Origin of the sequence: Geodermatophilus amargosae (assembly GCF_041028265.1) — a bacterium.
GTDB classification, from domain to species: domain Bacteria; phylum Actinomycetota; class Actinomycetes; order Mycobacteriales; family Geodermatophilaceae; genus Geodermatophilus; species Geodermatophilus amargosae_A.
The window spans coordinates 1-56,869 of sequence record NZ_JABGCW010000022.1; the positions used below are offsets into that span (position 1 = coordinate 1).

54 protein-coding genes, 1 tRNA gene and 1 pseudogene (1 of these 56 cut by a window edge) are annotated in these 56,869 nt (G+C 76.8%); 23 read left to right on the top strand and 33 right to left on the bottom strand.

What is annotated here, in order from left to right:
- Positions 1-93: 93 nt before the first annotated feature.
- The 4 genes from hpt to dacB form a co-directional block, all read right to left on the bottom strand.
- Positions 94-681, bottom strand: a complete 588-nt coding sequence (gene hpt, locus HLV61_RS21615) for a hypoxanthine phosphoribosyltransferase (RefSeq protein ID WP_369259217.1) — start codon at positions 679-681, stop codon at positions 94-96.
- Positions 678-1,688 carry a tRNA lysidine(34) synthetase TilS gene (gene tilS, locus HLV61_RS21620; RefSeq protein ID WP_369259219.1) on the bottom strand — a complete coding sequence of 337 codons (1,011 nt, stop codon included), beginning with the start codon at positions 1,686-1,688 and terminating at the stop codon, positions 678-680. Before tilS ends, hpt begins: the two co-directional genes overlap by 4 nt.
- Before the next feature lie 13 nt (positions 1,689-1,701).
- Positions 1,702-2,790: a zinc-dependent metalloprotease gene (locus HLV61_RS21625; protein ID WP_369259221.1), complete on the bottom strand. Its 1,089-nt coding sequence runs from the start codon at positions 2,788-2,790 to the stop codon at positions 1,702-1,704.
- Positions 2,791-2,862: 72 nt separating this feature from the next.
- On the bottom strand, positions 2,863-4,215 hold the full coding sequence (gene dacB / locus HLV61_RS21630) for a D-alanyl-D-alanine carboxypeptidase/D-alanyl-D-alanine endopeptidase (protein WP_369259223.1): 1,353 nt from the start codon (positions 4,213-4,215) through the stop codon (positions 2,863-2,865).
- A 150-nt stretch (positions 4,216-4,365) separates the two neighbouring features.
- Here dacB and HLV61_RS21635 point away from each other — a divergent pair, with 150 nt between their 5' ends.
- Positions 4,366-4,857 carry an inorganic diphosphatase gene (locus tag HLV61_RS21635; protein ID WP_369259225.1) on the top strand — a complete coding sequence of 164 codons (492 nt, stop codon included), beginning with the start codon at positions 4,366-4,368 and terminating at the stop codon, positions 4,855-4,857.
- Positions 4,858-4,982: 125 nt separating this feature from the next.
- Here HLV61_RS21635 and HLV61_RS21640 read toward each other — a convergent pair whose 3' ends face one another.
- The 9 genes from HLV61_RS21640 to tmk all read right to left on the bottom strand — a co-directional run bounded on the left by HLV61_RS21640 (position 4,983) and on the right by tmk (position 12,376).
- Complete coding sequence (locus HLV61_RS21640; protein ID WP_369259226.1) at positions 4,983-5,741, bottom strand: SAM-dependent methyltransferase; 759 nt, start codon at positions 5,739-5,741, stop codon at positions 4,983-4,985.
- Positions 5,742-5,774: 33 nt separating this feature from the next.
- Positions 5,775-6,386 carry a PilZ domain-containing protein gene (locus HLV61_RS21645; protein WP_369259228.1) on the bottom strand — a complete coding sequence of 204 codons (612 nt, stop codon included), beginning with the start codon at positions 6,384-6,386 and terminating at the stop codon, positions 5,775-5,777.
- A gap of 141 nt (positions 6,387-6,527) precedes the next feature.
- Positions 6,528-8,921, bottom strand: a complete 2,394-nt coding sequence (locus HLV61_RS21650) for an ATP-binding cassette domain-containing protein (protein ID WP_369259230.1) — start codon at positions 8,919-8,921, stop codon at positions 6,528-6,530.
- Between the two features lie 115 nt (positions 8,922-9,036).
- On the bottom strand, positions 9,037-9,489 hold the full coding sequence (locus tag HLV61_RS21655; protein WP_369259232.1) for a pyridoxamine 5'-phosphate oxidase family protein: 453 nt from the start codon (positions 9,487-9,489) through the stop codon (positions 9,037-9,039).
- Positions 9,490-9,508: 19 nt separating this feature from the next.
- Entirely contained in the window at positions 9,509-9,919 is a 411-nt protein-coding gene (locus tag HLV61_RS21660) for a VOC family protein (RefSeq protein WP_369259234.1), read from the bottom strand.
- A 5-nt stretch (positions 9,920-9,924) separates the two neighbouring features.
- Positions 9,925-10,371, bottom strand: a complete 447-nt coding sequence (locus HLV61_RS21665) for a helix-turn-helix transcriptional regulator (RefSeq protein ID WP_369259236.1) — start codon at positions 10,369-10,371, stop codon at positions 9,925-9,927.
- Positions 10,372-10,432: 61 nt separating this feature from the next.
- Positions 10,433-10,505 (bottom strand) — tRNA-Thr (locus HLV61_RS21670).
- Positions 10,506-10,562: 57 nt separating this feature from the next.
- Positions 10,563-11,741, bottom strand: a complete 1,179-nt coding sequence (locus HLV61_RS21675; protein ID WP_369259238.1) for a DNA polymerase III subunit delta' — start codon at positions 11,739-11,741, stop codon at positions 10,563-10,565.
- Complete coding sequence (gene tmk / locus HLV61_RS21680) at positions 11,738-12,376, bottom strand: dTMP kinase (RefSeq protein ID WP_369259240.1); 639 nt, start codon at positions 12,374-12,376, stop codon at positions 11,738-11,740. Before tmk ends, HLV61_RS21675 begins: the two co-directional genes overlap by 4 nt.
- A 108-nt stretch (positions 12,377-12,484) precedes the next feature.
- Between tmk and HLV61_RS21685 the strand changes: the two genes are divergently transcribed.
- The 3 genes from HLV61_RS21685 to HLV61_RS21695 are packed head-to-tail and all read left to right on the top strand — an operon-like array spanning position 12,485 to position 14,092.
- On the top strand, positions 12,485-13,291 hold the full coding sequence (locus tag HLV61_RS21685; RefSeq protein WP_369259242.1) for a trans-aconitate 2-methyltransferase: 807 nt from the start codon (positions 12,485-12,487) through the stop codon (positions 13,289-13,291).
- A gap of 52 nt (positions 13,292-13,343) precedes the next feature.
- Entirely contained in the window at positions 13,344-13,775 is a 432-nt protein-coding gene (locus HLV61_RS21690; protein ID WP_369259244.1) for a hypothetical protein, read from the top strand.
- A complete protein-coding gene (locus HLV61_RS21695; protein WP_369259246.1) occupies positions 13,772-14,092 on the top strand; it encodes a winged helix-turn-helix domain-containing protein in 321 nt (106 codons plus the stop codon). Before HLV61_RS21690 ends, HLV61_RS21695 begins: the two co-directional genes overlap by 4 nt.
- On the opposite strand, the gene HLV61_RS21700 is transcribed toward HLV61_RS21695, so the two are convergent.
- The 5 genes from HLV61_RS21700 to HLV61_RS21720 form a co-directional block, all read right to left on the bottom strand.
- Positions 14,079-14,840: a class I SAM-dependent methyltransferase gene (locus HLV61_RS21700; RefSeq protein ID WP_369259248.1), complete on the bottom strand. Its 762-nt coding sequence runs from the start codon at positions 14,838-14,840 to the stop codon at positions 14,079-14,081. The genes HLV61_RS21695 and HLV61_RS21700 overlap by 14 nt on opposite strands.
- A 7-nt stretch (positions 14,841-14,847) precedes the next feature.
- Positions 14,848-17,727, bottom strand: coding sequence for a type I DNA topoisomerase (gene topA / locus HLV61_RS21705; protein WP_369259250.1), 2,880 nt, complete (start codon positions 17,725-17,727; stop codon positions 14,848-14,850).
- A 200-nt stretch (positions 17,728-17,927) separates the two neighbouring features.
- Positions 17,928-19,493, bottom strand: coding sequence for an alpha/beta hydrolase (locus HLV61_RS21710; protein ID WP_369259252.1), 1,566 nt, complete (start codon positions 19,491-19,493; stop codon positions 17,928-17,930).
- Positions 19,490-19,807, bottom strand: a complete 318-nt coding sequence (locus HLV61_RS21715; RefSeq protein WP_369259254.1) for a hypothetical protein — start codon at positions 19,805-19,807, stop codon at positions 19,490-19,492. The genes HLV61_RS21710 and HLV61_RS21715 overlap by 4 nt, the downstream gene beginning before the upstream one ends.
- A gap of 134 nt (positions 19,808-19,941) precedes the next feature.
- On the bottom strand, positions 19,942-22,197 hold the full coding sequence (locus tag HLV61_RS21720; protein ID WP_369259256.1) for a sodium-translocating pyrophosphatase: 2,256 nt from the start codon (positions 22,195-22,197) through the stop codon (positions 19,942-19,944).
- A gap of 283 nt (positions 22,198-22,480) precedes the next feature.
- On the opposite strand from HLV61_RS21720, the gene HLV61_RS21725 reads away from it, so the two are divergent.
- A complete protein-coding gene (locus tag HLV61_RS21725) occupies positions 22,481-25,048 on the top strand; it encodes a DEAD/DEAH box helicase (protein ID WP_369259258.1) in 2,568 nt (855 codons plus the stop codon).
- A 27-nt stretch (positions 25,049-25,075) separates the two neighbouring features.
- Here the strand turns inward: HLV61_RS21725 and HLV61_RS21730 are convergent.
- From HLV61_RS21730 to HLV61_RS21740, 3 genes and pseudogenes are all read right to left on the bottom strand, one after another.
- Positions 25,076-25,426 (bottom strand): annotated as a pseudogene (locus tag HLV61_RS21730) (Rv3654c family TadE-like protein); the annotation flags it as partial.
- Entirely contained in the window at positions 25,423-25,755 is a 333-nt protein-coding gene (locus HLV61_RS21735) for a TadE family type IV pilus minor pilin (RefSeq protein ID WP_369259260.1), read from the bottom strand. The pseudogene HLV61_RS21730 and the gene HLV61_RS21735, both read right to left, overlap by 4 nt.
- A 38-nt stretch (positions 25,756-25,793) precedes the next feature.
- Positions 25,794-26,105: a DUF4244 domain-containing protein gene (locus HLV61_RS21740; protein ID WP_369259262.1), complete on the bottom strand. Its 312-nt coding sequence runs from the start codon at positions 26,103-26,105 to the stop codon at positions 25,794-25,796.
- Positions 26,106-26,326: 221 nt separating this feature from the next.
- Here HLV61_RS21740 and HLV61_RS21745 point away from each other — a divergent pair, with 221 nt between their 5' ends.
- From HLV61_RS21745 to HLV61_RS21775, 7 genes are all read left to right on the top strand, one after another.
- Positions 26,327-27,748 carry a glycosyltransferase gene (locus tag HLV61_RS21745; protein ID WP_369259264.1) on the top strand — a complete coding sequence of 474 codons (1,422 nt, stop codon included), beginning with the start codon at positions 26,327-26,329 and terminating at the stop codon, positions 27,746-27,748.
- The gene (locus tag HLV61_RS21750; protein ID WP_369259266.1) at positions 27,745-28,953 is read left to right on the top strand and encodes an exosortase/archaeosortase family protein; all 1,209 of its coding nucleotides are present in this window, start codon (positions 27,745-27,747) and stop codon (positions 28,951-28,953) included. The genes HLV61_RS21745 and HLV61_RS21750 overlap by 4 nt, the downstream gene beginning before the upstream one ends.
- Positions 28,950-30,005, top strand: coding sequence for an ATP-grasp domain-containing protein (locus HLV61_RS21755; protein ID WP_369259268.1), 1,056 nt, complete (start codon positions 28,950-28,952; stop codon positions 30,003-30,005). The genes HLV61_RS21750 and HLV61_RS21755 overlap by 4 nt, the downstream gene beginning before the upstream one ends.
- The gene (wecB, locus tag HLV61_RS21760) at positions 30,002-31,153 is read left to right on the top strand and encodes a non-hydrolyzing UDP-N-acetylglucosamine 2-epimerase (protein ID WP_369259270.1); all 1,152 of its coding nucleotides are present in this window, start codon (positions 30,002-30,004) and stop codon (positions 31,151-31,153) included. Before HLV61_RS21755 ends, wecB begins: the two co-directional genes overlap by 4 nt.
- Positions 31,150-31,878 (top strand): HAD family hydrolase, encoded by a 729-nt coding sequence (locus HLV61_RS21765; RefSeq protein ID WP_369259272.1) that lies wholly within the window; start codon positions 31,150-31,152, stop codon positions 31,876-31,878. Before wecB ends, HLV61_RS21765 begins: the two co-directional genes overlap by 4 nt.
- Positions 31,879-31,993: 115 nt before the next feature.
- Positions 31,994-32,533 carry a hypothetical protein gene (locus tag HLV61_RS21770; RefSeq protein WP_369259274.1) on the top strand — a complete coding sequence of 180 codons (540 nt, stop codon included), beginning with the start codon at positions 31,994-31,996 and terminating at the stop codon, positions 32,531-32,533.
- Between the two features lie 130 nt (positions 32,534-32,663).
- Positions 32,664-33,395 (top strand): PIG-L deacetylase family protein, encoded by a 732-nt coding sequence (locus HLV61_RS21775; RefSeq protein WP_369259276.1) that lies wholly within the window; start codon positions 32,664-32,666, stop codon positions 33,393-33,395.
- Between the two features lie 24 nt (positions 33,396-33,419).
- On the opposite strand, the gene HLV61_RS21780 is transcribed toward HLV61_RS21775, so the two are convergent.
- Genes HLV61_RS21780 through ssd form a run of 4 tightly spaced genes read right to left on the bottom strand, consistent with a single transcriptional unit; the run spans position 33,420 to position 37,157 of the window.
- A complete protein-coding gene (locus HLV61_RS21780; protein ID WP_369259278.1) occupies positions 33,420-34,133 on the bottom strand; it encodes a type II secretion system F family protein in 714 nt (237 codons plus the stop codon).
- On the bottom strand, positions 34,130-34,927 hold the full coding sequence (locus HLV61_RS21785; RefSeq protein WP_369259280.1) for a pilus assembly protein TadB: 798 nt from the start codon (positions 34,925-34,927) through the stop codon (positions 34,130-34,132). Before HLV61_RS21785 ends, HLV61_RS21780 begins: the two co-directional genes overlap by 4 nt.
- Positions 34,924-36,078: a TadA family conjugal transfer-associated ATPase gene (locus HLV61_RS21790; protein ID WP_369259282.1), complete on the bottom strand. Its 1,155-nt coding sequence runs from the start codon at positions 36,076-36,078 to the stop codon at positions 34,924-34,926. The genes HLV61_RS21785 and HLV61_RS21790 overlap by 4 nt, the downstream gene beginning before the upstream one ends.
- A complete protein-coding gene (gene ssd, locus HLV61_RS21795) occupies positions 36,075-37,157 on the bottom strand; it encodes a septum site-determining protein Ssd (RefSeq protein ID WP_369259284.1) in 1,083 nt (360 codons plus the stop codon). Before ssd ends, HLV61_RS21790 begins: the two co-directional genes overlap by 4 nt.
- 126 nt (positions 37,158-37,283) lie before the next feature.
- Here ssd and HLV61_RS21800 point away from each other — a divergent pair, with 126 nt between their 5' ends.
- Positions 37,284-38,144, top strand: coding sequence for an HAD-IB family hydrolase (locus HLV61_RS21800; protein ID WP_369259286.1), 861 nt, complete (start codon positions 37,284-37,286; stop codon positions 38,142-38,144).
- A gap of 23 nt (positions 38,145-38,167) precedes the next feature.
- On the opposite strand, the gene HLV61_RS21805 is transcribed toward HLV61_RS21800, so the two are convergent.
- Complete coding sequence (locus HLV61_RS21805) at positions 38,168-39,157, bottom strand: aldo/keto reductase (protein WP_369259288.1); 990 nt, start codon at positions 39,155-39,157, stop codon at positions 38,168-38,170.
- Positions 39,158-39,202: 45 nt separating this feature from the next.
- Positions 39,203-39,991, bottom strand: a complete 789-nt coding sequence (locus HLV61_RS21810; protein ID WP_369259290.1) for an oxidoreductase — start codon at positions 39,989-39,991, stop codon at positions 39,203-39,205.
- Positions 39,992-40,056: 65 nt separating this feature from the next.
- Here HLV61_RS21810 and HLV61_RS21815 point away from each other — a divergent pair, with 65 nt between their 5' ends.
- The 3 genes from HLV61_RS21815 to HLV61_RS21825 are packed head-to-tail and all read left to right on the top strand — an operon-like array spanning position 40,057 to position 41,920.
- A complete protein-coding gene (locus HLV61_RS21815; RefSeq protein ID WP_369259292.1) occupies positions 40,057-40,620 on the top strand; it encodes a histidine phosphatase family protein in 564 nt (187 codons plus the stop codon).
- On the top strand, positions 40,617-41,138 hold the full coding sequence (cobU, locus tag HLV61_RS21820) for a bifunctional adenosylcobinamide kinase/adenosylcobinamide-phosphate guanylyltransferase (protein ID WP_369259294.1): 522 nt from the start codon (positions 40,617-40,619) through the stop codon (positions 41,136-41,138). Before HLV61_RS21815 ends, cobU begins: the two co-directional genes overlap by 4 nt.
- Complete coding sequence (locus tag HLV61_RS21825) at positions 41,135-41,920, top strand: adenosylcobinamide-GDP ribazoletransferase (protein ID WP_369259296.1); 786 nt, start codon at positions 41,135-41,137, stop codon at positions 41,918-41,920. Before cobU ends, HLV61_RS21825 begins: the two co-directional genes overlap by 4 nt.
- Here HLV61_RS21825 and HLV61_RS21830 read toward each other — a convergent pair.
- The 5 genes from HLV61_RS21830 to HLV61_RS21850 all read right to left on the bottom strand — a co-directional run bounded on the left by HLV61_RS21830 (position 41,917) and on the right by HLV61_RS21850 (position 48,780).
- Entirely contained in the window at positions 41,917-42,060 is a 144-nt protein-coding gene (locus HLV61_RS21830; RefSeq protein ID WP_239523090.1) for a hypothetical protein, read from the bottom strand. The two genes, HLV61_RS21825 and HLV61_RS21830, sit on opposite strands and share 4 nt — an antisense overlap.
- Positions 42,061-42,246: 186 nt before the next feature.
- Entirely contained in the window at positions 42,247-45,858 is a 3,612-nt protein-coding gene (gene cobN, locus HLV61_RS21835) for a cobaltochelatase subunit CobN (protein WP_369259299.1), read from the bottom strand.
- 64 nt (positions 45,859-45,922) lie between these two features.
- Entirely contained in the window at positions 45,923-46,333 is a 411-nt protein-coding gene (locus tag HLV61_RS21840; RefSeq protein ID WP_369259301.1) for a YunG family protein, read from the bottom strand.
- 43 nt (positions 46,334-46,376) lie between these two features.
- A complete protein-coding gene (locus tag HLV61_RS21845; RefSeq protein ID WP_369259440.1) occupies positions 46,377-48,242 on the bottom strand; it encodes an ABC transporter ATP-binding protein in 1,866 nt (621 codons plus the stop codon).
- 193 nt (positions 48,243-48,435) lie between these two features.
- Positions 48,436-48,780 carry a tetratricopeptide repeat protein gene (locus tag HLV61_RS21850; protein ID WP_369259303.1) on the bottom strand — a complete coding sequence of 115 codons (345 nt, stop codon included), beginning with the start codon at positions 48,778-48,780 and terminating at the stop codon, positions 48,436-48,438.
- Between the two features lie 169 nt (positions 48,781-48,949).
- Here HLV61_RS21850 and HLV61_RS21855 point away from each other — a divergent pair, with 169 nt between their 5' ends.
- From HLV61_RS21855 to cobG, 3 genes are read left to right on the top strand one after another with little or no spacing between them, the layout of a single operon-like run.
- Positions 48,950-49,792, top strand: coding sequence for a DUF4383 domain-containing protein (locus tag HLV61_RS21855; RefSeq protein WP_369259305.1), 843 nt, complete (start codon positions 48,950-48,952; stop codon positions 49,790-49,792).
- Between the two features lie 24 nt (positions 49,793-49,816).
- Complete coding sequence (locus tag HLV61_RS21860; protein WP_369259307.1) at positions 49,817-50,758, top strand: pyridoxal-phosphate dependent enzyme; 942 nt, start codon at positions 49,817-49,819, stop codon at positions 50,756-50,758.
- A gap of 29 nt (positions 50,759-50,787) precedes the next feature.
- On the top strand, positions 50,788-51,933 hold the full coding sequence (gene cobG, locus HLV61_RS21865; RefSeq protein ID WP_369259309.1) for a precorrin-3B synthase: 1,146 nt from the start codon (positions 50,788-50,790) through the stop codon (positions 51,931-51,933).
- A gap of 23 nt (positions 51,934-51,956) precedes the next feature.
- On the opposite strand, the gene HLV61_RS21870 is transcribed toward cobG, so the two are convergent.
- Positions 51,957-53,135: a glucose-1-phosphate adenylyltransferase family protein gene (locus HLV61_RS21870; RefSeq protein WP_369259311.1), complete on the bottom strand. Its 1,179-nt coding sequence runs from the start codon at positions 53,133-53,135 to the stop codon at positions 51,957-51,959.
- 84 nt (positions 53,136-53,219) lie between these two features.
- Between HLV61_RS21870 and HLV61_RS21875 the strand changes: the two genes are divergently transcribed.
- From HLV61_RS21875 to HLV61_RS21890, 4 genes are all read left to right on the top strand, one after another.
- Positions 53,220-53,840 carry a precorrin-8X methylmutase gene (locus HLV61_RS21875; protein ID WP_369259313.1) on the top strand — a complete coding sequence of 207 codons (621 nt, stop codon included), beginning with the start codon at positions 53,220-53,222 and terminating at the stop codon, positions 53,838-53,840.
- Positions 53,837-55,336, top strand: coding sequence for a precorrin-2 C(20)-methyltransferase (locus HLV61_RS21880; protein WP_369259315.1), 1,500 nt, complete (start codon positions 53,837-53,839; stop codon positions 55,334-55,336). Before HLV61_RS21875 ends, HLV61_RS21880 begins: the two co-directional genes overlap by 4 nt.
- 49 nt (positions 55,337-55,385) lie before the next feature.
- Positions 55,386-56,609 (top strand): MFS transporter, encoded by a 1,224-nt coding sequence (locus HLV61_RS21885; protein WP_369259317.1) that lies wholly within the window; start codon positions 55,386-55,388, stop codon positions 56,607-56,609.
- A gap of 164 nt (positions 56,610-56,773) precedes the next feature.
- Positions 56,774-56,869, top strand: the beginning of a protein-coding gene (locus tag HLV61_RS21890; RefSeq protein WP_369259319.1) for an HNH endonuclease signature motif containing protein. 555 nt of this gene lie beyond the right edge of the window; 96 of the gene's 651 nt are visible here — the first part of the coding sequence; it begins with the start codon at positions 56,774-56,776; its stop codon lies beyond the right edge, outside the window.

Genomic DNA, 56,869 nt, shown 5'->3' on the forward strand with positions numbered 1-56,869 from the left:
GTGGGGCCCGGAGGGCTCCGCGACGGGTGCGGCGCGGGGCTCAGCGCGACCGGGGACGGCACCTGGCCGCGGTGTCGACCGGTAGGTCGACGATCAGGTCTCGTAGACGGCGGGCTTGAGCGTGCCGATGTAGGGCAGGTCGCGGTAGCGCTCGGCGTAGTCCAGGCCGTAGCCGACGACGAACTCGTTGGGGATGTCGAAGCCGACGTAGCGCACGGGGACCTCGACCTTGATCGCGTCGGGCTTGCGCAGCAGGGCGCAGACCTCCAGCGAGGCCGGGCGGCGGCTACCGAGGTTCTTGAGCAGCCAGGACAGCGTCAGGCCCGAGTCGATGATGTCCTCGAGCACCAGCACGTCCATGCCGGAGATGTCGCGGTCGAGGTCCTTGAGGATGCGCACGACCCCCGAGGAACTGGTGGAGCTGCCGTAGGAGGAGACGGCCATGAACTCCATCTGGGTGGGCAGCCGCAGCGCGCGGGCGAAGTCGCTCATGAAGAGCACCGCGCCCTTGAGGACGCCGACGAGCAGGACCTCGCGTCCCTCGTAGTCCCGCGCGACCCGGTCGGCGAGCTCGGTGATCTTGCCCTGGATCTGCGGCTCGGACAGGAGCACGTGGTCGATGTCGGGGCCGTAGCCGTGGTCGGGCCCCAGCTCCGCAGGGGTCGACGCGGTCTCGCTCACGGGTGCTGCTCCTCCGGATCGGGGGCGACTGCGGCCCTCCTGCTCGGTGAGCCGGCGGGCCGCAGCACCAGCCTGCCAGACGCCCGGAGCGCCTCCGCACCGCCCGGCAGGGCGACCGGCCCCTGCCCGCGCCACCCGGTCAGCAGCGCGTCGACCGCGCCCAGGTGCACCGCCTGCAGGTCGCCCACCCCCGCACCCCGCAGCCACCCGCGCAGCACCCGGCGGCGCAGCGCGGCCGGGAGGCCCGCCAGCTCGGCGGCGGGCAGCCCGTCGGGGCCGGCCAGCCGCGCGAGGTGCGCCCCGGCCAGGGTGTCGAGGGCGTCGAGGTCCTCGCGCAGCAGGTCCGCCGTCCGGGCCAGGGCGGGCGTGACGCCGCCGCCGAGGACGTCCTCCAGCAGGGGCAGCACCTCGGCGCGCAGCCGGGCGCGGCGGTAGGCCGGATCGGTGTTCCACGGGTCGTCCCACACCGGCAGGCCCTGGGCGGTGCAGGCGGTGCGGGTGGTCTCGCGCCGCACGCCGAGCAGCGGCCGCCAGAACGGCGGGCGCTCGGCCACCATCCCGGCCACCGACCGCGGGCCGGACCCGCGGCCCAGGCCCAGCAGGACGGTCTCGGCCTGGTCGTCGAGGGTGTGGCCCAGCGCCACGCGCGCCCCGTGCTCGTCCGCGCACGCCGTCAGCGCGGCGTAGCGGGCGGTGCGGGCCGCGGCCTCGGGTCCGCCCGCGGTGCCGACGGCGACGGGGACGACGAGCACCGGGCCCAGGCCCAGGCCGCGCAGCAGGCCGGCGGTGTCGTGCGCCCGCTGCGCCGAGCCGGGCTGCAGGCCGTGCTCGACGGTCACCGCCCCGGCCGGGACCCCGGCGCGCGGGGCCTCGAAGGCGACGGCGGCGGCCAGCGCGAGGGAGTCCGCTCCCCCGCTGACCGCGACGAGCACCGGCTGCGCGGACGCCCGCAGGCCCGGCCGGACGGCGCTGCGGACGGCCGCGACCGCCGGTGGCGGGCCGCTCACCGCAGCCGGGGCGTCAGGCGGGAACGGCCGGGCGGCCGTGCACCCGCTCGACCCAGCGGGCCGGCTCGGTGAGCTCCTCGACCAGCGGCAGGTTCTCGGGGCCGGCCCACACCCGGTTGAACCCCTCCATGCCGACCAGGTCGACGACGCCGCCGACGAAGGTCCGCCCGTCGGCGTACTGCTTCATCTTCTGCTCGAGGCCCAGCAGCCGGCGCAGCACGCGGTCGAACGGGCCGCGGCCCTTGCGCCGCTGGGCGAAGCGCTTGCGCAGCGTGCGCACCGAGGGCACGACGTCGGGGCCCACGCCGTCCATCACGAACTCGGCGTGCCCCTCGACCAGGCTCATCACGGCGGTGACCCGGTCGAGGACCGCCCGCTGCTCGGGGTCGCGGACCAGCGCCATGAGGCCGGCCGAGGCGCCGTCGTCGTCGTCACTGCCGCGGACGGCATCGGCGATGCCGCGGACCAGGTCGGACATGCGGTCGCGCAGCGCGTCGGGGCTGAGGTCCGTGGCCTCGACGAACTCGGTGATCTGGGCCTCGAGGTGGTCGCGCAGCCACGGGAAGGCGGTGAACTGCAGCTGGTGGGTGACCTCGTGCAGGCAGACCCACATGCGGAAGTCGCTCGGGTCGACGCCCAGGCGCCGCTCGGCGTCGACGATGTTCGGCGCCACCAGGAGCAGCCGGCCTCCGGTGCCGAACACCTCGTACTGGCCGAGCACCCGGGAGGAGAGGAACGCGAGCAGGCCGCCGGCCTGCACGCCGGTGGCGCGCGAGCCGATGGCGGTGGCCAGCGGGCCGGGCGGGTTCTCCGACCGCTCGAGCAGGGCGCCGGCCAGCGGGTCGAGCAGCGCGGCCATGCCGGTGGTGTTGGCGTCGATCCAGCCGGGACGGTCGACGACCGCGACCTCCGGGACCGGCCCGCCCTCGACCGGGTGCAGCCCGGTCAGTCCCTCGACGTGGGCGACGGCGGCCGCGGCGGCCGTGTGCAGCTCGGAGACGACCGCGGTGGCCTCCTCGCGGGTGGTCGCCGGACCTGCCCCGGCCAGCTTGCGGGCGGTCCGCCCGGCGAGCTGCCAGTCGACGAGTGCGCTGCTGCTCATCGCCTCACGGTAGGCCCTGCTGCAGGGGCCCGCCGCGAGCCTGCGAGCGGTGGGGGGCAGCAGGGTCCCCGCTCAACGGCATCCGCAGCCGGCCAGCGCGGCGGCCACGGCGTCCAGCGCGGCCTCCTCGGGCCCGCCGCCGCCGGTGGTCCCGTTGGCCACCAGCGCGTAGGCCAGCAGCCGGCCGTCGGCGGTGACCACGGTGCCGGCCAGGGCGTGCACGCCGAGCAGCGTCCCGGTCTTGCCGCGGACGGCGCCGGGTGCGGTGGCGGGGTCGGCGTCGCCGCGGTCGGCCAGGGTGCCGTCGTAGCCGGCCACCGCCAGGCCCGAGACGACGGCCGAGGTGCCGGCGAGGGAGCCGTCGGCGGCACCCGTGAGGACGTCGGCCAGGACGGCGGGGGTCACGAGGTCCAGCCGGGACAGCCCGCTGCCGTCCCGCAGGTCGACCTCGGAGGTGTCGACGCCGGCGTCGGCGAGCGCCCCGGTGACCGCCTCCGCGGCCCCGTCGAAGGTGGCCGGCAGGCCGCGGGCCAGCGCCACGTGGCGGGCCAACGACTCGGCCAGCAGGTTGTCCGACTGCGACAGCGCCTGCTCGACCAGGCGCGCGACCGGCGCCGAGGAGACGCTGCCCAGCGTCGTGGCGCCGTCGGGGGCGTCGCCGAGCTCGACGGTCGCGCCGGGGACGCCCAGTGCGGCGGCCAGCGCCCGTCCGGCGTCCGTGCCCGGCGCGCCGCTGCGGGCGTTCTGCCCCGGGGTCACCCGCGCGCCGTCCACCGCGGCGGCGGTGACCGGGGCGGCGTAGCTCGACGGCGCGTCCTCCGGGCCCCAGCCCTCCGCGGTGAGCGGCCCCTCGAACAGCGTGGTGTCGACGACGACCCGGCCGACCGTCGTGCCCGGCGGCAGCGCCGCCTGCACCTGGGCGGCGAGGTCGGCCACGGTCGCCGCGCCCGGGTAGGTGAGCGAGGGGCTCGTCGTCGACAGGGTGGGGTCCCCGCCGCCGACCAGCACGACCTCGTCCGGCGTGGCCCCGGCGACGACCGTCGTCTCCAGCGTGTCGTCGGGGTCGAGGGCGGTGAGCGCGGCGACGGAGGTCAGCAGCTTGGCCGTCGAGGCCGGCGTCACGGGCTCGTCGGCGTCGAGGGCGAACAGCGTCTCCCCGGCGGCGACGTCGACCACCTCGGCGCGCACGCCCTGGGCGAGTGCGGGTGCCGCCAGCAGCGGGGCGAGCGCGGCCGCGACGGCACCGGGGTCGGGTGCGGGGGCCTCGGCGGACAGCGCGGCGAGCACGGGCGCCGGCTCGCCGACGTCGGGGAGCTCGGCGGTGGGCCCGGCCTGGGTGCTGCCCGTGCCGCCCGTGCCACCGTCGTCGCGGCCGAGGAACAGCACCCCGCCGACCACCAGCGCGGCGACCACGAGGAGTGCCACGACGCTCAGCAGGAGGCGCCGACGAAGCCGCCCGTAGCTCGGCCTGACGGTCGTCGACCCACTCGGCTCGATGGTGCCCACCCCCCGGAAGAGGCCCCCGGGGCGGACCTGCACCGGTGGACCTGATACCGGTGGGCCACACTACGTGCCGTGCAGTTCGACGTGACGGTAGAGATCCCCAAGGGCCAGCGGAACAAGTACGAGCTGGACCACGCCACCGGGCGCATCCGGCTCGACCGGATGCTGTTCACCTCGACCCGGTACCCGGCCGACTACGGGTACATCGAGAACACGCTGGGGCAGGACGGTGACCCGCTCGACGCCCTCGTGCTCCTCGAGGAGCCGACCTTCCCCGGGTGCCTGATCACCTGCCGGGCCATCGGCATGTTCCGGATGACCGACGAGGCGGGTGGCGACGACAAGGTCCTCACCGTCCCGGCCACCGACCCCCGCATGGCCCACCTCCAGGACATCACCGACGTCTCGGAGTTCGACCGGCTGGAGATCCAGCACTTCTTCGAGACCTACAAGGACCTCGAGCCGGGCAAGTCGGTCGAGGGCGCCAACTGGGTCGGCCGCGCCGAGGCGCAGGCCGAGATCGAGGCCTCCATCACGCGGGCCCAGGAGGCCGGCGGCCACTGACGGCCCCTCCCCCCGACCCTCCTGAGCGCACGACGGACGACGGACGGCGGTGCACCCCACCCGGGGTCGCACCGCCGTCGTCGTTCCTGACCGTCGTCTCCGGACCGGACGTCGTGCAGCACCGCTCAGCGACCCCTGTCGTGCAGGACGGCGGTCAGGAACCCCAGCTCGCCGCGGTAGCCCTCCAGCCACTGGCGGCGGTGTGTGCGGGCGGCCTCGAGGGCGGCCTCGCGCTCGGGTCCGGCCGCCTCGGTGAGCGCCCACTCCGTCAGCGCGCCGGTCCAGCACCACTCGTACTCGTCCCACTCGGCGAGGGTGGACAGGTGCGCGTAGCCGGGCTCGAAGCCGCACCGCTGCACCTCGCCCAGCAGGCCGGGCAGGTCGGGCAGCTCGCCGGGCGCGGCGCCGAGTCCGGCCAGCGCCGCCTCGCTGGGGCCGGACTCCCAGAAGCCGTCGCCGAACAGCACCCGGCCGCCGGGGCGCAGGGAGCGGCGGACGACCTCGAGGGTCCCCGCCGGGCCGCCGAAGGCGTGGGTGGCGCCGATGCACACGACGGCGTCGAAGGGGCCGCCCTGCCAGGTCGCGGCGTCGGCCTGCACGAACTCGACGCGCCCCAGCAGCCCGCCCATCGCGGCCCGGTCCCGCGCGGCGTCCAGCGCCGGCGCCGAGGTGTCCACCCCGACGCCCACCAGCCCGGGCCGGGCGGCCAGCAGCGGGAGCAGCCACGCGCCTGCGCCGCAGCCGAGGTCGAGCACGCGTCCCTGCGGGGGTGGGGCCAGCCGCTCCAGGAGCCGGGCGAGGGCGTCGTCGGAGACCGGGGCGGCGACCGGGTGCCAGCGGTGCGCGACCGCGCTGACGACGGCCCTGTCCAGGGTGCTGTCCACCCGCGCATCCTGGCGCAGCCGCCGGTGCGGGCGTCAGATGAGGCCGCGGGACCGCAGATCGCGTAGTTCGGCGAAGACCCGCCGCCGGATGGCGTCCTCGCGTCTCTCCCCGAGCCCGACGAAGCGGAGGGACAACTCGCTGTGGTGGTCCTCCCGCGCGTGCCGGCGGATCACCTCGGCCTTGACCGCCAAGCGGTCGCCGTCGAGGTCGACGGCGACGGGGAGGACGGCACCGACCTCGATCTCCGGCTTCGCCACGCCCGGCTTGCCGGTCAGCAGGCAGCGGGTGCCGCCCTCGCTGAGGTCGACGGTGGTCCCGGTGAGCACCCGCTCTCCCAGGGCCACCTCGATCGACACCGACATCGGGGCGCGGACGGCGCTGCGCCGCTGGCCCCGCGACGCGGGCCCGACGACCTTCAGCCGCCACGTCGGCGAGTCCCCGGCGACCACCTCGACCAGCTGCGCGGGCAGGGACCGCAGCTCCTCCGGTCCCCGCCAGATGAGCTCGAGGTGCTCGCCGGTGTCCAGCCGCACGCGCCGCTTCTGCGCGTCCTCGCCGACACTGACCACCATCTCCGAGCCGGACACCTGCTCGACGAAGCTGATCAGGACGTCGGAACGGCTGCTCGCCTTGACGTCGAGCACCGCCCTCTCCTCGGGGTGGTCCACTCCAGGCGTAGCCATCATCGCGCTCCCTGTCCGCGTGTCCCGGGTACTCCGGGATGGACATCGGCACGGACCTGCGGGAAGTGGAGTCGGGAGACGCAGAAGGCGGTGACGCCGCCCTCAGGCGCCGACGTAGGCCGCCAGGTGCTCGCCGGTGGTCGTGGAGCGGGCGGCCACGAGGTCGGCGGGGGTGCCCTCGAAGACGACCCGGCCGCCGTCGTGCCCCGCGCCGGGACCGAGGTCGATGACCCAGTCGGCGTGCGCCATGACCGCCTGGTGGTGCTCGATGACGATCACCGACCGGCCGGAGTCCACGAGCCGGTCGAGCAGGCCGAGCAGGTTCTCGACGTCGGCCAGGTGCAGCCCGGTGGTCGGCTCGTCGAGGACGTAGACCTCGCCGCTCTCGCCGAGCTGCGTGGCGAGCTTGAGCCGCTGCCGCTCGCCGCCGGACAGCGTGGTGAGCGGCTGGCCGAGGCTCAGGTAGCCCAGCCCGACGTCGGCGAGGCGGGACAGGATCGTGTGCGCGGCGGGGATGCGCGCCTCGCCGTCGCCGAAGAACTCCTGGGCCTGCGTCACCGACATGGCGAGGACCTCGCTGATGTCCCGGCCGCCGAGCCGGTACTCCAGCACCGCCGGCTGGAAGCGCTTGCCCTCGCACTCCTCGCAGGGTGACTCGACGGTCGCCATGACACCCAGGTCGGTGAAGACGACACCGGCGCCGTTGCAGGTGGGACAGGCGCCCTCGGAGTTGGAGCTGAAGAGTGCCGGCTTCACGCCGTTGGCCTTCGCGAACGCCTTGCGGATCGGCTCGAGCAGACCGGTGTAGGTGGCCGGGTTGCTGCGCCGCGAGCCCCGGATGGCGCCCTGGTCGATCACCACCACGCCGTCCCGGCCGGCGATCGAGCCGTTGACCAGGGAGCTCTTGCCGGAGCCGGCGACGCCGGTGAGCACGCAGAGCACCCCGAGCGGGACGTCGACGTCGACGTCCCGGAGGTTGTGCGTCGACGCGCCGCGCACCTCCAGCGCACCCGACGGCGTCCGCACCGCGTCCTTGACCCGCGCCCGGTCGTCGAGGTGCCGGCCGGTGGCGGTGCCACTGGCCCGCAGCCCCTCCACGGTGCCCTCGAACACCACCTCCCCGCCGCCCGTGCCGGCGCCGGGGCCGAGGTCGACGACGTGGTCGGCGATCGCGATCATCTCGGGCTTGTGCTCGACCACGAGCACGGTGTTGCCCTTGTCCCGCAGCTGGAGCAGCAGGCCGTTCATCCGCTGGATGTCGTGGGGGTGCAGCCCGATCGAGGGCTCGTCGAAGACGTAGGTGACGTCGGTGAGCGACGAGCCGAGGTGGCGGATCATCTTGGTGCGCTGCGCCTCGCCGCCCGACAGGGTGCCGGCCGGCCGGTCGAGGGACAGGTAGCCCAGCCCGATCTCGGTGAAGGAGTCGAGGAGGTGCCGCAGGCCGGCGAGGAGCGGGGCGACGGACGGCTCGTCGAGGGCGCGGACCCAGGCGGCCAGGTCGCTGATCTGCATCGCGCAGAGGTCGGCGATGTTCTCGCCCCGGATCCGCGACGACCGGGCCTCCGCGCTGAGCCGCGTGCCGTCGCACTCGGGGCAGGGCTGGAAGGTGATCGCGCGCTCCACGAAGGCGCGGATGTGCGGCTGCATCGCGTCGACGTCCTTGGAGAGCATCGACTTCTGGATCTTGGGGATGAGACCCTCGTAGGTGAGGTTGATGCCCTCGACCTTGATCTTCGTCGGCTCCTTGTAGAGCAGGTCGTGCATCTCCTTCTTGCTGTACTCCGCGATCGGCTTGTCCATGTCGAAGCCGGCGCCGCTGAAGATCCGGCCGTACCAGCCGTCCATGCTGTAGCCCGGGACGGTCAGCGCGCCCTCACCCAGGGACTTGGTCTCGTCGTACAGCGCCGCGAGGTCGAAGTCCGACACCGAGCCCATGCCCTCGCAGCGCGGGCACATCCCGCCCATGTAGACGACGTCGCGCACCACGGCCTTCTCCACCCGGCCGCCGGCCTTCTCGGTGCTCATCACCCCGCTCGCCTTCCGCGTCGGGACGTTGAAGGAGAACGCCGTGGGAGGGCCGATGTGCGGCGTGCCCAGCCGGCTGAACAGGATCCGGAGCATCGCGTTGGCGTCCGTGGCGGTGCCGACGGTGGAGCGCGGGTTGGCGCCCATCCGCTCCTGGTCGACGATGATCGCCGTCGTCAGGCCCTCGAGCAGGTCGACCTCGGGCCGGGCCAGCGTGGGCATGAAGCCCTGCACGAAGGCGCTGTAGGTCTCGTTGATCAGTCGCTGGGACTCCGCGGCGATGGTGCCGAACACCAGCGAGCTCTTGCCCGAGCCGGAGACGCCCGTGAACACGGTCAGCCGGCGCTTCGGGATCTCGACGCTGACGTCCTTGAGGTTGTTCTCCCGCGCGCCGTGCACGCGGATCAGGTCGTGGCTGTCGGCGGCGTGCCCCGCGGCCGACAGCGGGTCGGTGCTCGTGGCGGTGCTCATCGTGTCTCCATCCGGTGGGCGCCGCCGTCGTCGGCGCGCTCGCTGTCTACCTGCTCGGGGCGCCGGCCGGGAGGGGCCGACGCCCGTCCGGTCGACGCGGTGCGCCGGCCGCGCGTCACGTCGACCAGCGGCCGTCGCGCATCAGCTCACGGCCGGGCAACTCGTCGGCCTCCCGCCACGCCTGGATGCGGCGCGGGGTGATGCGGAACCAGCGGTACGGCGTGGCCGACGCCCGCGGGTCGAAGCCGGTGCGCGCGGCGAACCGCTCCCCCCGCTCCGGCGGCAGCGCGTCGGTCCGGAGGACCTCGACGTCGCCGTCGATGACGGACACGTCGCGGGTGGGGCCCAGGCCCAGCCGGACGGTCCGGGTGGCGGCCAGGTTCCTGCCGGTGGGGCTGTCCGCCGGAGTGGCCATCAGCAGCGCCTCGCCGTCCCAGTCGAAGGACAGCGGCACCAGGTACGGCGCACCGTCCGGCGAGGCGCTGGCCACCCAGACGTCGACGTCGTGGACGAGCCGGTGCTCGGTGTCGCGACGACGCTGCGCCCGCGGGCGGGGGCCCTCGCTCACGGGCGCCGGGACGGGCGGGTCACGACAGCTCCTGGATGCGGACCATGTTGCCGGCGGGGTCCCGGAACGCGCAGTCGCGCACGCCGTAGGGCTGCTGGGTCGGCTCCTGGACCACCTCGGCGTCGCCGGCCTGCAGCCGCTCGAAGACGCCGTCGAGGTCCTTGGTCGCCAGGACGACCGAGGCGTAGGTGCCCTTCGCCATCATCTCCGTGACGGTGCGGCGCTCGTCGTCGGTGATCCCCGGGTCGGCGGCCGGCGGGTGCAGCACGATGGCCGTCCCCGCCCCGCCGGGGGGCCCGACCGTGAGCCAACGCATCCCGTCGTAGCCGACGTCGTTGCGGAGCTCGAAGCCGAGGGTGTCCCGGTAGAAGGTCAGGGCGGCGTCGGGGTCGTCGTGCGGGAGGAAGGTGTAGTGGATGGTGAGGTCCATGGCGATCACGCTAGGGACGGCGCGCCGGCCGGCGCTTCTCGATTCCTGACCGGTCTGGTGACCTGCTTGGCCACGCACGCGGGGATGCCCGCCGTGGCCTCCGCCGCCAGCCGCCGGTAGGTGCTCGGCGGCATCCCGACCAGCTCGGTGAAGCGGGTGCTGAAGGTGCCCAGCGAGGAGCAGCCGACCGCGAAGCACACCTCGGTGACGGTGAGATCACCCCGCCGCAGCAACGTCATCGCCCGCTCGATGCGGCGGGTCATCAGGTAGCTGTAGGGCGACTCGCCGTAGGCCTGCCGGAACGCGCGGCTGAGGTACCCGGCCGACACGTGCACGCCGCGGGCGAGCGCCTCGACGTCGAGGGGCTGGGCGTACTCCCGGTCGATCCGGTCGCGCACGCGACGCAACCGCGCGAGGTCGCGCAGACGCTGCTCGGCCGAGCTGCTGGTCACCCCGCGGATCGTGCCACGGGCCGGCGACGTTCCCGGGGGACGAGGACCCGGGGTCCAGGAGAGCCGCCTGTCGGAATCGAACCGACGACCTTCTCATTACGAGTGAGATGCTCTACCGACTGAGCTAAGGCGGCGGACGTGCGGGCAACAGCCTACGACACCGCCGTCCGCGGCCCGCGCCCGCCCGGCGCTCAGGCGGGCAGGCGGAGCGCCACGGTGAGCGCCTCGACGGCGATCTGCGGCTTCACGTTCTGCTCCAGTGCGGTCCGGCAGGCCAGCACCGCGTCGATCCGGCGCAGCGCCCCCTCGGCGCCGAGCCGCCGGGCCAGCTCCTCCGCGTCGGCCCGCCGGTCGGGGTGCGACAGCACGGGGGCCTGCTCCCCCGCCGCGGCCAGCACCAGCGCGTCCCGGTAGAGCCCGGCGAGGTCCACCAGGGCCCGGTCCAGCGAGTCGCGGCCCAGCCGGGTCGCGCGGCTCTTCTGCCGCTTCTCCAGGTCCTTGAGGACGCCCGCGCCGCCCCGGCTGGCGGCGACCCCGGGCCCGCGCGCGCCGACGCCGAGGCTGGTCTTGACCGCCTCGGTCTCGGCGCCGTCGAGGACCGCGGTCGTCCGGTCGGACTCCTCCTTGGCCGAGCCGACCAGGTCGTCGGCCGCGTTGAGGCAGGCGGCCAGCGAGACCAGGGACAGCGGGACGTCGAGCACGGCCTTGCGGGCCAGCCGGGCGCCCTCGTCGCGGGCCAGGTGCCGGGCGCGCCCGACGTGCCCGCCGGCCGCGGCCGCCGCCCAGGCCGCCAGCGCCGGGTCGATGCCGTCGCGGCGCACCAGCACGTCGGCGACGGCGTCCACAGGTGGCGTGCGCAGGCCCACCACCCGGCAGCGGGAGCGGATGGTGACCGGCACGTCGTCGGGGTGCAGGCTCGGCGCGCAGAGCAGGAAGACCGTCCGCGGCGGCGGCTCCTCGATCATCTTCAGCACGGCGTTGGACGCCTGCTCGGTCATGCGGTCGGCGTCCTCGACCACCACGACCTGGAAGCGGCCCTGCGACGGCGCCCGGCCGGCCAGGCGCACGAGCTCGCGCGCCTCGTCGACACCGATCGACAGCCCCTCGGGGACGACGGTCGCGACGTCGGCGTGGCTGCCGGCGAGCACGGTGCGGCACTGGTGGCAGGTGCCGTCCCCGCCGGCAGGGCACTGCAGGGCGGCGGCGAAGGCGCGCGCGGCCACCGAGCGGCCCGACCCGGGCGGCCCGGTGAACAGCCAGGCGTGGGTCATCGCCGCGGGGGCGGCGACGGCGGCCCGCAGCTCCGCGACGACGGCGGGCTGGCCGATGACCTGCGTCCACACGCCGTCGGCCGCGACCGGCGCGCTCACGCGACCCGCCCCGGCAGCAGGGCGGCGACCCGCTCGCGGACGGCGTCGGCGAGGTCGTCGGCGGGGCGCTGCGCGTCGAGCACGAGGTAGCGCGCGGGCTCGGCGGCGGCGAGGTCGCGGAAGGTGGCGCGCACCCGCTCGTGGAACTCCAGCGACTCTGACTCCAGCCGGTCGGCGGCGGCGCGGCCGCGGGCACGGGCGAGGCCGGCCTCGGGCGGCAGGTCCAGCAGCACGGTCAGGTCGGGGACCAGCCCGCGGGTGGCCCAGGACGACAGCCGCCGGACCTCCTCGAGGGCGAGCGCCCGCCCGGCGCCCTGGTAAGCCAGCGAGCTGTCCACGAAGCGGTCGGTGACCACCACCTCGCCGGCGTCCAGCGCCGGGCGGACGACGGTGTCGACGTGGTGGGCGCGGTCGGCGGCGTAGAGCAGCGCCTCGGCGCGCGGGGAGAGGCCGGCGGTGGCCGGGTCGAGCAGCAGCGCGCGGATGCGGGCGCCGGGCGGGGTGCCGCCCGGCTCGTGCGTGACCCGCGCGGGCACCTCGACCAGTCCCAGCCAGTCGAACAGCCGGCGCACCTGGGTGGACTTGCCGGCTCCCTCCCCGCCCTCGAAGGCGACGAACAGGCCGCGGCCGGGCACGCGGGCGGAGGCGTCGATCGGGGGCTCCCGGGGTGCTCGAGGAGGGGTGCGGCGGCCGGCCCACGGTACCGGCCGGGGACGACGCGTCCGCGGTCCTACGGTCGGTGGGTGACCGCCGCTGCCGACCCCGGTGCGTGGGACCCCGCCACCTACCTCCGCCACGCCGGTGAGCGGGCGCGGCCGTTCGCCGACCTGGTGGCCCGGGTGGACGCCGCGGACCCCCGCGAGGTCGTCGACCTGGGCTGCGGCACCGGCGCGACGACCGCCGCCCTCGCCCGGCGCTGGCCCGGCGCCCGGGTCACCGGCGTCGACTCCTCACCGGAGATGCTGGCGGCCGCGCAGGCGCACGCGGTGCCCGGGCGGGTGGGGTTCGTCCTCGGCGACGTGCGCGACTGGCACCCCGGGCGTCCGGTCGACGTCGTCGTCACCAACGCCGTCCTGCACTGGGTGCCCGGCCATGCGGACCTGCTGACGCGGTGGGCCGGGGCGCTGGTCCCCGGCGGCTGGCTGGCGCTGCAGGTGCCCGGCAACCACCGCGCCCCGACCCACCGGCTGCTGGCCGGGCTGTGCACCTCGCCGCGCTGGGCCGGCCGGCTGTCGGCGGCCGCTCCCCCGCCGGACCCGGTGCTCGCGCCGGCGGGCTACCTCGACGTCCTCACGGCGGCGGGGCTGTCCGCCGACGTCTGGGAGACCACCTACCTGCACGTGCTCTCCGGCCCCGACCCGGTGCTGTCCTGGGTGCGCAGCACGGTGCTGCGGCCGGTGCTGGCCCTGCTCGGCGACGACGACGCGGCCGACTTCACGGCCGGCTACGCCGCGGCGCTGCGGGCGGCCTACCCGGCGCGGCCGGACGGGACCACCGTGCTGCCGTTCCGGCGGGTGTTCGCCGTCGGCCGTCGCCCGGAAACTACTTGACCGAGTGGAAAGTAGTTGCCACTCTGTCCCGCACCCGACCGAGGAGGCAGCCATGACCGCTCCCACGCCCGAGTCCGCCGCCGCGCTGCTGGCCGAGGCCGAGGCCGCCCGGACGCGGGTCCGCGCCGGCGCCGGGCCGGCCGCGTCGGCGTTCCTGGTGACGCTGGGCGGCGCGAGCGCCGGCTTCTTCCTCGCCCAGCCGCTGGCCGGCAGCGAGCGCGGGGTCGGCGCCGCGGCGACGGTGTTCACCTTCGCCGTCCTGGGTGCCGCGGCGGCCCTGGTCGGCGCCCGCGGCACGACGCGGGCGGGCTTCTCCACGCGCTTCGGCCTCGCGATGGGCCTCTGGGCAGCGGTGCTGGCGGTGGGGCTGGCGGTGGGGATGGCCGTGCCGGGGCTGGCGCACGACTGGTCGTGGTGGGCGCCGCTGGCGGTCGCCGTCGCGGCGCCCTGCCTGGTCGGGGCCTGGCGGGAGCGGCCCCGGTGAGTGCCGCCGAGCACCCGCGGCACGCGCTCGACGACGTCATCCACGCGCCGGTGCGCTTCTCGGTGATGGCCACCCTCGCCGCGGCCGAGGAGGCGGAGTTCGGCTTCGTCCGGGACGGCGTGCAGGTCAGCGACTCGGTGCTGTCGAAGACCGTGACCGTCCTGGAGCGGGCCGGCTACGTCGAGGTCCGCAAGGGGTACGTGGGCAAGCGGCCGCGGACCTGGCTGCGGTTGTCCGGGCCCGGGCGGCGGGCCTTCGAGGCGCACGTGGCGGCGCTGCGGGCGATCGCGGAGGGCCGGGCGCTCAGCGCGGGGTGAGCCGGTACGCGTCGGTGCGGTGGGGCAGGTCCAGGACCTCGCGGCCGCGGGTGTCCGGATGGGTGGCCAGCAGGTGCCGGATGCCGCCGAGGAAGGCGGCGCGGGCGTCGGCGGTCATCGTCGCCACGTAGCTGCGGGTGCCGATGCCGCCCACCACCTGCTCGGGCGTTCCCCGCTGGACGATCCCCGACCTCGCCGTGGCGACGTCGGCGGGCAGCGCCGCGGCGAACCGGGCGACCACGCCCTGGTCGGCCTCGTGGCCGCGGGCCTCCGCGGCGAGGGCGGCACCCAGCGCCGCCACCCACGGGACGGTCTCGTCGCGGACGTTCCACACCAGCCCGACGACGCCGCCGGGCCGCAGCACCCGCCGCAGCTCCGCCGCGGCCGGCTCCGGGTCGAACCAGTGCGCGGCCTGGCCGGCGACGACGGCGTCGACGCTGCCGTCGGGCAGCGGGATCGCCTCCGCCCCGCCGACGGCGGCGGGGATCCCGGGGTGCCGGACGGACAGCCGGCCGAGCATCTCCGCCGACGGGTCGACGGCGAGCACCTCGTGCCCGGCGGCGACGAGGACGTCGGTGAGCAGGCCGGTGCCGGCGCCGAGGTCGAGCACGCGGCGGCGCCGGTCCCCGAGCAGGAAGGCCACCGCGTCGGGCGGGTAGCCCGGCCGCAGCGCGGCGTAGTCGGCCGCGACCGACCCGAACGACGTGCGCCGCTGGTCCCAGGCAGCGGGGTCGATCGTGCCGGTCACGGCCGCGTCAGCTCGCGGGGACGGCGTCGGCCGAGGTGGCCTTCTTCGCGGCGGTCTTCTTGGCCGTCGTCTTCTTCGCCGCGGTCTTCTTGGCGGCCGTCGGCTTCTTGGCCGCGGTCGTCTTCTTCGCCGCCGTCGTCTTGGCGGCCCGCTTCTTGGTGGCCGCGGGCCGGCTGCGACGGTCGGCCAGCAGCTCGGCGGCGCGGTCGAGTGAGATGGTCTCGACCTCGTCGCCCTTGCGCAGGCTGGCGTTGGTCTCGCCGTCGGTGACGTAGGGGCCGAAGCGGCCCTCGCGGACGGTGATCTGGCCCTGGGTCACCGGGTCGGCGCCGAGCTCCTTGAGCGGAGCCGCCGCCGCCCGGCGGCCGCGCTGCTTGGGCTGGGCGAAGATCGCCAGCGCCTCGTCGAGGGTGACGGTGAACAGCCGGTCCTCGCTCTCCAGCGAGCGCGAGTCGGTGCCCTTCTTGACGTAGGGCCCGTACCGGCCGTTGAGCGCCTGGATCTCCTCGCCGTCGGGGGCGGTGCCGACGGTGCGGGGCAGGGTGAGCAGCTGCAGCGCCTGCTCCAGGGTCACCGTCTCCGGCGACATCGACGCGAACAGGCTGGCCGTGCGGGGGCTCTCCTTGCTGCCCTCGGGCACGACGGTGGTGACGTAGGGGCCGTAGCGGCCGGCCTTGACCACCACCGGGTGGCCGGTCCCGGGATCGGTGCCGAGTTCCCGGTCGCCCGAGGGCGCGGTGAGCAGCTCGGCGACCCGGTCGGCGGTCAGCTCGTCGGGGGCGAGGTCCTCGGGGATGCTGACCCGCGCGCCGTCGTCGCCGCCGGCCTGCAGGTAGGGGCCGTAGCGGCCGACCCGCACGACCACCGGCTCCCCGTTCAGCCCGGTCGCGCGCAGCGGGATGGAGTTGACGCCGCGGGCGTCGATCTCCTCGAGCTCGTGGCCGATGACCGACTTGAGCCCGCCCGAGGCCGCGATGCCGCCGGCGTGCCGGCCCTCCCCGCCGAAGTAGAACTCCGTCAGCCAGTCGACCCGGCCCAGCTCGCCGCTGGCGATCTCGTCGAGCTCGTTCTCCAGCGAGGCGGTGAAGTCGTAGTCGACGAGCGCGGCGAAGTGCTGCTCGAGCAGGTTCACCACCGCGAACGCGACGAACGAGGGGACCAGTGCCGAGCCCTTCTTCCACACGTACCCGCGGTCCTGGATCGTCTGCATGATCGACGCGTAGGTCGACGGGCGGCCGATGCCGAGCTCCTCGAGCCGGGCGACCAGGCTCGGCTCGGTGTAGCGCGACGGCGGGCTGGTGGTGTGCCCCTTGGGCTCGAGCTCGCGGGTGTCGAGCTGCTGGCCCCGCTCGACGCGCGGCAGCCGCCGCTCGGCGTCGTCGCTGCCGTGCTCGTCGTCGCCGGCCGCGTTCTCGTCGCGGGACTCGACGTAGGCACGCAGGAAGCCCGGGAAGGTGATGGTGCGGCCGCTGGCGGTGAACTCGACCCGCTCGTCGGTGGTGCTGCGGCCGGCCAGCCGGATGCTGACGGTCTGCCCGACCGCGTCGGCCATCTGCGAGGCCACGGTGCGCTGCCAGATCAGCTCGTAGAGCCGGAACTCGTCGCGGGCGAGCTGGCCGGCGAGCTGACCGGGCGTGCGGAAGGAGTCACCGGCGGGGCGGATGGCCTCGTGCGCCTCCTGCGCGCCCTTGGTCTTCTTGCTGTAGCGCCGCGCCTCGGCGGGCACGTAGGCGTCGCCGTAGAGCTCGCGGGCCTGGGTGCGGGCGGCGTTGATCGCCTCGTTGGAGAGGTTGGTCGAGTCGGTCCGCATGTAGGTGATGTGGCCGTTCTCGTACAGCCGCTGGGCCACCCGCATGACCTGCGCCGAGGACCAGCCGAGCTTGCGACCGGCTTCCATCTGCAGCGTCGAGGTGGTGAACGGCGCGTACGGACGGCGCCGGTAGGGCTTCTCGTCGACCCGGCTGACGCTGACCTGGCGGCCCTCGAGACGGGCGGCCAGCCCGCGGGCGCCGGCCTCGTCGAGGTGCACGACGTCGCCGGTGACGCGGCCGGTGGCGGGGTCGAAGTCGCGGCCGGTGGCCACGCGGCTGTCGTCGACGCTGACCAGGCGGGCGCGCAGCGTCGTCGGCTCGCCCGCGTCGGAGCCGGTGCGGCCGGGGACGGCGAAGACGCCGTCGAGGGACCAGTAGTCCGCGGCGGTGAACGCCATCCGCTCGCGCTCCCGTTCCACCACGATCCGGGTGGCCACCGACTGCACGCGGCCGGCCGAGAGCTTGGGCAGGACCTTCTTCCACAGGACCGGGCTGACCTCGTAGCCGTACAGCCGGTCGAGGATGCGGCGGGTCTCCTGCGCGTCGACCAGCGCGGTGTCGAGCTCGCGGGGGTTGGCCACGGCGCGGGCGATGGCCTCCGGGGTGATCTCGTGGAAGACCATCCGGCGGACGGGGACCCGCGGCTTGAGCGTGTCGACCAGGTGCCAGGCGATGGCCTCGCCCTCGCGGTCCTCGTCCGTCGCGAGGTAGACCTCGCTGGCGTCCTTGACCAGCTGCTTGAGCCGGCTCACCTGCTGCCTGCGGTCGGGGCTGACCACGTACAGCGGCTCGAAGGAGTTGTCGACGTCGACGCCGAGGCGGGCCCACGAGGCGCCCTTGTGCTCGGCCGGGACGTCGGCGGCGTTGCGCGGGAGGTCGCGGATGTGGCCGACGCTGGCCTCCACGACGTACCCGTTGCCCAGGTAGCCGGCGATCTTCCCGGCCTTGGTGGGCGACTCCACGATGACCAGCGGACGACCACCCCCGGCAGCGGCCCCCCGGCGTCGGGCGGGCGTGCTGGTGCCACCGGCGGTCGTGTCGGCGGGCTGGCCGTTCTTCGTGGTCTTCGTGGGCACGGTGCTCCTGTCGGTGGTGCCGGTCGCGGCAACGCGGTGCGCGGTCTCGTCGTCACGCGGTGCGCCCCCTCGGCGGGCCACGGTAGGCCACGACCGCGGAACGCGACCGGCTGGCGACCCCGCGCGGGCGCGCCGTCACCGCGTCCAACGGCGCAGCGGCGCGACTGTTCCCCGCCTCCTCCGCGCGGGTCCCGGCCGGCTCAGTCGCTCCCGCGCTCGCCCGCCACCACCTCCCCGATCGCGGCGAGGGTGGGCCGGTCCCGGTCGAGGTACAAGGTGTGCCAGGTGTCCCAGTCGACCGGCAGGGGCGTGGCCCCGAAGTCCGGGTGGTCGGTCTCGGTGCCGTGCACGTCGGCCAGCCAGGTGACGGGGTCCAGCGGCGAGGAGGCCTCGTGGACCTCCTCGGCCTCCAGCTCCGCCGCGACGGCGTCCATCCCCGGGCTGCCCAGCAGGACCAGGGCGTCGACCGCCAGCTCGCCGGGCACCTCCGCGGCCCGGTCGACCACGACCGTCCCGTAGCTGTGGGCGACGACCGTGACCCGCGGGAGCTCCGCGCCGCGCGCGGGGTCGGCCCCGCGCGCCGCGGCCAGCCCCGCCAGGTCACCGGCGAGGGCGGTCCCGCCGGCGGCGGCCCGCCCCTCCACCCAGGCCGTCGGGGCGAGGACGTTGCCCGGCGGGCGGTACCCGAGCCAGGCGACGGTGGCCACGGAGGCGGCCGGCGCGGCGGCGCGGGCCGCGTCCGCCACCGCCCGTGCGTCGACGCCCAGGTCCCCGAGGTCGTCGACGTCGTTGCCCACCCCGGGCACGTACACCCCGACGTCCTCGGCGGTGTCGAGGTCGCCGTGGACGACCGCCACGAGGGACTCGTCGGCGTCGAACGACCACAGCTGGACCGGGCGGCCGGCGGCCTGCTCCCTATCGAGCTCCGCCGCCACGGCCACCGCCGTCCCGTGTCCCGCCGAGGACGGGTCGGCCAGCGCCCGCTCGAGCAGCAGCCGGTTGGCCCGGTCCCGCGCCCAGGCCGGCAGGCCGTCGAGCGAGCCGACGAGCCCCGGCTCCCACGACGTCACGACGGCGCGCGCCGGCTCGGACAGCCCCGCCCACCAGGCGGCGACCGACTCCGGTGACGTCCCCACGACGGGCAGGCACGCGGGCTGCCACACGCCGCCGAGGGCGACGGCGGCCTCGAGCCCGGCGTGGTCCGGGGGCCCGCCCACGGTGACGCCGACGGAGCCCAGCGGCGCGGCCGATCCGGCCGCGGCCGCGGCGGCGCGGGCGGCGGCCCGCAGGGCGTCGGCCGCGAGCCCGGCGACGCGCTCGGCGGCGTCCGCCCCTGCGGCGATCGCGTCGTAGTGGTCGGCCAGCGCCTCGGGTGTCGCACCGGCGGGCGGGGCCGCCGGTGCGGGGACCACGGCCCCACCGGCCTCGTCCACGGTCACCCCGAGGACCGCCGCCTCGGCGAGCGCCTGCTCGGCCAGCTCCTGGGCGGTGCGGGCCTCCCGGGCGGTGTCCTCCAGCCGGTCCAGTGACTCCCCGAGCGCGCGGGTCACCGCCGTGACCACGCCCGACACCTCGCCCAGGGCCAGCGCCGCGGTCTGCCCGGCGTCGCCGGACCAGCACTCGGCGTCGTGCAGGGCACGCGCCACCGACTCCATCCGCGCCCGCCACGGCGGCAGCCGCTCGGTGACCGCCTCGAGCGTGTGGACCGCGCCGTCGAGCAGGGCGACGTCCCAGGCGGCGACCGCGGTCAGGGCCGGCGCGCTCACCGGGTGCCCACCGGCAGCGCCGCCCGGGTGGCCAGCAGCCGGTCGGAGAGGGCGGCGTCGGCCAGCCGGTAGGACCTGACCGCGCCGAGCAGGGCGGTGGACGCCGCCTGCGCCCCCGCGACAAGGTCGGCGACGAGCACCGCCCACAGCTGTCCGGTCGCGCCGGCGTGCTCGGACACCTCACCGGGTGCCGCGGTGGCGAGGGAGACGGCGGTGGAGCCGCACAGGTCGGCGTCACCGGACAGCTCGGTGGCCAGTGCGGCGAGCTCCTCGCCCAGCGCCTGGACGACGTCGAACTGGATGGCGATGGACACGGACAACGGCCCCTCCCGGCGTCGGCGCCGGACCACGGTGGTCCGGCGCCGCGGACGCTAGGGCGGTGCTGCGCCGGGACCCGTCCCGTCGTCCACAGCCGGGCGGACGTCCACAGCCGACCCGCGGGGTGGACTCAGGACGCGGAGGAGGTGAGGCTGTCCGACGGCTCCTCGCTCGCACCGCCCACGACGACCGAGCGGCGCTTGGACACCACCACGGCACCGACGACCACCAGCGTCGCGGCTCCCGCGACGAGCAGCCGCACCGTGGTGTTGGCGTCCTCGCCGATGGAGAGCGTGACCACCGCCGGCGCGATGATCAGGGCGACCAGGTTCATCACCTTGAGCAGCGGGTTGATCGCGGGGCCGGCCGTGTCCTTGAACGGGTCGCCGACGGTGTCGCCGATGACGGTGGCCGCGTGCGCCTCACTGCCCTTCCCGCCGTGGGCGCCGTCCTCCACCATCTTCTTGGCGTTGTCCCAGGCGCCGCCGGAGTTGGCGAGGAACACGGCCATGAGCGTGCCGGTGGCGATGGCGCCGACGAGGTAGGCCGCCAGCGGGCCGAAGCCGAGCCCGAAGCCGACGGCGACCGGGGCGAGGACCGCGAGCAGGCCGGGGGTGGCCAGCTCGCGCAGCGAGTCCTTGGTGCAGATGTCGACGACGGCGGAGTAGTCGGGCCGCTCGCTGTAGTCCATGATCCCGGGCCGGGTGCGGAACTGTTCGCGGACCTCGAACACGACCCGTCCCGCGGCGCGGGAGACAGCGCTGATGGTCAGGCCGGAGAAGAGGAAGACGACCGCGGCGCCGATGATCGCGCCGACGACGTTGTCCGGTGCGACCAGGCTGAACGACTGCGCCAGGTCGACGTCGCCGAGCGCGCTGCGGACCTGCTCGTTGTACGACCCGAACAGCGCCGTCGCGGCCAGGACGGCGGTCGCGATGGCGATGCCCTTGGTGATGGCCTTGGTCGTGTTGCCGACCGCGTCGAGGTCGGTGAGCACGCGGGCGCCGTCCTCGTCGATGTCACCGGACATCTCCGCGATGCCCTGCGCGTTGTCGCTGACCGGCCCGAAGGTGTCCATGGAGACGATGACGCCGGCGGTGGTGAGCAGGCCGCAGCCGGCGAGGGCGACCGCGTAGAGCGCGGCGCCGCCGCCGATGAGGAAGGCGCCGTAGACCGCGCCGCCGATGAGCAGGGCGGCGTAGACCGCCGACTCCAGGCCCAGCGAGATGCCCGAGAGGACGACGGTCGCCGCCCCGGTGAGCGAGCTGCGGCCGACGTCGCGGACCGGCTTGCGCGAGGTCTCGGTGAAGTAGCCGGTGAGCTGCTGGATGGCGGCGGCCAGCACGATGCCGATGAGCACGGAGACGAAGCCGAGGACCTGCGGGTTGACCACGGAGTCGGGGACGTCGGCCACGCCGGGCAGCACGGTGAAGGCCGCGACGACGACGAGCACGAGCGAGACCACCGCGGAGGTGAAGAAGCCGCGGTTGATCGGCGCCAGCCCGCTGGAGTCGTTCTTGCCGGGGTTGCTGGCGAGGATCCCGACGACGGAGGCCAGCACGCCGATGGCGGCCACGACGATCGGGAAGACCATGCCGTCGGCGCCGAAGAAGACCTGTCCCAGGATCAGGGCGGCGACCAGGGTGACGGCGTAGGACTCGAAGAGGTCCGCGGCCATCCCGGCGCAGTCACCCACGTTGTCGCCCACGTTGTCGGCGATGGTGGCGGCGTTGCGGGGGTCGTCCTCGGGGATGCCGGCCTCGACCTTGCCGACGAGGTCGGCGCCGACGTCGGCGGCCTTGGTGAAGATGCCCCCGCCGACGCGCATGAACATCGCCAGCAGGGCGCCGCCGAAGGCGAAGCCCTCGAGGACGACCGGCGCGGTCTCGTCGAAGAGCAGCAGCGCCAGGGAGGCGCCGAACAGGCCCAGGCCGACGGTGATCATCCCGCAGACCCCGCCGGTCCGGTACGCGATGCGGAAGGCCGGCCGGTAGCCGCCGGACTGGGCCGCGGCCGCGACCCGGACGTTGCCGCGCGTGGCCACGGTCATGCCGATGAAGCCGACAGCGGCGGAGAACAGCGCGCCGACGAGGAAGAAGACGGCCCGGGCGACCCGCGTGCCCCAGCCGCCCTCGGCCACCGGGAGCACCAGCAGCAGCAGGAAGACGATGACGGCGAAGACCGCCAGCGTGCGGAACTGCCGCCGCAGGTAGGCCCCGGCACCCTCCTGCACGGCCTGGGCGATCTCGCGCATGCGGGCGGTGCCCTGCTCGGCGCCCAGGACGGCTCGCACGAGGGACCAGGCGAAGACGAGCGCAGCCAGCGAGACGACGAGGGCTGCCGTCACGAGGACGACGTCCCCGCCGGAGAGATCATTGTCCGGCATCAGTACCTCCGAGCGGTCGGCCACCGCCGGGCGGCTCGCGTCCCCGGTCGGCGGAGAGCACGTCGGCGAGCGGACCGCCCGGGACGCCGCGCGAGTGTAAGGGAGATCACACTCCGCGGTCTGCCCCTGAGCCGACCCCGTTCCGGAGGCCGGCCGGGCGGACGGCGGGGTTGCCCCCGGGTGTGACAGTGGTGGGGTGACCACGCTCCACCCGGTCCGGCCGGCTGCTCCCCCATCCGGCCGCGAGGGGTCATCGGGGGGTGACGCGTCCCGGGAGGCGCAGGTGAGCGGCGGTCCGGCCGTCCACGGGTCGGCCGCCGGGCACGGGTCGGCCGGGACGTCGCCGGGGAGCGTGCCCCCCGGCGCGGAGCTGCTCGATGACCTGCTGGCCGGCACCGCCGAGGAGGAGTCGCCGGTCACCCACGTGCACCGGCTCGCGGTGCGGCAGAGCCGGACCCTGCCCTGGCCGGAGTGGGTGGACCCGGCGCTGCGCGGGCGGCTGGAGCAGCAGGGCGTGCGCGAGCCGTGGCGGCACCAGGTCGAGGCCGCGCAGCTCGCCCACGACGGCACCTCGGTCGTGGTGGCCACGGGCACGGCGTCGGGCAAGTCGCTGGCCTACCAGCTGCCGGCCCTCACCCGGCTCGTGGAGGACCCGCGCGCCTGCGTCCTCTACCTCGCCCCGACCAAGGCCCTGGCCCGCGACCAGCTGGCCGCGGTGGCCGCGCTCGCCGACCCGTCGGTGCGGCCGGCGGCCTACGACGGTGACACCCCCGCCGAGGAGCGCGACTGGGTGCGCCGCCACTCGCGGTGGATCGTCACCAACCCGGACATGCTGCACCGCGGCGTGCTGCCGGCCCACCAGCGCTGGTCGTCGACCCTGCGCCGGCTGGCCTACGTCGTCATCGACGAGTGCCACGCCTACCGCGGGGTGTTCGGCTCCCACGTCGGGCACGTGCTGCGGCGGCTGCGGCGCATCTGCCGCCGCTACGGCGCCGACCCGGTGTTCGTGCTGGCCTCGGCCACCGTGGCCGAGCCGGCCGCGGCGGCGACCCGGCTGGTCGGGGCGCCGGTCGTCGCCGTCACCGACGACGGTTCGCCGCGCCCGGGCGCCACCTTCGCGCTGTGGGAACCCCCGCTGACCGAGCACACCGGCGAGCTCGGCGCGCCGCTGCGCCGGTCGGCCGCCGCGGACACCGCCGGGCTGCTGGCCGACCTGGTCGAGCGCGGCGCACGCACGCTGGCGTTCGTCCGGTCGCGGCGCAGCGCCGAGACGGTGGCCGAGCAGGCCCGCCGGCTGCTCGCCGACCGCGGCCGCGGCGACCTCGTCCGGCGGGTCGACTCCTACCGCGGCGGCTACCTGCCCGAGGAGCGCCGCGAGCTCGAGCGCGCGCTGTCCGCGGGCGACCTGCTCGGCGTGGCCACCACCAACGCCCTCGAGCTGGGCATCGACATCGCCGGCCTCGACGCCGTGGTGCTCGCCGGCTACCCGGGCACGCTGGCCTCCCTCTGGCAGCAGGCCGGCCGCGCCGGGCGCGCGCAGCGCGAGTCCCTCGTCGTCTTCGTGGCCCGCGACGACCCGCTGGACCACTACCTGGCCCACCACCCGCGCGCGGTGTTCGGCCGGCCGGTCGAGGCCACCGTCACCGACCCCGCCAACCCCTACGTCCTCGGCCCGCAGCTGTGCTCCGCGGCCGCCGAGCTCCCGCTGACCCCGGAGGACCTGCCCGACTTCGGCGGCGCGGTGGCCGAGGCCCGGCTCGAGGAGCTCGTCGCCGCCGGGGACCTGCGGCGGCGCCCGGCCGGCTGGTACTGGGCCGGCCGCGGACGTCCCGACGTCGACATCCGCGGCAGCGGCGGCGAGCCCGTGGCCATCATCGAGGCCGGCACCGGCCGGCTGCTGGGCACCGTCGACGGCGGGGCGGCGCACTCGACCGTGCACACCGGCGCGCTCTACGTGCACCGCGGCGAGACCTTCGTCGTCGACGAGTTCGACCCCGACGACGCGTGCGCGGTGGTGCACGCCGAGAGCCCCGAGTGGACCACCGTGGCCCGCGACGTCACCGACCTGTCGATCGGGACGATCGAGCGGACCCGCCGGCTGGGGACGGTCACCGCGCACACCGGCGTCGTCGACGTGACCAACCAGGTCGTGGCCTACCAGCGGCGGCGGGCCGGCACCAGCGAGGTGCTCGCGGAGTTCCCCCTGGACCTCCCCCCGCGCCAGCTGCGCACCCGGGCGGTGTGGCTCACCCTCGACGCCGACGCGGTGGCCCGCGCGGACGTCGACGACCTGGCGCTGCCCGGATCGCTGCACGCCGCCGAGCACGCCGCGATCGGGATCCTGCCGCTGCTGGCCACCTGCGACCGCTGGGACCTCGGCGGGCTGTCGACCGCGCTGCACCCCGACACCGGCACCGCGACGGTGTTCGTCTACGACGGGCACCCGGGCGGCGCGGGCTTCGCCGAGCGCGGCTTCGCGGCGCTGCGGCGCTGGCTGCGGGCCACCCGGGCCACCGTGGCCAGCTGCGAGTGCGAGAGCGGCTGCCCGTCCTGCGTGCAGTCGCCGAAGTGCGGCAACGGCAACGACCCGCTGGACAAGGCCGGAGCGGTGCGCGTGCTCGACGTCGTCCTCGACGAGCTGGCCGCCGCCGAGGGCGCCGGGGAGGACGCGGATGCGGCCGACGACGATCCCGTCCACGTCATGCCGACCGGCCCGGTCCGGGGCCTGCTGCGCCGCCCCGGCGTCGGCCGGCCGGCCGCCCGGTCCGAGGACGCCGCCGGGGACCCGCCTCCCGCGGACGCTCCCGCCGACACCGGCGGCGGGCACGTCGAGGACGACCTGGTCTTCTGAGCCGTCCGGCGGCACCGGCCCGGCGCGGGCGAGGGCCTCGGCGCGCCGGTTCCCCAGCGGACCGAGCGGGACGGTGACCGCCACCCGCACGTCGACGACCGCGCCCGGCCCGACCGTGCAGTCGGCGAGGACGGCGCCGTTGGCCTCGGCGACCTGCGCGGCGACCGGGCACGCGGCGGGGTCTCCGGTGACGGCCCGCGCTGCGGCGGCGAGCGCGGCGAGGTCGGCGGCGGACCCGGCGCGGTGGCGGGCGACGGCCGCCGCGCCGACCAGGACCGCGGCCAGCCCGACGACCGCGAGCACGCCGGCCAGGGCCGTCGTCCAGACCGTCGCCGACCCGCGCTCGCCGTCCGTTCCCGGGAGCCCGCGCGTCCTCATCCCGGAACCGCTCCGGGCTCCAGGCGCGCGACGGCACTCGCCCCGACCGCGACGGCCGGCCCGACGCCCAGCGGCGGCACCTGCGCGCGGACGGTGACCCGCACCTCCTCCCCGGCGACGACGACCGCGGTCACCGCCCCGTCGGGAGCCGCCCGCGCCGCCAGCGCGCGCACCTGCGCCGCGTCCTCCCCGCGGGCCGCCGCGCGGGCGCCCTCCCGCGCGGCGTCCACGCAGCGCAGGTGGGCACCGACGACCACGACGGCGGAGACGGCGGCGGCGAGCACCAGCAGCAGCACCGGCAGCACGACGGCGGTCTCGGCGGTGACCATGCCCGCCTCACGGCGGCCGGTCCGGGGCCGGCGGGCGGTCAGGACAGGACTCCGAGCGCGGAGTCGACCAGGTCGCCCAGCGCGGTGACGACCGAGCCGCCGGTCACCACCCGGTAGAGGACGGCGGCGAAGGCGCACGCCGCGACCGTCCCGACGGCGTACTCGGCGGTGCTCATGCCAGCCTCGGCGGTCGCGCGGACCCGCGCCCACCGGCGCCCCAGCCGGCCGGCTCCCCCGGCGGACGGGTCCGCAGGAGTCGGGGCCGTGGCAGTCGGGTCCTCGGCAGTCGGGTCCTCGGCAGTGGGGTGGTCGGCGGTCGGGTGGTCGGCGGTCGGGTGGTCGGCGGTCACGGGCTCCTCCTCGGGTCGGGCGGCCCCGGACGCGGGGCACGTCCCGACCCTCGCCGCCGCGGGTCGCCGGCCCGGCGGCCGCCGTCCTGCTGTGGACGGCGGGCGTCCTGTGGACGGCGGCGCGCCGGCTGTCGGCCCTTCCGCTTCAGCTGGACGCCTCGGATGCCGTATCAGCCGTGAGGTGGCGCGGGCGCACCACCGGCACGGTGGGAGGAGGAGCGATGGCACATCCCGACCGCCCTGAGGGCCGGCCGCTCGTGCTCGTCGGCTACGCCGTCGCCTTCGCCGTCGCCGCCGTCCTGTTCGGCGTCGACCGGACGCTGGGCGTCGTCGCCGGTGCGCTGAACGTGGTGTTCGGCGTCTACTTCTGCCGGCACCTCGCCTTCGCCGTCGCCGCTGCCCGCTGGGCCGAGCGCGACCTGCTCGCCGCCGACGTCGGCCTGGACACCTACACGCCGCCGGTCGCGGTCCTGGTGGGCTGCAAGAACGAGGAGCTCGTCGTCGACGGGATGGTCTCGGCGCTGCTGGCGCTGGACTACCCGGCCGACCGGCTCACGCTCGTCGTCGTCGACGACGGGTCCGACGACACGACCGGCGCGAAGCTCGACGCCTGGGCGGCGCAGGAGCCGCGGCTGCGCGTGCTGCACCGGCCACCGGGGGCCGGCGGCGGCAAGTCCGGCGCGCTCAACGAGGCCCTCGGCCTGGTGGACGCCGAGATCGTGCTGGTCTTCGACGCCGACCACGAGCCCGAGCCCTCGTCGCTGCGCCGGCTGGTCCGGCACTTCCGCGACCCGGTGGTCGGCGCGGTCATGGGCCGGTGCGTCATCCGCAACGGCAAGGACTCGGCCATGGCCGGGACGGTCTTCGTCGACTACCTCTCCGGCTACCTGGTCAACGAGTACGGCCGCCAGGCACTGTTCGAGCTGCCCGCCTACGGCGGGGCCAACTGCGCGGTCCGCATGAGCACCCTGCGCGCGCTCGGCGGCTGGAACCCCGAGACCGTCACCGAGGACACCGACCTGACCCTGCGCGTGCTCATGGCCGGGCAGCGGGTGCGCTACGACGTCTCGGCGATCGACTTCGAGGAGGCGGTGGTCAGCGCCCAGCGGTTCTGGAAGCAGCGCTACCGCTGGGCACGCGGGCACCAGAAGTGCCTGCGCGACTACTGGTGGCCGCTCATGCGCACGTCGTACCTCTCCCCGGTGGAGAAGGTCGAGACGTCGCTGTTCCTGGCCGTCTACCACGTGCCGATGCTCTCCGGACTCGGGCTGCTGCTCACCGTCCTGCGGGCCTTCGGCGTCGGGGACCTGCCGGTGATCGGGCTGCTGCCGCTGTCGATGCTGCTGTTCATCGGTCCTCTGGCCGAACTGTGCGTCGGCCTGCTGGTCGGCCGGGTGGAACGCCGCTCGGCCTGGCGGCTGCTGGGCTTCCTGCCGGCGTTCGCGCTGTCGATCTGGATCACCTCCCGCGCCTACCTCGACGGGATGCTCGGGCGTCCCTACAGCTGGGTGAAGACGACGCGGTCGGGCGCCACCTCGACCGTGCGGCCGGCCGTGCCCGCCCCGGTGGCCGCCGTCCCCGTGTCCGCGCCCGCCGGCACCCGGCCCCGGTCGTTCGCCGTGCAGCCCGGGGAGGAGCGGTGAGCGCCGCCGGCCTCGCGCTGTCCCCGGTCCACCGCCCGCCCCGGCGCGGGTCCACCCGGCGGCTGCTGCCGGTCCTGCTCGACCTCGCGGTCGCCGCGGCGATCTGCGTGCTGGGCTTCCGCCACGTGGCCGGTCCGCTCCAGGTGCTGGAGGCGGCGTGGGTCGCCCGGGTGCTGGGGTGGATCGCGCCGGGGCAGGCGTCGGGCGTGCTGTCGCAGCACGTCCTGATCTTCCCGGACGACGGCGGGATCATCGACGCGGTCGTGACGGCGTCGTGCTCGTCGGTGCTGTCGGTGCTCGGGCTGACCGCGCTGACCGCCGTCGTCCTCCGCAGCCGCAAGCTGCACGCCGTCGGCGGCCTGGTGGTCGCCGTCGGTGCCCTGCTGGTGCTCAACCACGGCCGGCTGCTGCTCTCGGCGTGGGCGGGCCTGCAGTGGGGCGAGGGCGCCCTCGTCCTCTTCCACGACTGGGTCGGCACGGTGTGGAACCTGGTCGCCACCCTGGCGGGCTTCCTGCTCATGGTCTGGATCACGCTGCCGGCCCTCGAGCGGGCCGAGCAGGACGTCGCGGGCCGGCACACCGCCCGCCGGCCCGACAGCTGGGCACGTCCCGGCCTGGGCTACCGGGCTCCCGAGGGCGACGAGCGGCAGGGCCGCCGGCGGCGCAGCACCCTGACCGGGCTGCTGCACCGCCACGTCCTCCCGCGCCGGCTCTCTGACCGGCTCGCCGCCCGCCGCGAGGCGGCGCGCGTGGACTACCGGCTGGGCCACCTGCCGCCGGATGGCCGGGCCGAGCGCATCCAGGAGCTGGCCGCCGACGGGCTGGGCGCGCACAGCGCCACGCTCGTCGCCGTCGCCACCTACGAGACAGACCCCGCCGTCCTCGACTGCCTCGCCGAGTGCATCGCCGCGCGGCAGTGGGAGCCGGTCACCGACGCGCGCGTGTCCGCGCTGCGCCTGTGGGCCCGCGGCTGGCTGCTCGCCCGGCCCGCGGTCGACCGGGACCTCGCCCGGCACCCGGCCGCGCGCCGGGTGACCGCGCCGCAGCAGACGGTCCCCGTCGCCCGCATCGCCGTCCCGCCCGCCGGCCGCCCGGCCGCACCCCGGCCCGCCGCACCCCCGCCCGCCGCGGCCCCGCCGGTGCCGGCCGCCGCCCCGCGCCCCGCCAGCTTCGCCCGCCCGCACGACTCGGAGACGCCCCGGTGACCTCGACCCTGCACCCCGCGCCCACTCCCCCGTCCCCGAGCCGCGCTGCCGGCGCCGGCCGTGCGGCCGTGCTCGTCACCGGCGCGGGCGGCCCGGCGGGAGTCGCCGTCATCCGCCGCCTGGTGGCCCTCGGGCACCGCGTGGTCGGCGTCGACGCCGACTGGACCGCCGCCGGCTGCGCGCTGGCCACGGTCGGTGCGGTCGTCCCGCGCGCGGACCACGTGCGCTTCGTCGACGCCCTGGTCTCCGTGGCGACGGCGCACGGCGTCGACGCGCTGATCGGCACGGTGGCCGAGGAGCTCCCCGCCCTCGCCGCCGGCGCCGACCGGCTCGCCGCCGCCGGCGTCGCCACCTGGCTGCCGTCGGTGGACAGCGTCGAGGTGTGCTGCGACAAGGCCGCCTTCGCCCGCGCGCTGCGCGACGCCGGCGTCCCGCACCCGGCCACCACCGGCACGGCGGCCGGGCTGGTCACCGTGCCCGGCCCCTGGGTGGTCAAGCCGCGCGCCGGCCGCGGCAGCCGCGGGGTGCGCCTGCTCGACGGCCGCACCGCGGTGGCCGAGGCGCTGGAGGGGGACGCCTCGCTCATCGCGCAGACCCGGCTGCAGGGGCGCGAGTTCACCGCCGACGCCCTGGTGGGACGGGACGGCGGGCTGCTCACCGTGGTGCCCCGCTGGCGCGACGACACCAGGGCGGGGATCTCGGTCAAGGGCACCACCTTCGACTCCCCCGCCGTCACCGAGGTGGTCGCGGCGGCGCTCGAGGCGGTGCGGCTGACCGGCCCGGCCAACGTGCAGGGCTTCGTGGCCGACGACGGCCGGGCCACCGTGGTCGAGATCAACCCGCGCTTCTCCGGCGGGCTGCCGCTGACGCTGGCCGCCGGCGCCGACGTCGTCAGCACCCACCTCACCGGCATCCGCGACCCGCACGCCGCGCTGCCGCACCTGTGGTTCACCCCGGGAGTCCGCATGACCCGCTACTTCGCCGAGGCCTACACCGGACCCGACGGCGCCCCGGTGGCCGACCCCTCCGCGGCGGAGGCGGTGTCCGCGTGAGCCGCAGCCGGCACGTCCTCGTCCCCTTCGGCACCCGCCCCGAGGTGGTCAAGCTCGCCCCCGTGGTGGCGGCCCTGACCGCCGCCGGGCACCGGGTCGACGTCGTGGACACCGGGCAGCACACCGACCCGGCGCTCTCCACCCGGCTGCAGGAGACCCTCGGCCTGGCACCGACCTGCCGCTTCACGCTGCCGACCGGCGACCCCGCCGCCCGGTACGGCGCCCTGCACGCCGACGCGGCACGCGCGGTCGCCCGCTTCCGCCCGGACGTGGTGCTGGCCCTGGGCGACACGAACACCGTGCCCGCCTACGCCCTGGCCGCGCGGGGTGCCGGCAGGCCCTTCGCGCACCTCGAGGCCGGGCTGCGCAGCCTCAACCCGCGCAGTGTCGAGGAGGTCAACCGGCGGGTGGCCGCGGCCGTGGCCGCCCTCCACCTCGCCCCGACCCGGCGCGCCGCGGCGTTCCTCGCCGCCGAGGGCGTGCCCGCCGAGCGGGTGTTCGTCGTGGGCAACCCGGTGATCGACACGTTGGTCGCCCGGGGCGTCCGGCCGGTGCCGGTGGCGCAGCGGCGCGGCGTGCTGGTGACCGCCCACCGCCCCACCAACGTCGACGACCCGGTGCGGTTGAAGCGGCTGGTGGGCGTGGTGCGCGCGCTGGCCGACCAGGTGGGACCGGTGACGTTCCCGGTGCACCCGCGGACCGCCGCGCGCCTCGCGGCCACCGGCCTCGACGCCGAGTTGGAGCACCCGGCGATCACGCGGTGCGGCCCGGTCGACCACGACGCCCTGCTGACGGCGCTGGCCTCCGCCCGTCTCGCCGTCACCGACTCCGGCGGCATCCAGGAGGAGGCCGCCTACCTGGGGGTGCCCGTGGTCGTGCTGCGCGGGTCGACGCCGCGGTGGGAGGGCGTCGAGGCCGGCACCACGACCCTGGCCGGCCTGGCCGACGACTCCGCCGCCGACACCGTCCTCGCCGCCGCCGCGGCCCACACGAGCGCCGGGGGCCAGGCCCGCGCCGCCGGACTGCCCTGTCCCTACGGCGACGGCACGACCGGGTCGCAGGTGGCCGCCGTCCTCGCCGACGAGGCGACCGACGCCCTGCTGGCCCTCGACGAGCCCGACTTCACCGACGGCCGCCTCCCGTGGTGAGCGCCTGGACCGGCCCGCCGCCGCTGGCCGTCGTCGTCGACCTCGACGACACCCTCTATCCGCAGGCCGCCTACCTGTCCGCGGCGGCGGCCGACGTCGGCACCGCCGCCGGGTCGGCAGGCCTGGACGGTCCCCGGGTGCACACCGCCCTGACCGCGGAGCTCGCGGCCGGGTCGGATCGCGGCGGCACGATCGACCGTGCGCTGCTCGCCGCCGGGGTGCCGGCCGGCGACCTGCCCCGGTACGTCCCGGCGCTGGTCGCGGCCTTCACCGCCTGCACACCCGCCCGGCTCGGTCCCTACCCCGGCGTCCGGGAGGCCCTCGCGACGCTGGCCGCCGCGGTGCCCGTGGGCTGCCTGACCGACGGCAACCCGGCCATCCAGGTGTCCAAACTCGCCGCGACCGGCCTCGGCCCCCTGCTGTCGGAGGTGCTCGTCACCGACGCGCTCGGCGGCCGTGCGGCCCGCAAGCCCGCACCCGGCGGACTGCTCGCCCTGGCCGCGCGGCTGGGCGTCCCCGCCGACCGGGTGCTGGTGATCGGCGACCGCCCGGGCAAGGACGTCGCCGTCGCGGCGGCGGTGGGTGCGCGGGCGATCCGGGTCCGGCAGGGCGAGTACGCGGCGGCGCCGGACGTCCCGCCGCCGTGGGCGGTGACCGCGACGTTCCCGGAGGCCGCCGCACTCGCCCTGCGCGTCGTGACCGCCGCCGTCCCCGTAGCCGGCTGAGCCGACCCGTTCCCCCGTCGGGGTGATCGCGGCCGCGGCCCCCTGCACCCGGCCGCCCCGCCGTCCGATGCCCCTTCGGGAGGGCGGAGCGCGCCCCGGTCCGGAAGGGGTCGACATGGCAGGCAGGACGCCGCGGCGCAGGGCACCGCTCGGGACGCGGCTGGCGGTGGTCACCGGGATCGCGCTGTCGGTGGTGCTCGTGACGCCCGGCGCGGCCAGCGCCCACTACGGCTGGATCCAGCCGGAGGTCACCTGCGTGACCCCCGTCCAGAACGGCTCGTGGACGGCGGTCTTCGGCTATCGGAACACGACGTCGGCGACGCTCACGGTCGGCCGGGGCAGCCTGAACGACATGACGCCCGACCGGTTCGACGGCACGCAGGTCACCCGCTTCTCGCCGGGGACCCGGCAGGGCGCCTTCTCCGTGCAGGTGCCGGCGTCGATCACGACGGTCCAGTGGCAGGTGTACGGCGAGTACGGCATCGCCCGGCGGGACAGCGGCACCCGCTGCCCGTCCTCGACCGAGCTGCCGGCCGACGGCAACGGCATGGGCGTCGTCATCGCCCTCGCCGCCGCCGGCGCGGTGGGTGGCACGTCGGTGTACGTCTCGCGGCGGCGTCGCGACCGCGGGACCCCGGTTCCGACCGCGGACTGACACGTGGTGCACGACCGGGCCTCCCCCCATGGGGGGAGGACCGGTCGGCGCGCTCGAGGGCGCCGCCGGCGGCGCCGATGGACAGGTGTCGGGCGGGCAGGCCGCCCCTGGCGAACGGAGGACGGCGGCCATGGACGGCACGGCGAGGACCCCGGGACGCAGCGTCCTGGCCGTCGGGGCGCACCCCGACGACGTCGAGCTCGGCTGCGGTGCCGCGCTGATGGCGCACGTCGCCGCCGGCGACACGGTGACCATGCTGGTGATGACCGGTGGGGAGAACGGCCCCGGGGACGACCGGCAGGTGGTCGGCCGGCGCATCGAGCAGCAGCGGGCCGCCGAGCTGATCGGCGCCCGGCTGGTGTGGGGCGGCCTGCACGACTGCGAGGTCATGGCCGACTCGGCGACCGTCCGCCGCATCGAGCAGGTGCTGCAGGACACCGCCGCCGACCTCGTCTACGTGCACGCCCCCGACGACAGCCACCAGGACCACCGGGCCATCGCCGCCGCCACCCTCGGTGCGGCCCGGCGCCTGCCGCGGGTCCTGCACTACCAGAGCCCCTCGACGCTGACCTTCGCCCCGAGCGTCTTCGTCGACGTCACCGCCTTCCTCGCCGGCAAGCTCGACGCCCTCGCCGCGCACGCCTCCCAGGTGGAGCGCTCGGCGATGGTCGAGCCGGACGCCGTCGTCGCCTCCGCCCGCCACTGGGGCGCGCAGGCGCGGATCGGCTACGCCGAGGCCTTCCAGCCCACCCGCATGGTGCTCGACCTCGCCCCGGTCGCCCGGGCGGTGCCCGCGTCGGTCCCGGCCGCGTGGTCGCTGGTCCCGGCGCACACCGCGGCGATGCCGGTCCGCGGCCGCTGACCCCTCCTGCCCGGACACCGGCCGTCACCCGAAGACCTGGCCGGCGATGCCGATGACCATCGGCGCGATCCCCAGGCACACGAAGGCCGGCAGGAAGCACAGACCCAGCGGGGCCAGCACCCAGACGCCGGCCCGGCGCACCCCCGCCTCGGCGCGACTGCGGGCCGCGGCCCGCGCCTCCGCCGCGAGACCCCGCAGCCCCGGCGCCGCCGCCGCTCCCGACTCCCCCGCCCGGACCAGGACCCGGCCCAGCCCGGCCAGTTCAGGCGGCGCGTCGTGCCAGGCGGTCCGGGGCGCCGCACCCAGCCGCAGCCGGCCGGCGACGGCGGCGAGCGCGTCCCCCAGCGGCCCGGGCACCGCGGTCGCGACGGCGGCCAGCGCGCCGCCCACCGTCAGCCCGGCGGCGAGGCAGACACCCAGCAGGTCGCACGCCACCGGCAGCTCGGCGGCGAGGGCATCCCCGGCCGGCTCGCCGCGCGGGACCCGCCGGCGCCACCGGTCGGCGAGCACCGCTGTCACGGCGCCGAGCGCCACCCCGACTCCGCCGCCGACGAGCAGCGCGGCGGCGAGACCGGCGAGGACCGGCAGCACCAGGCGCCGGACCGTCCCGGGCACCCCCGCTGTGCGCGCCGTCCTCGGCAGGCCCGCCGCGTGCAGCCTCGCGCTGCGGCGCCCGCCCCGGGACGGCCACGCCAGCAGCGCACCGGCGACCGCCAGCAGCGCCGCGGCCTGGGTCACCGCAGCGCCCGGCGGACCAGGCGCGCCGACCAGGCCAGCCCGGCGGCCTCCAGGGTCACCCCCGCCACGAGCAGTCCCTGACCGACGACGGTCGTGGTGAGCACCGTCCAGGGACGTGCGCCGATGCCGCCGCCCATCGCCAGCGCCAGCAGGGGCAGCCCGGCCAGCAGCGCGGCGCTCGCCCGCGGGCCGGCGGTCACCGAGCGCAGTTCGTCGCGCCGGCGCCGGCGGGCGCGCAGGTCGTCCTCCACCGCACCGGCGACGGCGGCGAGAGAACAGCCCGTGCGGTTGCTGAGCCGCACGGCCGCCGCGAGCCGCGCGTGCGCCCTGCCGAGCTCCGACGACGCCCCGGCCGGGACCGCCTCGGGAGCGCGCAGGGCACGGGCGAGCTCCCGGGCCGCCCCGGGGTCGGGGACGACCGCCACGGCCGACGCGGTGGCCGCCCCGAGCGGCCGGCCGCTGCGGAGCTCGGCGGCCAGTGCGGCGAGGGCGTCGGCGAGGACGTCGAGCGACTGCTCCTCCCGACGGCCCTCGCGCTGCCGGAGCGCGGCACGGGCCACCCCCGCCGCGACCGCCCCCGCGAGGACGGCCACCAGCGGCGGACCGGCCAGCGCGCCGGCCAGCAGCCCCGCGGCGCCGGCGAGGACCGGCCAGGCGGCCGGGGTGCCGGGCGCGGCCCACGCCGCGACCGGCCGCGGTCCGCCCGCCAACCGCCGCAGCCGCTCCCGCCGCCGGGAGGCCGCGCCGGGCCAGGCCAGCAGCGCGAGGGCGCCGGCCACCAGGGCCGCGGTCACGCCGGTCCGCCGTCGAGCAGGCCGGCGTCGAGCAGGCCGGCCAGCCGGTCCGCGCCCGGGCACGGGCCGCCGTCGGCCCGCCAGCCGGCGTCGACGGCGACCAGGTCGCCGTCGCGGCGCACCACGCCGACCTCGGCCACCTGCCGGCCTCCCGGAGTGCGCCGCAGGTGGACGACGACGGCGAGGGCGGCCGCGGCCTGGCTGTGCACGGCCCGCCGGTCCAGGCCCGCGGCCACGCCCAGCGCCTCCAGCCGCGCCGGGACCTCCGCCGGCCGGTTGGCGTGCAGGGTGCCGCAGCCGCCGTCGTGCCCGGTGTTGAGCGCGGCCAGCAGGTCGGTGACCTCCGCGCCGCGCACCTCGCCGACCACCAGCCGGTCGGGCCGCATCCGCAACGCCTGGCGCACCAGGTCGCGCAGGGTCACCTGGCCGGCGCCCTCCACGTTCGGCGGCCGGGTGAGCAGCCGGACCACGTGCGGGTGCGCCGGGGTGAGCTCCGGCGCGTCCTCGCAGAGCACCATCCGCTCGCCCGGCGGCACCTCCCCCAGCAGCGCCGACAGCAACGTCGTCTTGCCCGACCCGGTGCCGCCGGTGACGAGGAAGGCCAGCCGCCGGCGCACGACCGCCCGCAGCAGCGCCTCGGAGTCCCCCGGCAGCGTCCCGCGGGCGGCGAGGTCGGCCAGGTCCAGCGAGCACCGGCGCAGCACCCGCAGCGACAGGCAGGTCCCCCCGCCCGACACCGGGGGCAGCACCGCGTGCAGCCGGGTGCCGTCGGGCAGGCCGGCGTCGACCCACGGCGCGGCGTCGTCGAGCCGGCGGCCGGCGCTGGCGGCCAGCCGCACCGCCAGCCGGCGGACGGCGTCCTCGTCGGGGAAGCGCACGTCCGCGGGCTCCAGCCCGCTCCCCCGGTCCACCCACACCTCGCCGGGACCGTTGACCAGGACGTCGGTGACGCCGGGGGTCCGCAGCAGGAGCTCCAGCGGCCCGGCGCCGGCCAGCTCGGACACCGCGTCGCGCACCGCCTCGAGGACGTCGGTCTCCCCGAGCAGACCCGCCTCCTCCCGCACGAGCGCGGCGACCGCGGCCCGGCTCGGCGGCCCGGGGTCCAGCGCGAGCCGGGCGCGCACCCGCTCGACCAGCGGCAGGCCGCTCACGCCGCGCGCTCCGGCCGGGCGAGCTCCCCGAGCAGCAGGCGGGTCACCGCGCCCAGCGGACTGCGCGCCGCCACCGAGGGCGGCTCGCCGCGCTCCCCGCGCGACGGTGCGCCGCGGTCGTGCCCCAGCTCGGCGAGCACCGGGGACCCCGTCACCGCGGCGACCTCCGCCGCCGACAGGCCGCCCGGCACGGTCCGCATCAGGACCCGGGCCGCCGACCAGGGACCCGCGGTCACCAGGGAGCGCGCGGCCGAGGCGGCGCGCAGCCGGGCGGGCACGACGAGCAGGGCGAGATCGGCCTCGGCGAGCACCGCCTCGGCCGCGGGGTCGGGCCCGGTGCCCCGCGGTAGGTCGACCACCACGGGCAGCCCGCACCCGCGTGCGGCCTCGACCACGGTGGCGAGGGCCCCGGCGACCACCGGCGCGGGCTCGTCGCGCGCGGCGGCCAGGACGTGCACGCCGGCGGCCTCGGGCAGCGCCGCGAGCAGCGCGTTCCCGGCCAGCCGGCCGCGCACCCCGGCCAGCGCGGGCCAGCGCAGGCCCTCCGCGTCCTCGGCACCGAGCAGCAGGTCGAGCCCGCCGCCCCACGGGTCGGCGTCGACGAGCAGGACGCCCTCACCCCGGGCCGCGGTGGCGACGGCCAGCGCGGTGGCCAGCGTGCTCGCACCCGCACCGCCGCAGGCGCCCCCGACGACGGCGAGCCAGCCGTGCTCCACCGGCGAGCGCGCCGCCTCGCCGGCACGGGCGGCGAGCCAGGCCTCGTCGTCGGGCAGGACGGCGACCCGCTCGGCACCCAGCTCGACCGCCGCCGCCCACGCCGGAGCCGGGATCGCGCCCGCCGCGACCACGACCACGCCCGGGCGCCGCGGCAGCGCGCGGACCGGCGGGGCGCCGAGGACGTCGGCGCCGAGCAGCACCAGCCCGGCCTCGCGGTGCGCACGGCGCAGCGCCGGACCGCCGGTGGCGACCTCGGGCTCGGTGCCGGCGGCGGCGAGGACGCGCAGGACGTCGTCGAGCAGGTCCTCGTCGACGCTGACGACGAGCGGGCGGGACGGTGGGGGGACGGGACGCGGGAGCACGCGCCGAGCCCAGCGCACCGCGGCGGCGCCCGGCCCGCGGAGCGACGGCCTGTGGATGACCCGGAGGGGTGTGGACGGCGCGCGGGGACCCGTCACCCCCCTCCCGTGGTCTTACAGTCGTGAACCGTGACCCGCGCCGCGGCGTTCTTCGACCTGGACAAGACGGTCATCGCCAAGTCCAGCACCCTGGCCTTCGGCCGCCCGTTCTTCGCGGGCGGGCTGATCAACCGCCGTGCCGTGCTCAAGGGCGCCTACGCGCAGTTCGTCTTCTCCCTGGCCGGCGCCGACGCCACGCAGATGGAGCGGATGCGGGCCCAGATCACCGACATGGCGACCGGCTGGGACGTCGCGACGGTGCACGAGATCGTCTCCGAGACGCTGCACGAGATCGTCGACCCGCTGGTCTACGCCGAGGCCGCCGACCTCATCGAGTTCCACCGGGCGGCGGGGCGGGAGATCGTCATCGTCTCCAGCAGCGGTGCGGAGATGGTCGAGCCCATCGGCGAGATGCTCGGCGCCGACCGGGTGGTGGCCACCCGCATGGTGACGGCCGAGGGCCGCTACACCGGCGAGATCGCGTTCTACGCCTACGGGGAGAACAAGGCCGAGGCGATGCGGCAGGTGGCCGCCGAGAGCGGCTACGACCTGGCCGACTGCTACGCCTACAGCGACTCGGTCACCGATCTGCCGATGCTCTCGGCGGTCGGGCACCCGACGGCGGTCAACCCCGACCGGGCGCTGCGCAGGGCGGCCGCCGAGCGCGGCTGGCCGGTGCTGGAGTTCACCCGGCCGGTGTCGATGCGCTCGCGCTTCGCCGTGCCGCCGGCCCCCGTGGTCACCGGCGCCGCGATGGGCGTGGGCGCCGCGGTCGCCGGGCTGGCCTGGTACTCGCGGCGGCGGGCGCTGCGCGCGGTGGCCACGGCGGCCTCCGCTGCGGTGCCGGTCGCGGTCCCGGCCGCCGGCCGGTGGCGGCGCCGGGGCGCCTGAGGCCCCCGGCGCACACCGGCCGCTCAGACGCCGAGCCGCTCCCGCACGCCGTCGAGGCGCTCGCGCATCCCGTCGGCCAGCGTGCGGACGGCCGACACCGGCGTGAACGCCCGCGCCGCCGCGGTCAGGGCCTGCTGCTCATCGGGCCGCAGGTCGATGTCGCCGGCCGCGGCGTTGGCCTCCATCTGCTCCACGTTCGAGGCACCCGGGATGACCACCACCTGCGGCAGCGAGACCAGCCAGGCCAGCGCGATCGCCCCGGGCCGGACGCCGTGCGCGTCGGCGACCTCGCGCAGGACGTCGAGCAGCGGCTGGACCCGGCGGAGGTTCTCCGTGCCGAACAGCGGATTGGCCGCGCGCACCCCGCCGGGCCGGTTGTCGACGCCGTAGCGGCCGCCGAGCAGCCCCTGCGCCAGCGGGCTGTAGGCGATGACGATCCGCCCCTCGCGCTCGGCGAAGGGCACGAGGTCCTCGAGCGCTCCGGGCCGGGCCAGCGAGAACTGCACCTGGTTGCCCAGCACCGGCCGGCCCAGCGCCGCGTCGGCGGCTCGCCAGCGGGCCAGCGAGTAGTTCGAGACGCCCGCGGCGCCGATGCGGTCCTCGTCGAGCAGCTGCCGCAGCCCCGGCATGATCACGCTGTCGGGGACGACCGGGTTGGGCTGGTGCACCTGGTACAGCGGGATCCGCTGCAGCCCGAGCCGCCGGGCGCTGCCCTCCAGCCGGGCGCGGACCACCGGCGGGAACGGCGCCACGGGGAAGACCTTCGAGGCGACGACGACCTCGGTGCGCTCCGCGCCCAGCGCCTCGCCGAGGATCCGCTCGCTGCGGCCGAAGCCGTAGACCTCCGCGGTGTCGAACAGCGTGACGCCGAGGTCGCGGGCGCGGCGGACGATGTCGCGCGCGGCCCCCTCGGCGTAGCCCTCGCCGTAGCCCCACTCGCGAGAGCCGAACTGCCAGGTGCCCAGGCCGATCCGGCTGACCCGGCCGAGCCCGTCGACGTCGAGGTAGCGCATCGCCCCACTCTCCCCCGCGCCCCCGCCGGGCGCAGGGCGGAACGGTCAGCCGCGCAGGATGGCCTCGGCGATCGCCAGGCCCTCCCGGGCGCCGAGCTCGGTGGCGCGGCAGCAGTGCACCAGCCACGCCGCGACGCCGTCGGGACCGCCGGAGGCGTAGCCGGCCAGCCGCTCGCGGTAGGCGTCCCCGCCCAGCTCGGCGAAGCCGACCTCGGGCACCGAGACCGCCTTGGGGTCGAGCCCGCGGCCGATCGTCGTCAGTCGGCCGGCGGCCCGGGCGACGACCCCGTCGGCGGTGCCGAAGGGCGCCAGCGCGGCGAGCTCGCCGTGCACCAGGCCGGCCACGAGCACCGCCGGCACCGTGGACGTGCCGGTCACCACCGAGAACAGGCCGCTCAGCCGCGGCCCGGCGTGCGGTCCGGGGCGGCCGAGGTCGCCCCGGTCGGCGACGTCGGCGGCGGCCAGCACGTGCAGCCGCGCCAGCACCTGCCCGGGCGCCTTCGCCCACGTGTCGACCATCGAGCCCAGCCCCACCGAGACCCGCAGCGACCCCTGCACCACCGGGTCGTCGACCGAGCCGGCCCGCAGGTCGGCCAGCGGGACGTCGACCCCGTCGAGCGCGGCGGAGGCGCGGGCGCCGCGCAGCGCCGACTCGCTGCTGACCTCGGCCGACCGGTTGCGCATGAGCCGGTGCGCCAGCAGCCGGTCGATGCCGGCGCGGGCGGCGTCGGCGGCGTCCCGGACGCCGGGCAGGTCGAGCAGCGGTGCCAGCGGGTCGGGGCCGGCGGCCTGGGCGGCGGGACGGGCGGCACCGGGGCGGACGGGGATGCTCACCTCCGCGACGGTACGAGCACCGGCGCAGGGCCCTCCGCCCGCCTGTCCTACGCTCGGCGACCACCATGGCCCGACCGCTCACCCTCCTCCTCGTCCGCCACGGCCAGAGCGAGTGGAACGCCGCCGGGCTCATGCAGGGCCAGACGGCGCACGTCCCCCTCACCGGCCTCGGGCACGAGCAGGCCGCCGGCGCGGCACGGGAGCTGGCCGCGCTCCGGCCCGGGGCGATGCTGTCGTCCGACCTGCTGCGGGCGGTGCAGACCGCCGAGCACTGCGCCGCCGCCACCGGGCTGCCGTTCACCACGACGGAGGCGCTGCGCGAGCAGGGCTACGGGGTGCTCGAGGGCCGGCCGTCGCGGGAACTGTGGGACGTCGTCGACTGGACCGACCCGCACTGGGCGGCCGAGGGCGGCGAGAGCCTGGCCGACCTGCACGCCCGGGTCGCGGCTCTCCTCGCCCGCCTGCGGGAGGACCCGCCGGCCGGCGTGGTCGCGCTCGTCACCCACGGCGACACCATCCGCGCCGCCCAGGCGGTGGCGGCCGGGCTCGGCCCGGCGGGACTGCCCGCGGTGACGCCGCACAACGGCACGGTCACCCGGCTGGAGCTCGGCGCGGCGGTCGCCCGGTGAGCAGGGTGCTGGTGCTGGGCGGCTCCCGGTCGGGCAAGTCCGCACACGCCGAGTCGCTGGTCGCCGACCGGCCCGACGTCGTCTACCTGGCCACCTCGGCCGCCGCCCCGGACGACGCCGAGTGGTCCCGCCGGGTCGCCGCGCACCGCGCCCGCCGGCCGGCCGCCTGGACGACGCTCGAGACGACGGCGCCCAGCGATCTCCTGCGCGGCGGCACGGTGCTGGTCGACAGCGTGACCACGTGGGTCGCCGCGCTCATGGACGAGACCGGCGTGTGGACCGGTGAGCCGGGCTCCGCCGGCCGGCTGGCCGGGCGGGTCGACGCGCTGGTCAACGCCTGGGCGATGACCCCGGCGCACGTCGTCGCGGTCAGCGACGAGGTGGGGCTCGGGGTGGTGCCGGAGTCCCGGGCGGGCCGACTGTTCCGCGACACCCTCGGCGAGGTCAACCAGCGGCTGGCCGGGACCGCCGACGAGGTGTGGTTCGTCGTGGCGGGCCTGCCGCAGCGCCTGCGGTGAGCGACCGGCGCGTGTGGTGGGCCGGGCCGCTGGAGTCGGTCGCGCTGCTGACCGTGGTCCGCGTGCCCGCGGCCGCGGCGACGTCGACGCGCGGGGTGCTGCCGTGGGCGCCGCTGGTCGGGCTGGCGCTGGGCGGGGCGGCGGCCGGGGTCGGCGTCCTCGGGGCGCAGCTGGTCTCCCCGCTGGCCGGCGCGGTCGCGGCCCTCACGGTCCTGGCGGCGCTCACCCGGGCGCTGCACCTCGACGGGCTCGCCGACACCGCCGACGGCCTGGGACCCCTGCGCGGCCGGGAGCGGGCACTGCAGGTGATGCACCAGGGCGACGTCGGCCCGTTCGGGGTGGTCACGCTCGTCCTCACGCTGCTGCTGCAGGCGGCGGCAGGGGCGGCGCTGCTGGACCGGGACGGCGGATGGCTCGCCCTGTGGACGGCGGTGGTCGTGGCCCGGCTGGCCATGGCCCGGACCGGCCTGCCCGGGACGCCCACGGCGGAGGGCTCGTCCCTGGGCCGCGCGGTGGCGGGCACCGTGTCGCGGTCGTGGCTGGCCGGGTGGGTCGTCCTCACCCTGGCCGGCGCCGCGGCGGCGGGATGGCTCGACGGCGATCCGGCAGCGGCGGCGGTCCTGGCCGGGGCCGCGGCGGCGGGGCTGCTGGCCGCCGAGGCGGTGCGTGCGCGCGCGTCGGCACGCCTCGGCGGGGTCACCGGGGACGTGATGGGGGCGATGGGCGAGACGGCGGCGACCGTCGTGCTGCTGGTCGCCGCCGCCTGCGCCCGGATCGGTTAGCGGCGGCCGGTCAGCGAGCCGAGCAGCCGGCCCAGCCCGCCCGAGGCCGCGGTGGTCGGCGCCCCGCGGCCCATGCGCCGCGTCGGGGTGCCGGCCGACATGCGGGTGCGGCCCATGCCGGCGCTGCGCCCGGTGCTCACGCCGCGTCCCATGCCACGCCCCATGCCGCGGCCGGTCGTCGCACGACCCGCGGCGCCGCGGCCTCCGGCGGCGCCCCGACGAGCCGTGGTCTCAGCAGTTCCCAGGAGTCGGTTCAGGATGCCCATGGAGATCGCATACCCAGTGGTCGGCCGCGTGAACCCGGGTGCCGGCCCCGCGGGAGGGCCTCAGGCCGGCGCCCCCGACTGCGCCGGGGTCTCCCCGCCCTCGAGGTCGCCCTCGGTGTCGAGGTAGGCCTGCCGCAGGTCGGCCAGCAGCGCGGGGTCCGGCTCTGCCCACATGCCCCGGTCGACCGCCTCGAGCAGCCGTTCGGCGATGCCGTGCAGCGCCCACGGGTTGGACTTCTCCATGAACTCGCGGTTCTCGGGGTCCAGCACGTAGGTCTGGGTGAGCTTCTCGTACATCCAGTCGGCCACCACGCCGGTCGTGGCGTCGTAGCCGAACAGGTAGTCGACGGTCGCGGCCAGCTCGAAGGCGCCCTTGTAGCCGTGCCGGCGCATCGCCGAGAGCCACTTGGGGTTGACCACCCGCGCCCGGAAGACGCGCGAGGTCTCCTCGGTGAGCGACCGGGTGCGCACCTGCTCGGGCCGGGTCGAGTCGCCGATGTAGGCCCGCGGCGCGGTCCCGGTCAGTGCGCGGACGGTCGCCACCATCCCGCCGTGGTACTGGAAGTAGTCGTCGGAGTCGGCGATGTCGTGCTCGCGGGTGTCGACGTTCTTCGCCGCCACCGCGATCCGCCGGTAGGCCGTCTCCATGTCCGGCCGGGCCTGCACGCCGTCGAGGTCGCGGCCGTAGGCGTAGCCGCCCCAGACCGCGTACACCTCGGCCAGGTCGGCGTCGCCGCGCCAGTTCCGCGAGTCGATCAGCGACAGCAGCCCCGCCCCGTAGGCGCCGGGCTTGGAGCCGAACACGCGGGTGGTCGCCCGCCGCCGGTCGCCGTGCGCGGCCACGTCGGCGTCCACGTGGGCCCGCACGAAGTTCCGCGACGCCGGCTCGTCCAGCCCCGCCACCAGCGTCACGGCGTCGTCGAGCATGGTCACCACGTGCGGGAAGGCGTCCCGGAAGAACCCGGAGATGCGCACCGTGACGTCGATCCGCGGCCGGCCGAGCTCGTCGAGCGGCACCGCCTCCAGCGACGTCACCCGCCGCGAGGCGTCGTCCCACACCGGGCGGACGCCGAGCAGCGCGAGCACCTCGGCGACGTCGTCGCCGGAGGTCCGCATCGCCGAGGTCCCCCACACCGACAGGCCCACCGACGGCGGGTACTCCCCCGTGTCGGCCAGGTACCGCTCGACCAGCGACTCGGCCATCGCCTGCCCCGTCTCCCACGCCAGCCGCGACGGCACGGCCCGCGGGTCGACCGAGTAGAAGTTGCGCCCGGTCGGCAGCACGTTGACCAGCCCGCGCAGCGGCGAGCCCGAGGGCCCGGCCGGGACGTAACCGCCCTCGAGGGCGTGCAGCGTGGCGTCGAGCTCGTCGGTGGTGCGCTCCAGCCGCGGCACCACCTCGTCGACGGCGAACCGCAGGACGGCGGCCACCTGCTCGTCCTCGCGGCCGAGGACCCCGCGGACCACCGGCCCGACGGCGCCGATCGTCCAGCCCGCCTCCTCCATGCCGGCGACGAGGGCCTCGGCCCGCGCCTCGACGGCGTCGGTCGCCTTGAGGCCCGCGGTGCCGTCCTCGGGCAGGCCCAGCGCCTCGCGGAGGCCGGGCAGCGCCACCGCCCCGCCCCAGATCTGCCGCGCCCGGAGCATCGCCAGCACCAGGTCGACCCGGTCGGAGCCCGACGGCGGCGTCCCGAGCACGTGCAGGCCGTCGCGGATCTGGGAGTCCTTGATCTCGCAGAGCCAGCCGTCGACGTGCAGGATCATCTCGTCGAAGTGGTCGTCCTCCGGCCGCTCGTGCAGCCCCAGGTCGTGGTCGAGCTTCGCCGCCTGCAGCAGGGTCCAGATCTGCGCGCGCACCGCCGGCAGCTTCGCCGGGTCCATCGCGGCCACGTTGGCGTGCTCGTCGAGCAGCTGCTCCAGGCGCGCGACGTCGCCGTAGGAGTCGGCGCGCGCCATCGGCGGCACCATGTGGTCGACCAGCGTGGCGTGCGCCCGGCGCTTGGCCTGCGAGCCCTCGCCCGGGTCGTTGACCAGGAACGGGTAGACCAGCGGCAGGTCCCCGATCGCGGCGTCCGGGCCGCAGGAGGCCGACAGGCCAACCGTCTTGCCCGGCAGCCACTCGAGGTTGCCGTGCTTGCCCACGTGCACCACCGCGTGCGCGTCGAAGACCGACCGCAGCCACCAGTAGGCGGCCAGGTAGTGGTGCGAGGGCGGCAGGTCGGGGTCGTGGTAGATCGCGATGGGGTTCTCGCCGAAGCCGCGCGGCGGCTGCACCATCACGACGACGTTGCCCGCGCGCAGCGCCGCGAACACGATGTCGCTCCCGTCCACGAACAGCGAGCCCGGCGCCTCGCCCCAGTGCCCGGTCACCGCCGCGCGGAGGTCCTCGGGCAGCGTGTCGAAGAACCGCCGGTACTCCGCGGCGGGGATGCGCACAGGATTGCCCGACAGCTGCTCCTCGGTCAGCCAGTCGGCGTCCTGGCCCCCGGCGGCGATGAGCGCGTGGAAGAGCGCGTCGCCGTCGAGGTCGGCCACGCCGGGCAGCGCGTCCGGGCCGTCGAAGGGGCCGACGTCGTAGCCCTGCCCCTGCATCGCGGCCAGCAGCCGCACCACCGACGCCGGGGTGTCCAGGCCGACGGCGTTCCCGATGCGCGCGTGCTTGGTCGGGTAGGCCGACAGCATCACCACGATGCGGCGCTCGCCCGGCGGGGTGTGCCGCAGCCGGGCGTGGGCCACCGCCGTCCCGGCCACCCGCGCCGCCCGCTCGGGGTCGGCGACGTAGGAGGTCAGGCCGTCGGAGTCGGTCTCCTTGAAGGAGAACGGCACGCTGATCAGGCGCCCGTCGAACTCCGGGATCGCCACCTGGTTGCCCACGTCGAGCGGCGAGAGGCCGTCGTCGTCGGCCAGCCAGTCCGCGCGCGACCGGGTGAGGCACAGCCCCTGGAGCACCGGCACGTCGAGCGCGGCGAGCTGGCCGACGTCCCACGCGCCGTCGTCCCCGCCGGCCGAGGCGGTCGCCGGCCGCGAGCCGCCGGCGGCGAGCACGGTGACGACCAGGGCGTCGGCGGTGCGCAGCACGTCGAGCAGGTCGTCGGGGACGCTGCGCAGCGAGCTGACGAACACCGGCAGCGCCTGCCCGCCGGCGTCCTCGACCGCCGTGCACAGCGACTCGACGAAGGCGGTGTTCCCGGCCAGGTGGTGCGCCCGGTAGTAGAGGACGGCGATCCGCGGGCCGCTCCCCCGGCTCTCGCGCTCCAGCACGCCCCAGTCCGGCGCGACGATCGGCGGCTCGAAGCCCTCCCCGGTCAGCAGCACCGTGTCGGAGAGGAACCGGTGCAGCTGGACGAGGTTGTCCGGGCCGCCCTGCGCCAGGTAGCCGTGCGCCTCGGTGGCCACGCCCATCGGGACGGTGGACAGCTCCATCAGCTCGGCGTCGGGCACCTGCTCCCCACCGAGGACGACGACCGGCGCGGGGCCGGCGAGCAGTGGCGCGAGCATCTCCTCGTACTGCCGCCGCACGCCGAGGATCCGGACGACGACCAGCCGCGCGCCGTCGGTCAGGGCCGCGATGCCGTCGGCGCCGAGCCGGACGGGGTTGCCCAGCCGCCAGTCGGCACCGCTGGCGCGGGCGGAGAGGAGGTCGGTGTCGCTGGTGGAGAGCAGGACGAACACGCGGGCAGACGCTACCCGCCGGGCCGCGGCCGCCCCGGTCAGCCGGCGCAGCCCCCGGCCGGCGTCAGTGGGTGTCCGCGATCCAGGTCCCGGTCGTCCAGCCGAGCCGGGTGAGGACCGCCGACCGCAGCCGGAGGTACTGGTCGGCCCCGTACCCGGGCAGCCCCTCCGGGCGGACGACGACCCGCGGACGCTGCACCACCTCGTGCGGGGCGAACTGCTCGAGGGTCAGGTCCACCTCGCGGCCGTCGGGCAGCCGGTTCCACCAGTGCACGCCCTGCCGCGACCCGTCGGGCAGGTGCACCTCGGCGAGCAGCAGGTCACCGCCGAACAGGTCGTGCAGGACCAGCGCGGTCGGGCCGCACTGGCCGCGCGCCGGGTTGGCCGGCGTCCAGTGGGCGACGTCGCCGGGATCGCAGGTCTCCCGGCACCAGGAGGCGCGGAGGGCGGCGGTGACCTCGTCCAGGGTCGGCACGCGCGGGACCCTGCCAGATCGGGACGACACCCGCCCGTACCGCTCAGGCGGGGACCGGCTGGCCGAACTGGGTGCGGTACAGCTCGGCGTAGCGCCCGTCGAGCGCGAGCAGCTCGTCGTGCCGGCCGCGCTCGACGACCCGGCCGCCCTCCAGCACGAGGATGCAGTCGGCCGCGCGCACGGTCGACAGCCGGTGCGCGATCACGATCGCCGTCCGCCCCTCGAGCGCCTCGTCCAGGGCCTCCTGCACGGCGGCCTCGCTCGTGGCGTCGAGGTGGGCGGTGGCCTCGTCGAGCAGCACGACGCGGGGGCGGGCCAGCAGCAGCCGGGCGATGGTCAGCCGCTGCCGCTCACCCCCGGAGAAGCGGTAGCCGCGCTCGCCGACCACGGTGTCCAGTCCGTCGGGCAGCGCGGCGACGAGGTCGGCCAGCCGGGCGCGGGTGAGCGCGTCCCACAGGTCGGCGTCGGTCGCCGCGGGCGCGGCCAGCAGCAGGTTGTCCCGCAGCGACTCGTGGAACAGGTGCCCGTCCTGGGTGACCACGCCGACGGTGCGCCGGATCGAGGCCGAGGTCAGGTCGCGCACGTCGACGCCGCCCAGCCGCACCGCCCCGGCGTCGGCGTCGTAGAGGCGCGGCACCAGCGAGGCGATCGTCGACTTCCCGGCGCCGGAGGACCCCACGAGCGCGACGACCTGGCCCGGCTGCACGGCGAAGGACACGTCGTGCAGGACGTCCACGCCGCCGCGGCCGTCGAGCCGGGCGACGTCCTCCAGCGAGGCGAGCGAGACGCGGTCGGCCGACGGGTAGGCGAAGGTGACGCCGTCGAGCTCCACCGACACCGGGCCCTCGGGGACCTCGCGGGCGCCCGGCCGCTCCCGGACCAGCGGCACCAGGTCGAGCACCTCGAAGACCCGCTCGAAGCTGACCACGGCCGAGGCGACGTCGACCCGCGCGCTGGCCAGGGCGGTCAGCGGCGCGTACAGCCGGGTGAGCAGCAGGGCCAGCGCCACGACGGCGCCCGGGTCGAGCGAGCCGCCCAGCGCGTACGTGCCGCCCAGGCCGTAGACGAGCGCGAGGGCCAGCGCCGACACCAGCGTGAGCGCGCTGATGAAGGCCCACTGCACCATCGCCGTCCGCACGCCGACGTTGCGCACCGCCCGCGCCCGGGCGGCGAACCGGGCCGACTCGGCGTCGGGGCTGCCGTAGAGCTTGACCAGCGTGGCGCCGGGTGCGGAGAACCGCTCCGTCGTCTGCCCGGTCATCGCGGCGTTGGACTCCGCGGCCACCCGCTGCAGGCCGGCCAGCTGCCGGCCGATCCGGCGCGCGGGGAGCAGGAACACCGGCAGCAGGAGCAGGGCCAGGACGGTGACCTGCCAGGAGAGGGTCAGCATCGCCGCGAGCGCGAGCAGCAGCGTGACGGTGTTGCTGACGATCCCGGAGAGCGTGTCGCTGAAGGCGCGCTGGGCCCCGAGGACGTCGTTGTCGAGGCGGGACACCAGCGCGCCGGTGCGGGTCCGGGTGAAGAAGGCGACCGGCATCCGCTGCACGTGGTCGAAGACCGCGGTGCGGAGGTCGAGGATCAGCCCCTCCCCGAGGGTGGACGACAGCCACCGCCCGAGCAGGCCCAGCGCCGTCCCGGCGAGTGCCAGCCCGGCGATGAGGACGGCGAGGCCGACGACGGTCGAGGTGCTCCCGCCCCCGACGATCTCGTTCACCACCAGGCCCGCCAGCAGCGGGGTGGCGACCGCGAGCACCGCCTCGACGACGCCGACCGCCACGAAGGCGGCGATGCGGGCGCGGTGCGGCCGCGCGTACGTCACCACCCGCCGCAGCGTGGCGCGGGAGATCCCGCGACGGTCGTCGCGGGCGTGCGTGGCCCGCGAGAGCGCCGACCACGCGGTCATCTCCATGCTCACGCCGGCGACGCTAGGACCTCACGTCGGCTCGAGGTCAACCTCCGTGGCGGATCCGGCAAGAACGGTCGCCCCGCGCCCCGAGGGCCGTCACCCCGCGCCGAGGGCCGTCACCCCGCGCCGAGGGCCGTCACCCCGCGCCGAGGGCCGTCACCCCGCGCCGAGGGCCGTCACCCCGCGCCGAGGGCCGTCACCCCGCGCCGAGGGCGTCGGCCATCCGGTGGTGGGCGACGGCCTCGTCCCGGCGGCTCTGCCGCTCCAGCGTGCGCGCCAGCGCCCGGCGGGCCCACCCGTTGGCCGGCGCGAGCCCGACCAGCCGGCGGAGGGCGTCCTCGGCCTTCTGCAGCTGCGCCGAGCCGAAGTAGCTGCGCGCCAGGAGCTCCAGCGCCGCCTCGTTGCCCGGCTCGGCCGCCACGAGCGGCTCGAGGACGCGCGCGGCCTCGACCGGCTGCCCCATGGAGAAGAACAGGTCGGCGCGCAGGAAGTCGGAGTGCAGGTCGGTCGGGAACGGCTGGGTGTCGAACGGCTGGATCACGCCTCCTGAACGGAGAAGGGGCGCCCGCTCTTCCCCCGGAGACCTCCCCGGGGAGATCACGACACGCCCGGCGGACATGCGGACGGGGAAAGTCCGCAACCAGATGCGTCTGGACACGACCGGATAGGGAACAACCCAAGTCAGCACCACTCGACCCGAGGAGCACGCCGTGGCCCTGTCCCTGCACCGGAAGCGGACGGCCGACCGCACGCCGGCGACCCCCACCGCGCCCGCCGACCCCGCGCGAGCCGGCACCGCGCCCGCCGACACCGGACCCGCCGGCACCGCGCCCGCCGACACCGGACCCGCCGGCACCGCGCCCGCCGGCCCCGAGGACCAGGGGCCCCCTGACGCGGGGCGGTCCCCGCAGGGCTCCAGCCGCGTCTACACCGTCCAGCGCATCGGCGCCTTCGTCGTCGCCGGGGTGATCGCCGTCTTCGGCGTCCTCGGCCTGCTCAACGGCCTGGCGTTCTTCTCCACCGCGGGCGAGCGCGTCCTCGGCCTGTCGTCCAACGGCCTGCTGTCGGTGATCTCACTGGTCACCGCGGTGGTCCTGGTCGTCTCCGCGCTGCGCGGCCCGCGGGTCGCCTCGACGGTCATGATCGTCATCGGCGTGCTGTTCCTGGTGTCGGCGCTGGCCAACCTGGCCGTGCTCAACACCAGCTGGAACTTCCTGGCCTTCCGGCTGAGCAACGTCGCCTTCTCCGTCGTCGCCGGCCTGGTGCTGCTCATGCTCGGCGCCTACGGCCGGGTCAGCGGCAACCTGCCCGCCGACAGCCCCTACGCCCGCGACAACAGCGGCGACGTGCCGCCCGTCTCGGCCGACGAGTACCCCTCGACCCCGGCCGAGTTCGCGACCGAGCGGGCCATGCGCGAGGCCGAGGTCGCCGTCGTCCAGCACATCGCGACCTTCGACCAGCGCCGCCGGGTCGCCGCGATGTCCCAGGTGACCAGTCGCAAGGAGCGCCGCGCGATCTGGACGTCCTTCGACCGCGCCCGCAGGGACGCCTGAGCCCGGGAGCGGCACGATCCCCGGGTGACCGTCCCGCTCTCGCACTGGCCCACCCCGCTCGACCGGGCGCCGCGGTTGTCCGCGGCGCTCGGTCTGCGTCCCGGGGACCTGACGGTCAAGCGCGACGACCTCACCGACCTCGGCGGAGGCAACAAGGTCCGCAAGCTCGAGCACCTCGCCGCCGAGGCGGTGAGGGACGGCGCCACCGTCCTCGTCACCCAGGGCGGCGTGCAGAGCAACCACGCGCGGATGACCGCCGCGGCCGCCGCCCGGCTGGGCCTGGGCGCGGTCCTCGTCCTCGGCGGGACGCCGGCACGGGACCGGCCCGGGAACCTGGCGCTGGAGGGCGCCCTCGGCGCGCGGGTGGTGGTCGTCCCCGACCCCGCCGACGTCGACGCCCGCGTGGCCGAGGTGGCCGCGGACCTGCGCGCGGCCGGCGAGGTCCCCGCGGTCCTGCCCCTCGGCGGCTCGTCGGTGACCGGCGCGCGCGGCTACCTGGCCTGCGCGGCCGAGCTGGGCGAGCAGGCGCCCGGCGCCCGGCACGTCGTCGTCGCGGTCGGCTCCGGCGGCACGATGGCCGGGCTGGTCGCCGGGCTCGGCGCCGGCCGGGTGCTCGGCGTGGACACCGGGGCGGTGCCCGACCCGGCGGAGCGGGTGGCCGCACTGGCCGCGGCGCTCGGGGGCGACCCGTCCGGCCTCCGGCTGCGCCGCGACCAGGTGGGCGACGGCTACGGCGCGCCCACCGAGGCGGCCGGGACCGCGCTGCGGACGGCGGCCCGCACGGAGGGCCTGCTGCTCGACCCCGTCTACACCGCCAAGGCGCTGGCCGGGCTGGCCGCCGCGGTGGCCGACGGCTCGATCCGGCCGGGCGAGCCGACCGTGTTCGTGCACACCGGCGGCCTGCCGGGGCTCTTCGGGCACCCGCTGGCCGCCGAGCTGGCCGCCGAGGCGCTCGAGGCGTCCTGACCGGGGAGCGTCGTAGCCTCGCGGGCGCGATGACCTCCTCCCGACCCCGCGCCGACGCCTGTCCCGGCGCGCTGCAGACGCACTCCGCCGCGGACGGCGAGCTGGCCCGCGTGCGCGTGCCCGGCGGCCTGCTGACCACCGCCCAGCTGCGCGTCCTCGCGGCCGCGGCGCGCGACCTCGGCGACGGCGCGCTGGAGATGACCAGCCGGGGCAACCTGCAACTGCGCGGCCTGGCGCCCGGCGCCGCCCGCGACCTCGGCGACCGGCTGGCCGCCGCCGGCCTGCTGCCCAGCGAGACGCACGAGCGGGTGCGCAACGTGCTGGCCAGCGCGCTCACCGGCCGCGCCGGCGGGCTGCTCGACGCCCGGCCGTGGGTGACCGCGCTCGACGCCGGCCTGTGCGCCGACCCCGCCCTGGCCGCGCTGCCCGGCCGCTACCTGGCCACGCTCGACGACGGCCGCGGCGACGTGTCCGGCCTGGGGGGCGACGTCGGCCTGCTCGCGCTGTCGGCGTCGTCGGTGGCGCTGCTGCTCGCCGGCGAGGACAGCGGGCTGCGCGCCTCCCCCGCCGGCGCCGTCGACCTGCTGCTCGCCGCCACCCGCGCGTTCCTCGCCGAGCGCGACGCCCAGGGCGGCACCGCCTGGCGGCTGGCCGAGCTCGACGGCGGCGTCGCCCGCGTGGCCGCCCGCCTCGACGGGACCTGGTCCGCGCCGGTCGCCGTCCCTCCCGCGCCGGAGGGAGGACCGGTCGGTGCGCAGACGCAGGGCGACGGGCGGACGGCGCTGATCGGTGTCGTCCCGCTGGGCCGGATCGCCGCCGGCCAGGCCGAGCTGCTGGCCTCGCTCACCGCGGAGGTCCAGCTGACCCCGTGGCGCAGCGTCGTGGTGCCCGACCTCGCCGAGGACCGCGTCGACGACGCCGCCGTCGACCTGTACCGGACCGGGGTCGTGTTCGACGCCGCCAGCCCGTGGGTGCGGGTCACCGCGTGCGCCGGCCGGCCCGGCTGCGCGAAGTCGCTGGCCGACGTGCGCGCCGACGCCGCCGCGGCGGTCGCGTCCGGGGCGGTGCCCGGGGACTCCCGCGTGCACTGGGCCGGGTGCGAGCGCCGCTGCGGGCGGCCGCGCGGCGACGTGCTGGACGTCGTCGCCACGCCGGCCGGCTACCGCGTCGGCTGAGGAGCCATCGGCGCTACAAGGGCTCAGTCGTCCTCGGGGTCCGGGTGGCGGGCGCCCGCGGGGACCTCGGCGCCCTCGCCGAGCGTCACCGCCCGGCCCACCAGCGTGACGCCGCCGTCGCCGCCGACGGTGGCCCCCCGGCCGACGTCGACGCGGTCGTCGACCACCGAGCGGGTCACGGTCGCGCCCGAGCGCACCCGCACGCCGGGCAGCAGCACCGAGTCGACGACGGTCGCCCCGGCCTCGACCACCACGCCGGGGGAGATCACCGAGCCGCGGACGTTGCCGGAGACCCGGGTCCCCCCGGACAGCAGGCTGTTCTCGATCTGGCCGTCGTCGAGCACCCGGGCCGCGCTGTGCCGGCCGCCGCGGGTGTGGATCGGCCAGGACGGGGCGTCGAGGTCGATCGGCGGCTCGTCGGACAGGAACTCCTGGTGGGCCTCCCAGTAGGACTCCACCGTGCCGACGTCGCGCCAGTAGCCCTCCAGCGGGTACGCCCGGGCCAGCCCGTCGCTCGTCTGCGCCGGCAGCAGGTGGCTGCCCAGGTCCTCGAGCCCCTCCTCGCCGATGTCCGACCGCAGCTGCTCGAGCCGGTCGAGCGTCGGCCCGGGGTCGAACACGAAGACCTCGTTGGTGGCCGTGGTCGTCGCCGGCTCGTCGGGCTTGTAGGCGTAGCCGGTGACCCGGTCGCCGTCGACCTCGACGATCCCGTAGCGGGCGGCGTCGTCGGCGGCGACCTCGGTGGTCACCATCGTCACCTCGGCGCCGGACTCCAGGTGGGCCCCGGCGACCTCGCGGTAGTCGAGCTCGTAGACGGCGTCGGAGCTGACGACGACGAGCGCGTCGGCACCGAAGGCGCGGATCAGCTCGGCCTGCCGCCACAGCGAGTTGGCGGTGCCGGTGTTCCACCCGCCGCGCTCGGTGCCCTGGAACGGCGGCAGGGTCATCAGCCCGCCGGTCGTGCGGTCGAGGTCCCACGGCCGCCCGTTGGCCAGGTGGTCGGCGAGCGACGTCGGGTGTTGCTGGATCGACACCCAGACGTCGGGGATCGCCGAGTGCTGGCAGTTGCTCAGCGGGAAGTCGATCAGCCGGTAGACGCCGGCGAAGGGGACGGCGGGCTTGGCGCGGTGCTCGGTGAGCAGCTGCAGGCGGCCGCCGGCGCCACCGGCGAGCACGAGGACGAGCAGACGGGGGAGGGCCATGCTCCTGCGCTACCCGCCGTGCTCCCGGCTACCCGGCCGCCCGTCCCGCTCCCCGGCCGCCCGCGGGCCGTAGCCTCGCTGCCGATGTACGACTACGAGAAGGACGGCGCCGAGATCTACCGGCAGTCGTTCGCCACGATCCGCGCCGAGGCGGATCTCGCCGGCCTGCCCGAGGACCTCGCCCGGGTGGTGGTCCGGATGATCCACGCCTGCGGTCAGGTCGACCTGGTCGCCGACGTCGCGGCGAGCCCGGACGTCGTCCGGCGCGCCCGCGAGGCCCTCGACGCCGGCGCCCCGGTCCTGTGCGACGCGCAGATGGTCGCCTCGGGCGTCACCCGGCGCCGGCTGCCCAAGGACAACGACGTCGTCTGCACGCTCGACGACCCGCGGGTCCCGGCGCTGGCCGCCGACCTGGGCACCACGCGCACCGCCGCCGCGCTGGAGCTGTGGCGCGACCGGCTCGACGGTGCCGTCGTCGCCATCGGCAACGCGCCCACCGCCCTGTTCCACCTGCTCGAGATGGTCGCCGCCGGCGCCCCGCGGCCGGCCGCCGTGATCGGCATCCCGGTCGGCTTCATCGGCGCCGCGGAGTCCAAGGAGGCGCTGGCCGCCTCCGACCTCGACTCCCTGGTGGTCCGCGGCCGCCGCGGGGGCAGCGCCATCACCGCCGGCGCGGTCAACGCGATAGCGAGCGACGTCGAGTGAGCACCGGCCGCCTGTACGGCGTCGGGCTGGGGCCCGGCGATCCCGAGCTGGTCACCGTCAAGGCCGCGCGGCTGATCGCCGCCGCCGACGTCGTCGCCTTCCACGCCGCGCGGCACGGCCGCTCGGTGGCCCGCGCGGTGGCCGCGCCCTACCTGCGCGAGGGACAGGTCGAGGAGCTGCTGGTCTACCCGGTCACCACCGAGACCACCGACCACCCCGGCGGCTACCAGGGCGCCATCGACGAGTTCTACGAGGCCGCCGCCGCCCGGCTGGCCGCGCACCTCGACGCCGGCCGCGACGTCGTGGTGCTGGCCGAGGGGGACCCGTTCTTCTACGGCTCCTACATGCACATGCACAAGCGGCTCGCGCACCGCTACCCGACCGAGGTGGTGCCCGGCGTGACCAGCGTCAGCGGCGCCGCCGCCGTCGTCGGGCGGCCGCTGGTGGAGCGCGACGAGGTGCTCACGGTGCTGCCCGGCACCCTGCCCGCCGACGAGCTCGCCGAGTGGCTGGCCACCACCGACAGCGCGGCGGTGATGAAGCTCGGGCGCACGTTCGGCCAGGTCCGGGAGGCCTTCGACGCCGCCGGCGTCCTCGACCGCGCCCTGTACGTCGAGCGGGCCACCACCGACCGGCAGCGGGTCGCCCCGCTGGCCGACGTCGACCCGGCCACCGTCCCGTACTTCTCCCTCGCCCTGCTGCCCTCGCCGCTCACCGGGCCGACCCCGGGCCCCGAGCAGCCGCGCGACGACGAGGCGCGCGCCGGCGAGGTGGTCGTCGTGGGCCTGGGCCCCGGCGCCCGCGGCTGGACCACCCCCGAGGTCGCCGACGCGCTCGCCTGCGCCGACGACCTGGTCGGCTACGGCCCCTACCTCGACCGCGTGCCGGCCAACCCGCGGCAGACCCGCCATGCCAGCGACAACCGGGTGGAGGCCGAGCGGGCCGCGCACGCCCTGGAGCTGGCCCGGTCGGGACGGCGGGTGGCGGTCGTCTCCAGCGGCGACCCCGGCGTCTTCGCCATGGCCTCCGCGGTGCTCGAGGTGGCCGCGCGTCCCGAGCACGCCGGCGTCCGGGTGCGGGTGCTGCCCGGGCTGACCGCGGCGCAGGCGGTGGCCTCCCGCGTGGGTGCCCCGCTGGGCCACGACTTCGCCGTCGTCAGCCTCTCCGACGTGCTCAAGCCGCTCGACGTCGTCCTCGACCGGCTGCGGTCCGCGGCGGCGGCCGACCTGGTGCTCGCCCTCTACAACCCGCGGTCCAGGGCGCGCCCCCACCAGCTGGCCAAGGCGCTGGACGCGCTGCGCGAGGTGCGCGAGCCGGAGACGGTGGTCGTCGTCGGCCGTGACGTCGGCGGTCCGGAGGAGCAGGTCCGGGTGACCACGCTCGGCGACCTGGACCCGGAGACGGTGGACATGCGCTGCCTGCTGATCGTCGGGTCCTCGCAGACGCGGGTGACGCCGTCCGGGCAGGTGTACACGCCGCGCCGCCATCCCGGCTGACACGCCGTTGCGGGGAACAACCACGTCCCCGGCGCCCTTGTCCCATGGCGTGCCCCGACTCCCCCGCCCGTTCGCGTTCTGGTCGGTGGCCGGGCTGCTCGTCCTGGTGCTCGCCGCCTCCGGCGTCCCCTCGCCGCTCTACCGCGTCTACCAGGAGCAGTTCGGGTTCGGCTCCGGCGTCCTGACGCTGGTGTTCGGCATCTACGCCATCGCGCTGCTCGCCGCGCTGCTCGTGGTGGGCAGCCTGTCCGACCACGTCGGACGGCGGCCGGTGCTGGCCGGGGCACTGCTGCTGCAGGCGGCCGCGATGGTGGTCTTCTTCGCCGCCGACGGCGTCGGCTGGCTGCTGGCCGCCCGCGTGCTGCAGGGGCTGTCCACGGGCGCGCTGACCGGCTCGCTCGGTGCCGCCCTGCTCGACCTGCAGCGCCGCGACCGCCCGCTCGGCGCGCTGCTCAACAGCGTCTCCCCCGGCCTCGGGCTGTCGCTCGGTGCCGTCGGCGCGGGGCTGGCCATCGAGACGGTCGTCAGCCCGACCCCGTGGGTGTTCGGCGTGCTCACCGTCGTGTTCGTGCTCGGCGCGGTGCTGGCCTGGGCGCTGCCGGAGACCTCGCCGCGACTGCCCGGCGCGCTCGCCTCGCTGCGGCCGCGCGTCGAGGTGCCCCGGCCGCAGCGCCGGGCGTTCCTCGTCGCCACCCCGGCCCTGGTCGCACTGTGGGCGATGGGCGGGCTGGTGCTCTCCCTCGGCCCGTCGCTGACGGCCGGGGTCTTCGGCGTCGAGGACCACCTGGTCGGGAGCCTGCTGATCCTCTGCATGCAGGGCTCGGCGGCCGTCGGTGGCCTGCTGGCGCGCGACCTCGCCCCGCGCCGGGCGATGGCCAGTGGCTGCCTGGTGTTCGCCACCGCCGTCGTCGGCCTGCTGGTCGCGCTGCTCACCGGCACGCTCTGGCTGTTCTTCGCCGCCGCGGGGGTGGCCGGCCTGGGCTTCGGCGCGGCCTTCCTCGGCTGCGTGGCCACCGTGACCGCGGGCGTCTCGCCGGGCCACCGCGGGGGCCTGCTGTCGAGCATCTTCGTCGTCGGCTACCTGGCCTTCAGCATCCCGGCGATCGCCGCCGGCCTGGCCGTGGACACCCTGGGGCTGCGGGTGGTCGCGGAGGCCTACGGCGTCGTCGTCATCGTGCTGGCGGTGGTCGCCGCCGTGGGGCTGCGGCTGTCCCGCCCGCCCCGGCCGGCCGCCGTCGCGGCCGAGGAACGCGCGCAGTCGCTCGCGGCCTGACGGTCCCAGCCCGCCCTCTCCCCTGATCCTGGGCGTCACTCACCCGCGCCGCTCCCGGCGATGTCCCACCGGCCGCCGCGGAGCCCAGCGACGAGCCAGGGCTCGTCGACCGGCATCTCGCTGACCTGCGGGACCTGTCGTACCCGGCCCGTGGGTCCGGGGTCGTGCAGGAGGTCGCGGAGTACGTGTCGCCGGTGGAGCGGGCGCTCGCCGGCCGGCTCGTCGAGCAGCCGATGCGGTCGCAGCGGCTGCCGGTGGCG

Coding starts and splice junctions, on each gene's coding strand:
- HLV61_RS21805 (WP_369259288.1), bottom strand. CDS start 39,157: ATGCGCTACCTCGACGTCGACGGGCTCGGCCGGGTCAGCCGGATCGGC.
- HLV61_RS21625 (WP_369259221.1), bottom strand. CDS start 2,790: ATGAGCAGCAGCGCACTCGTCGACTGGCAGCTCGCCGGGCGGACCGCC.
- HLV61_RS21720 (WP_369259256.1), bottom strand. CDS start 22,197: ATGCCGGACAATGATCTCTCCGGCGGGGACGTCGTCCTCGTGACGGCA.
- HLV61_RS21660 (WP_369259234.1), bottom strand. CDS start 9,919: ATGGACCTCACCATCCACTACACCTTCCTCCCGCACGACGACCCCGAC.
- HLV61_RS21770 (WP_369259274.1), top strand. CDS start 31,994: ATGGCAGGCAGGACGCCGCGGCGCAGGGCACCGCTCGGGACGCGGCTG.
- HLV61_RS21845 (WP_369259440.1), bottom strand. CDS start 48,242: ATGGAGATGACCGCGTGGTCGGCGCTCTCGCGGGCCACGCACGCCCGC.
- HLV61_RS21775 (WP_369259276.1), top strand. CDS start 32,664: ATGGACGGCACGGCGAGGACCCCGGGACGCAGCGTCCTGGCCGTCGGG.
- HLV61_RS21745 (WP_369259264.1), top strand. CDS start 26,327: ATGGCACATCCCGACCGCCCTGAGGGCCGGCCGCTCGTGCTCGTCGGC.
- HLV61_RS21735 (WP_369259260.1), bottom strand. CDS start 25,755: ATGGTCACCGCCGAGACCGCCGTCGTGCTGCCGGTGCTGCTGCTGGTG.
- cobG (WP_369259309.1), top strand. CDS start 50,788: ATGACCTCCTCCCGACCCCGCGCCGACGCCTGTCCCGGCGCGCTGCAG.
- HLV61_RS21815 (WP_369259292.1), top strand. CDS start 40,057: ATGGCCCGACCGCTCACCCTCCTCCTCGTCCGCCACGGCCAGAGCGAG.
- HLV61_RS21875 (WP_369259313.1), top strand. CDS start 53,220: ATGTACGACTACGAGAAGGACGGCGCCGAGATCTACCGGCAGTCGTTC.
- HLV61_RS21650 (WP_369259230.1), bottom strand. CDS start 8,921: ATGAGCACCGCCACGAGCACCGACCCGCTGTCGGCCGCGGGGCACGCC.
- HLV61_RS21870 (WP_369259311.1), bottom strand. CDS start 53,135: ATGGCCCTCCCCCGTCTGCTCGTCCTCGTGCTCGCCGGTGGCGCCGGC.
- HLV61_RS21690 (WP_369259244.1), top strand. CDS start 13,344: ATGACCGCTCCCACGCCCGAGTCCGCCGCCGCGCTGCTGGCCGAGGCC.